This is a genomic window from Pseudochrobactrum sp. Wa41.01b-1, from assembly GCF_019464455.1.
GTDB classification, from domain to species: Bacteria; Pseudomonadota; Alphaproteobacteria; order Rhizobiales; family Rhizobiaceae; genus Pseudochrobactrum; species Pseudochrobactrum saccharolyticum.
This window is the reverse complement of the sequence record NZ_CP080493.1, coordinates 519,044-575,630: the sequence shown is the minus strand read 5'-3', so window position 1 is coordinate 575,630 and position 56,587 is coordinate 519,044. Positions and strand designations below refer to the sequence as shown.

Below are 56,587 nucleotides of genomic sequence, written 5' to 3'. Positions count from 1 at the left end.
AAAATTGCAGGCGTGCATCGAACTCGTGTGTCTAATTGGATGCGCCCTAAGTCCTCAGGTGGGACAGGAGGCGTTATCCCAATAAATCACATTAATAAATTGATTGAAGCGGCCTTTGAAAAAGGTGTTGCCCTTTCAGGTGACGATTTCCTGCCGATTTCAAACAAAATTAAAGGTCGCGCAGCATGAGCCACGCGACCCTATCATTCAGTTTCATATCACCGGTCACTCCTCCCGCCGGTGAGGCCGAGGCGGTTTTCCTCCCCCGTTTGATCGTCTCGGCCATCAATTCCCGTCCTTTGGCGGTGTATCTGCGCATGTCTGTTTTTATTCAGTATGCGCAGAGCAATCTTTCCCACTGGCTCCATGCACTGGTTGCTCCTGTTGTGTCTCAAGTCGTCGCTGATATGAAACGTAACAAAGGAGCCACCCATGAACGTGGGAATTTCATCCAAGAACGTGGATTTTTCAGCCAAGGAGCCGACGATGACTGATGTCGATATGGCCGCTTCTCTGCTGGACGAAATCATTGGTCAGCGCGGTGTTCGCGAAACGATCAAGTCCATGCTGGAACGGGCGTATTCAGATTTGAGTAAGCGCAACGGTGCGTGGACGCGCCGCAGAGTGAGGGCTGTCTTCAACAAAGAAGCTAGCAGGATTGAAAACAGAGAAATCGAAGAAATGAAGGCAATCCTCGATGGGAGAAGAAAACAAGCCGCATATCGCGCCGAAACCGCCCGTATTGCTGCGATGGCTGTCATTCAGCCGGCGGCACAAGATCGCCGTCAGTTTTAGAACTTGGGCTGCGGGTGCAGCTGAATGGATTTGTCCGGAGTTGAGAGAATGACAGAGGAATTGAAAATGCCCCGCTTCACCAAGCCGGTTCTTTCTCGTCTAGAAGGGGGGGCAACGCTAGTGCGTGAACATTCACAAGAAACTCGCGCCGTCGAAAAGGGCGGCGGGTATGTCTATTTCACATTGCCTGACTGCCGAACAGTGCCGGTCATCGTTGGCCGCTGGCTGATTGATAGTGGTCTTTTGCAGCCTGCTGGCGATGATCTGTTTGGCGGCTCTCAAACGTATCGGGTGCCGCATGTCTGAACGCATATCTCACTCTGATATGGCCTTTGCTATGCAGAAGATGCTGTACAGCAAGGAGCTATGGATCAAGACGCATGGAGCAGGCAAAGCTCCGCGTCCTGCACATGAGGTCGAAGAGCAGCGCAGCCTTTGTGATGCTCTTCGGCAAGCCGTGTCCGATTACTCTGTAGCAGCTTCCAGAGATAGGAGCGCGGCATGAGCTTTCAGGCAATGGCATGGGCTGTCCAGCAAGATTTACCAATGCGTGAAAAGATGGTTCTCGTGATGCTCGCCAATTATGCAAGCAACGAACGTGGTGATTGCTACCCATCAATCAATGCTCTTTCCAAGGACTGTGGAGCAGGGAAGGACACGATTATTCGAGCGATAAAGACGCTTGAAGAGGGTGGATATTTGTCCATCAATCGTCGACAGCAAGAGGGTGTAAACCTCCCTAATACCTATACTCTCAATATGCAGGGGGTAGTAGCTAATAGCGACTACGGTAGTCGCTCACAGCAGGGAGGGGTAGTAGCTGAAAGCGACAGTAACCTATTATTAGAACCTATTACTTCTTCACTACGTTCAGAAGTTAAGGCGCGAGCGCCTGAAAAAACATCTGTCCAAAGCGAATTGATGAAGGTCTTAGACCAAGATCACACTGCGGCTGTGATCGATCACCGCAAGGCGCTTAAAAAGCCGTTGACGGTTCGGGCCGCGCAATTGCTGGCCGGTCAGTTTTCCAAATGCCCGGATCCGAATGCCGCCGCCGATGCGATGATTGCCCATGGCTGGCAGGGTTTCGACCCGCAATGGCTGCAAAACCGGCAACACGTAGCGCAACAGCGCGCCAGTCCGGCCAGCCGCAAGCTAACTCACACCGATATCTGGGCTGATGCCCTGCGCGAAGAAGGGATTCTCCCGAATGAACCAGATAGCCACAGCACAGACTTACTCGATGCAGGTTACGGAAACCGACATCAAGAAAGCAATGTACATCCTCTCCGTATTGCCGGCGCGGGGCGCTACTGATCCGAACCTGACCCGCGGTGTTTATCTCAAGGCGCTGGAGGGCGTGACCCGTCACAGTCTGGAAGTTGCGACCGATAACATCATCAAAGGCCACTCCAATCTCGAGCATGGTTTCATGCCATCACCGCCAGAGCTTCGCCGCGAGTGCGAACGAGTGATGAAGCCCATCAATGACAGTGTGCGATATGTGCGTGAAGTCGATCAAGCAAGGGCAGAAGCCAAAGGCCGTAAGCATAGTAGTCCGGTCGATGCGACCAGAAACCGAGACATTCTGGCGGTGAATATTGATCACGGCACATGGACAACCACGGGCAAGCGAACATTCCCAGATGGTTCACTTTGGGAAGCCAAAACAGGCACGGTTTATGGGCCGACCAACAATGCATTTAATCAGGTAGGAGCAGTCATATGAGTGACGACATTACCGACGGTAGCGCCCAGACAATTGCAGTCGGCCAGCTTCGTGCCTTCATCAAGCGCATTGAACGCCTTGAAGAAGAAAAGAAAACTATCAGTGATGATATCAAAGAGGTGTTTGCAGAGCTGAAAGGCTCAGGCTTCGATGCGCCAGCAATTCGCGCAATCATCCGCCTTCGCAAGAAAGAAACACACGAGCGTCTCGAAGAAAAAGCGATGATCCAACTTTATATGGGCGCTTTGGGAATGAGATAAAAATCACAGTGATATGCAGAGGTCATTCAGCTACGGATTTGTTTTTTCTGGGCTTTTTTCAATGAAATCTTGGCGTAATGTTTCAAGCATTTCATTTGCCTCATCTTCGGTCAGTCCCGTTTGCTCTACATCATTATGAACAACAGCTTTGCCGGAGTAATTATCAAAAACAGTCCATGTACCGTTTTTCTCCTGTCTCATGTCGAAACCAGTTTTATTCATTCTGTTCACCTTTTTTGACTTTTTAATCTTCGACGATGCGCGCTGAATAAGGAAATACAATGGCTGCACCATCTAAAGAACAGCGTAAGGCAATCTCCCGCGGCGAGGTGGGAACGCTCAAATCCGATATTCGGGTGCATCGCGTTCCAAACCCGTTTTATTCACCGGATCATTCGGGCGAGAGCTGGAACCCGCCGAAGATCAAAGCTTATGTGAACATCAAGGAGAGCGCGGTTGGCACACTCTATTCACGCGGCCATATCAATGATGCACAATGGGCGGCGGCAGGGCGGTTCCGGCAATATTGGGAGAGGTCAGGCGCGAAAGGCACAATTGCCATAGACTATGGCCGCGAGCAGGTGGATGGCGGCAAGGGCATCGATCCGCTGCCGGACAGCATGATTGATGCGGTGCAGCGGTTGAATGAATGTAAGCCTTTGCTTGGCCGCAAAGCCTTTGACCTGATGATCAAGGTCGTCGGGCAGGGGATGGAGATTACAGACATTGCAATCACACAACGCCAAAAGACCACCTATAGTGATTATATCAAGGACGGTTTAGACGCGCTGGCTGTGCATTGGGGGTATAAAACACAATAGGCTGTTGCCCGCTTAAGCGGAATATACTATATTTTGTATTGTGGTGATTTGCGTTTAAAGCGAAATCCGATTTGAGAGGCAGCTAATAGGCTGCCTTTTTTGTTATCCGCCTTCGCCTAAAGGTAGGGCAGCGCACTTTGAAAGCGTGCTGATATCAACTTTTATACATAGCTGGCCGTTCTTTTATGGTTATCTAATATATTAAAAGTTCATACTGTTGCAACAATATCATAGATGCCTGATATATATGGGTGTTATGATTTCTCCATTCTTATCAAGTGGGGGAGATTTACATGAAAAGAGTAGCTTTAGCAGCGAGTGTAATTTTGGCGTCGTCATCGGCATATGCAGCTGACGCGATTGCAACGTACGTTCCTGAACCTGCACCGGTTGTTGCTGACACATTTTCTTGGACTGGTGGTTATGTCGGTGTGAATGCTGGCTATGCATGGGGCAAGTTTAAGCATAACGTTCAAACAAAACGACCAGAAGGTAAATCACCTCTTCCTGGTACACCAGAATCTGAAATCGACTATGAAATCTTGGATGAAGCTACATATCGCTCATCTCCAAGTGGCTTTATTGGCGGAGTTCAGGTTGGTTATAATTGGCAGTTTGACCGATTTGTAGTTGGTGTTGAGACTGATTTTCAGGGTGGCAGCTTGAAGGGAAGTGTCTCGGGCGGTGTCGCTCCTTACACATTCAACGCTGAAACTAAAGTGGATTGGTTTGGTACAGCGCGCGTTCGTCTTGGGTATACACCTGTAGAACGCTTGATGGTTTATGCTACGGGTGGTTTGGCATATGGTCATGTAAAATCATACATGAACTATGCTGGCTATGAATCAACCGTTTCTAAAACCAAGACCGGCTACACTGTCGGTGGTGGTGCAGAATACGCGTTTGATAACAACTGGTCATTGAAGACAGAGTATTTGTATACTGATCTCGGTAAGATCGATACATTGAATGCTCAGCGTGGTTATACCAAATATTCCGCAGAGACTAAGGTCAACTTCCATACTGTGCGTGTTGGTTTGAACTATAAGTTCTAAAGTTCAAATTAAAAGAAGAAAGCCCTTGGTAATGCGGGGGCTTTCAATATCGCCTGGTTGAGAAAATGCGGTTACTGATCATTGCATTGATTATCTTGGTTTTGCTGGCAGCTTACGACTATACTCAGAACATGTGGTTTTGAGATCTGGATATTAACGCCCATTTAGCCCAGTCAGCCATAGCTGGGTTTTTTATTGTCTCAAATATTGCTATAAAATTACGAAATAATTTAGTAAAAACATAAATTTAGCAGGTTATATTGACGTCGTTTAAATGAGTGTTAATGATTACCTTGCTCGGTTTCGATGAGCTATGACAGCGTTGTAGAGCCTCGACAGTTACCCTCCTGTCGAGGTTTTTATCAACCTAAGAAACGATAGGCGTGAATGTGCTGCTATCTTTTTTGTCGTACTTAGTTTGAATTAAATTGTCATCAGCATGTGACAGACTGAGCATGAGTGGTATTCCAGATAATGAACTCCAATGATGGCTCCCAATACTGACAGACAGGGTGAATTCTGTATCTCTCCAAATTAATGGATTTAAGATTACAGCTTCCGTTATACTTTTTATGAGCACACTGGATTCTGATAAGTCAACAGCAGGTATTAGTACGCAAAACTCATCACCGCCAATACGGGCAAAGAAGCCTTTGTTCTGCAAACTACGTTTAATAACGTCAGAAAAATGTATCAAAGCCGCATCACCAGCTAAATGCCCATGATTGTCGTTGATGCTCTTGAATTTATCAAAATCGATCATCAGCGTTGTAACACATTGATGTGAGCGTTTAGCTTTTTTCTCGATATCATGCATCCGCTTCATTAGAGCGCGCCGATTAGGCAAACCTGTGAGATCATCACGTATTGCGAGTGAGTAAAGTTCGTTACGCATCTGGTCTACTGTCATTAGGAGAAAGCCTAAATTGGAAATGCTTACTCCAAGGATTGCTAAAACTAAAAACCATGAGGCAAAATCATAGTACGTATCTGTACTCATAGCATCGGCTAGTCGTAACGTGTTGGTTATGGCCTCTAATGTTTGGCCGATAATTAAAAGACCACATGATCCAGCAGCCACCCACGTTCCGATTTGTCTATTTCGGGTCAATAGTAATGTGAGTAGTGCCATTCCCATTGGGATAATTTGCCCAACCGCAAAAATTACGTTGTTGGCTGGTTGGCTTAAGCCGAGAAAAACCATTGCTAGAATACTTGTTAGTACTAGCAAGGTGAGCCAACCCCAAAGGGGTGGTTTTTTAAGGAAAACACGTATGCCTTGCCATAAGAGGCCAAGGCCCAAAATTACCAGCACATTACCCGCATAGTTTAACCACGGAAAATGCTCTCCAAATATCAAAAATGGGCCGCTCAGAAAGGTCATCATGAGTGATGCAAACCAATAGCGAGCAGCAACTAAATTGCGATAGGAAACGGAGATGATTGCCCAAACAATCGCGAAGCCAACTGAATTGAGTAGAATAATTGCAAAAAGCGTTGTGAAGTCGAGTTTCATAAGTTTCCAGATATCGTGATGTGCAAAGCTTCACAACTTAAAACAGAATTAATTTTATCTTACGCAGCATGATGGCGATGATTATGTATAGTCTTAACACCACTCAATACCACTTCGGAAATTAATCGTGTCCCTTACTCCAAAGCAAGAGGCCTTTACCGCGACATAAGCAGTTGAGGCTGGCTGATGAAGTGCCCTCAACAGGCAGGCTGGTGCAATGACACTTACTACAAAGCAAGAGCGTTTCGTTACGGAATATCTTGTCGATCTGAATGCTACACAAGCAGCGATACGCGCCGGTTACAGTGAGAAGACTGCGCGACAGACGGGCTCAGAAAACCTGTCAAAACCTGACATTGCAGATGCAATAGCAGACGCCCATAACAAAATCGCTGAAAAAGCCGAATGGAGCGCCGTTGACAGGCTTCGCATGCTTGCAGACATATCCGATGCCGATGTACAGAGTTCATCAGGCTGAACTTCCTGAAAAACATAGACTAATGGTTCAACAGAACTTTGCTGCACAGGTGGATGCATTCGTGATGCAGACACAGCGCCGGATGCTGGCTGCGTTCCGGACTGCTGCACAATTTGTCATTGAGGATATGATTGATCGTGTGCCGGTGGACACAGGTTTCCTGCGGGCAAGCGTTGTGGTGTCTCTTGATGGTTCGCGGCCTCTCGACAGGCCGTTACCCGCCGGCAGTAAGCGGAAACAATATGAACTGAACCCGCAATACACTCTGGCAATTGCCGGAACGGAAATCGGTAACACGATCTGGGCGAGCTTTACTGCGAATTACGGGGCTCATGTTGAATACGGCACAAACGGCCGGCAAGGGCGCGGCATAGCGAACCGTAGCGTCACAGGCTCATTCACAAAACGCGGCCGCGCCTTGCATGTCGCCTTGGTGTTAAAGCATTTCTCGCCGACTGCTGCATTACAAGCGCCCTCGCCGAAACGCAGAGCGCAATAATCCAGATCAATCTCAATGAAGGTCAGTCGTTTCATACGGCTATCGCTCTTATTTGCAGGGAGAAACTCACGACGAGCTCGCTCTCAAACCGCTCAGTGGCCGGTTGGATATCGCTTTCCAGCCAGCCAAACCCGCAATCACGGGGGAACTCTTGGGGAAGCTATGGCGGGCAAGACCGATATAATCCACCGGTACGGTTGATTGAACAAGCACATAAAGCGACTGTTCTGTTGTAGCTGTTGAACGCCATTGCTGAGCAGTTGAAGGATTGGCCAGATTAATCGCAGGAAAGTACTGATCCTCAATATCTGCACGGATGTTGTTCCTCTGCACCAGATTGTGCCAGCCGATCAGCGGTTTATTCGTACCACCGCCTTCCAGCCGCATCAGAGCAATATTTTGAGAAATAACGACTGACATTATGCTGTCCTGATAATGAGCTGATGATTGTCGCTGCCCATCTCGTTGATCTTCTCAATGAGATCCGCAACCGTCTGCTTCGTGAACACCTCACCATGCATTTTGAGTTCAATGGCTTGCTGGGTACTTTGTTGTTTTGCCGGTGGTGCCGCGCTTGCTTGCGGGGCAGAAGCAGATCCGCCTCCGCCACCTCCGGATGAGGACTTTGATCCTGAACGGATTGCAGCCACAAGTGACATGCCCTTTGCCAGCACAGCTGCAACGGCAGCAAACTTACCCCAGAACGGAATTGTCGGATCAGCCAGAGCCTGAGAGGCTGCAAGATAAGCATTAATAAGCGCAGAAGCTGCAGAAAAGACTTTCTGAGCCTTTAGCATGCCCGCATTACCGCTATCCTGCATCGAGGACATGGCTCCGAAGAAATCAGAAGCCGCATCCAGAGCACCGGTATACTGCTGCACACGGATTTCATTCAGTTTAGCCTGATGATCAGCCTCAAGCCGTTCCCGCCAGAACAGATATTCCTGCTCTGTCAGCTTCTTGTTTTCCAGATGCCATTGCAGAGTTTCAAGGTCACGCAAGTAGGCCGCTGCCCGCGCTTCTTCTTCCGTGCGCAAACCATCCTGTAAAGCTTCAAGCCGGTGTTGCATTTCACGGGCGATTTTCTCTGCGGCGCGATCCGCGCGGGAGCGCCCTCCCTTGCCGCCTTTGCCTTTATCACCGGATGCACCCAGTGCCCCGCCGGCCGGCTCTTTGGCATCACCTTCAAGTTCAGCATTCAGGTCTTTGATCTTACTGACGGCTTCATCAGCAGACTTCCAGACTTTCTCCAGCCCTGTGCTAAGTGCACCAACATAATCCTCAGCTAAAGCATCATCCCAGATTGATTTCGCATCTGCGATGATATCCTTCTGAGTATCCGTCACATTTTTCTTGAAACCTGACAGATCCAGACCGTCAAACAGCGTGAACCTTTTCCCGCCGATTTCAACCCAAAGGCTTTCAGTCTCAAATTGTTCAATCAGAGCGTTCCATGCTTTCGCACCGATCGCGGAGAACATGGCAGGGAGGTTTTCCCAGTATTTTACGATAATGTTATAGCCAGCGACAAACGCGCCGATGATTTTGTTCACGCTGTCTTTGGCAGCATCGATCACATCAAAACCGAATATCTGAGCCAGTTCGTCACGGAACAGATATGACGCTGTGATTGCGGCTCCGATTGCGCCGATCAGCAGACCAAAAGGATTGGCCAGCATGGCCGCAGCAATGGCTTTAAAAGCCCCGACCACTGATGTCAGCAGCACGTAGGACAATTGGGCAAAGGCCATAGATAGAAGGCCGGTACCGGCTATAATCAGTGCACTTGAACTATCAAAATCACCGGTGAGAGAACTAAGAGCCCCTGAGATGACAGTATATGCATTGCCAATAATGATCTGTGCGGCAACAAAGACCTGAGCAATTTTATTGGCAGAGGCAAAAAACAGGAAAGGCGACTTAAGCCGCCTTCATAAGATAGAGTATTATTAATTGAGAGTAGCGAAATGCCTCAAGGCAAATGTTATCTGATAGATTAAGGCTATTATCGCAAAAATAGTATGAAACTTAATATTGCTGATCATTGCCCCAACAAGACTAAAAAACATGAAGAGGGCAGCCTGAATTGGGTATTCAGGCCCATATAACTCAAAATGCCCCCAACCCTTCAGCAGCGTATCAACAATATCAGCTGCATAGAGAACTACTAGCAATCCAAAGAACCATTTCCTTCGCGACATGAAGTAATCTCTATAGCCGCTGTATTCTTCTATGCTGTCTGGGAATAGCAGAGTACACAATAAAAAATATAATCCGGCATAAAACAGCACAAACAAATATTTTTCGAATGTCCAAATTTGTATTGATCGAAGCTCAAATTCTAACCACCAGAAATGAACGACTGATAATAGCAGAAATCCAACCCAAGCTAGATGAATTAAATATGCCTTTTGCTTGCCTGGGTGCTGGATGAGGCGAGCAACTCCCGTTAATATTCGTGAGATACATAGGCCAAGAATTATACCGATAATAATTCTCACATGCGTGAATGCCTCAGCTTGGGGAACATGATTTATTATGGGGTGATCCATCTAAACCTACCAAAACTCATTGAGTGACACATCCACATTAGACATGCAAAAATGCTAGCATATGGTTTTTAAGAATTTACTGCAAAATCAGCTCAACGAAGCTTTGAAGTATCTCAACCTCAAATGAAGAATATTGAATCATATTGAGGGTAACACAATGGCCACAGATAAGAATGTAAAAGGTTTGCTTCTTACTTTCCATCTATTGAGAAAACATACGGAAAATCAATCTCTCATTGACTAGAAATTTTATGCCGGATAAACGGTAAAAAGCATATGGAGATGGTCGCCATACTCAAATTCGAGCATGGACTTGGGCATGACCATGCAAATGCTTTAGTTTCCTATCATATGGCTTCGCTCACCAAATAATCTCTATGACTGACCTATACCTCATAATGAGATATTTGGACTGACATACAATACTCAGAAGTGTCCTTACCGTTTGAGCGACTAAATCCCCCCCCATGCCCTTCATCATCACGCCGCCGGAATAGTGAGCTGCTCCTGATTAAGTGCCAAGGTGAACACGTTGAGAATGAAATCCTCAACACCGCCGTTAGGTGTTGAAGGTCCCGCTACCAAGCCACGATTGAAATGCGTGGTACCGGAACCGGCCGGCGTCAGCTTATCATTGTGAACGATCTTGAACGCATAGTTGAAGTTCGTCTTCGCTGCCGCCCGCATAGCCAGCTGCCCCTGATCTGTTGGCACATAGGAGCACTCAATCGTCGGATCGCCGGCATTGATAATGCCCTTTGCTTTCTGGGTCACTGTCGTATCCATGGTGTCATAGTTCAGGATATTCACCTGAGAGCCGGTTTCACCGATATTACCGACTTTTGCGACCTCAACCCAGTCATCAATGGCTTCGAAATCAGTAAGCGCCAGATCATTCGGAGCGATTGTCGCGCTGATATAGAACTTTGTACCCATGTTGGTATTTGCCATGGTGAAGTCTCCTGTTAGGCAAAAGAAAAATAAGGGATTGTTACCGGAACAATGAGCCTGTCCGGCTCCTGCATGTCATTGCCGACTGTCGGCGGTGCACTGACATGGATTGAAACATTGTCTCTGGTGATGGCCGAACCGCGTACGAACGCTTGTGTGATCCGGCCAGCAATCTCGCGGGCTCTAATGCCACCACTCCCGCTCACATCACAGATAAGAACCTGAAACAGCCCGAGATAGTGGTTTTCAGCATCGAGTGAGAGAAAAGGAGATCTCGTCGTATTCGGCAGAACTGAAGGCCGCAGATACGGGACACCAGCTTTGGGCGTATAGTCTGTACCAGGCCATGCAATATCGACCTTATGTGGTGCGAAACTGACTGCCCTGAACTGTGCAAGCAAGGCTTCATAAATGATCAGGTCAACATTCATGCGCCACTCTGCTTTCTGACTTCATCTGATGCCCGCGCTACATGAACCGGCCAGTTCTGAGCTGCCAGTCTCACCATAGGTACAAGTTACCTGCCCGAGAGTGGTATCGATTATACGGCGGCCTGTATTGAGGATATCTCCTTCATGCCGGCAACAGTTTCGCTTGGCGAAAATCTCGGTACGAGAGCGTCTCTGGATGTCACGATGAGTGATTTTCTGTATCCGGATACGGGGAAAGGCTTCGATAAATATGTGCAGGAGCGCAGCTATGATCCTTTTGAGAAAGGGACATTCTGGGGAAAGTTTCGCGCCCGCCATCCTTATCTGCGTGGACGGGCAATCCGGCTGATTCGCGGGGAGCTTGGTCAGTCCCTTGAGCAGATGGAAACACGCCATTTTGTGATGGAGAGCTTTCAAAGTGCTTCGCTTGACGGCCGGTATAAGATCGTCGCTAAAGACGCTTTGAAAATGGCTGACGGTGACAGAGCAAAAGCACCGGTGGTTTCTCGCGGGTTTATTGTATCGGGTATCACAGCGAGTGCTATGACGGCCGTTATTGCGCCTGCCGGTATCGGTGATCTGGAATATCCGCAATCGGGTGTGGTGAACATCGCGGGTAAGGAAATTTGTTATTTCACCCGTTCAGGAGACACACTTACACTGACCCGAGGGCAGGAAGGCACACTGGCTATTGAGCACAAGGCGCAAGATCGTGTTCAGGTCTGTATCCGCTACAATGGTCAGGATCCGGCAGATATCATTCGTGATTTGTTCGTGAATTATGCGGGCGTGCCGGCTGAGTATATCCGGCTTGATAACTGGAAAGCGGAGACCGGTGCGTTCCTGCGCCGACTCTATACCCGAATTATTGCTGAACCGACTGCCGTTGATAAGCTGGTCTCTGAACTTATCGAGCAGGCGGCTTTATCTGTATGGTGGGATGATGTCAGCCGGACAATTCGTCTCGCGGTTTTGCGCAAGATTGAAACGGATGCTGCCGTGTTTGATGATAGCAGTATTCTCAAAGGTTCGCTTCAGATTACTGAACAGCCACAGCGCCGCTTGTCTCAGGTCAGTACATATTTCGGTATCACCAGTCCGCTGAGTAAGGCGTCTGAGCCGACATCTTATCACTCAATGCAATTTGATGTGAACTTAGAGGCAGAGGAAGATTATGGCGGCGCAGCAATCAAAACAATCTATTCGTCATGGGTACCGCGCTTCGGCCGGCCGATTGCTCAGCGTGTGAATGAAATCATGCTCGGCCGGTTTGTGGATCCGCCACGGCAGTTCCGGTTTAGCACTTTCCTCGATCCTGACATCCAGCCGCCGGCTCTTGGTCGCGGCTACCGGTTGTTTGCACGCCCGCTCCAGAATGCTGCGGGTGAACAGGAGGCGGTGCCGATCCAAATCACTCGGCTTCTACCGACCGATACCGGCTTTGACATAACAGCAGACGAAATGCGATTTGTTGAGTTCTCAAGTGAAGATCTGGATAACCGGACTATCATCATCGACAGCAATACGCTGAACTTTAACTGGCGGGTGGCTTATGATCAGTTGTATCCGGCGCCGACCGCTAATGATGATATCATCTGCATTGTTTCTGCTGGGGTCATTGTCGGCTCGCAGAGTGTTTACCAGCCGGCATTTGATGTTGGTAACTGGCCATCCGGATGCAAACTGACCTTGCAGGTTAAAGGTCGCATTCAGGGTAAAGGCGGTAATGGTGCTTTCATAAACCCTGATATTCAAGCTGAAACCGGTGGCGATGCTCTCTACACACGTTATCCCGTGCGTTTAAAGGATAATCATCAGATCTGGAGCGGTGGTGGCGGCGGCCTTGTGCAAACTGCCGGTGGCGGTTTCCGCTATGGCGGTGGCGGCGGGCAAGGGTATCTCGCCGGATCGCAGATGCTGAGCAATCTTGCAGCAAGTTCAGAACAACCGGGAATGCCCTCCATAGGATATCCCGGTGGCGCTGCAGGACAGACAGGTGGTGGCGGTAACCCCTTTGCAGACTGTGGCAAGGCAATCAACGGACATTCATTTATTATTTTCGACGGTGGTCAGGGCGATATTCGCGGGCCACGTGTGAACTGACGGGATTGAGCTATGGCATTTGCAAAGTGGCATTCAACCATCACTGATTTGCAGGGCAATGTTATTCCCCGTGCATTTGTAACTGTACGGGATGAAGCGACCGGTGCTTTGGCCGTACTGTACGAGGATCGGGAAGGCGCCATTGGTCTTGGGAATCCGTTTCAGGCCGATAGCGAGGGATTGGCAAGCTTTCATGTACGTGGCGGCGCTTATCATATCGCAGCCTCTTTCCAAGGCACAGGGCGGGAATGGCGCTATGTTGGTATCGGTACTGCTCAGGAGCTGGATGCGGGCGCTTATGGTGCAGCGATTGGCTGGGATGCAACGGAATTAACGCCGAACGGTCTGAATAAGCATAGCGGTGCTGTCACAGGGTTTCGTGTTCTGGTCATCGATACCGGGGAACAACGTGCAGCTGTTTATGAGAAAATTGCGAATGGCTGGAGCTCGCCGATCTATCTTACGGGAACTCAAGGCAAAGACGGGGCTCCGGTACAATTGTCTATCGGTACTGTTGCAGCAGGTGATACCCCATCAGCAACGATAACAGGGGAAAGTCCGGAACTTGTTCTGAATTTGGTTCTGGTGCCAGGACCTGTTGGTGATGTTACTCCGGCAGCACTTGCAGCTCAGACCGGTGCAGAAAAAGCTGAGAATAATGCAGCTGCAAGCGACCGGTCTGCAGCACAACATGCAGCGGATGCAGAAGCTTCGCAGATGCTGGCGGATCAGCAGGTAGCCTTTGCCCGTGACTGGGCTCAGGCATCGGTTGATGAGCTGGTGGATGATGGTGAACATCAAGGGTTCTCAGCTTGGCACTGGGCTGAAAAAGCCAGAGAGAATGCTGGTAGCGGCGTAAAAAGCGTAAACGGTCACAGCGAGGCCGAAGTTCATCTGAGTGCTGCTGATGTTGGTGCAGCCACAACAGAACAAGGCGAGTTGGCGGAAACCGCTGTACAGCCGGAAGACTTGAACACTTATTACACCAAACAGGAAGTTGACCAGCTGCTCAGTGATTATGCGAAGAGCGCAAATCCTCAGTTCACAGGAACTGTGAACATTGACGGAGATCTCATGGCAAGTGGGGACATCGGAGCCAATGTATCATGACACTACCTCTTTCCGGTATGATGACGGCAGCGATGATTAATGCAGAATTAGGGCGTGCTTCCAACGCCCCTTTTTCTTTAAATGATCCTGCTGTCCGAGCCTTAGCTGAAAAACCATCAGGGAAGATCATGTTCAGTGATTTCTATGGCAAGGCCAATGAGCTCGTTGTTAAAGTCACAAGCGCCACGCAATATAACACCCTGATTAAGAGCTTTTTCACGCCCGATGACTGGGCAAGTGACAAGGCTAAAAGGCTTATTATCAGCGGTGTTGATTTTGGCAATATGTCGGGAGCAGCCGCATTAGCCGTTACAGATGCAGCATCAGGGCAAGCCGGATCGTTCGACGGTAAACTGACACTTGAGATTGAGGCCGGAGCCTTCATATCGGGAAGTGGCGGTAAATGGTCTGTAGCCAGCGCAGGTAATGGCGGGATTGCTCTTCATGCCAATTTTAAAGGAAAAAACGGTAACAATCTTCAGCTGATCAATAAGGGGATTATTCGTGGCGGCGGTGGCTCCGGCGGACAAGGCGGGAAGGGCGGCGGCGGTGCCTATGCGCAGAATGTTACTGTCAGAGAGCCAACGGAGGGGGATCTTCGCGGCAATGGTTACGGATGGACCTGGGTTAATAACTTCAGTCGCGTTATTATTAGCTGGGGTGGGCAAGAGCTTTTAAGGTGGGATAATCAGAGCTTTAGTACAACGTTTTATGACATAAACGGAGCGAGATATTATAGAGGAACTCCGGATGGTGGGGTGAGCGGAACCTCATTCTTTAAGATCTATCGTACATTCGAGCAGATCCAGAATGTTTATACTGACGGTGGCACCGGTGGTGCAGGCGGGACTGGGCAAGGTTTTAACTTGGCGTCAGGTGCCGGTGCCTTGGGTGACGCCGGCGGTACGAATGCCGGCCGTGGTGGTAATGGCGGGCATGGTGGTGCGTGGGGAATCTCTGGAGCCAATGGGGACGCTGGCATAAACGGCAATAACGGGAATGGGTTGGCTGGTAGCCTTAGCGGTCTTGGTGGCGCTGCAATTGGAGGCATAACCAATGTCGATATTATTGATAATAGTGGGTTGATTATTGGTCGGCAGGAGTAGGCTGAAGCTAATCATTATGTATGTATGTATGAATGGTAAGAAGGTCTACTTTGTCCGCGCATATGAGGCAGTTTATTTGAGTTTATTGTGCGCATTTTTTAAGTATGAGGTATTTTAAGATGACGATTTTATCGAAATAATCGCCACCAAGTTTAAGTAGCACATGATATAAGTACGTTATAAAAAATGACCAAAATGCCATAATGGCAGTTTGGTTTTCAATACGCATTTATGATAGAAACTAATGCTTTTTGAGGAGCAGACCACTAGGGAGCTATTTCTTAGCAAGTTATAAAGTGGGGGGAAATCTTTGGTTACTGTGATGATCGCATTCCAATACTACCTTGTGAGGGTGGTGTGAGCAAGGTTCGGCGCCATCTAGATACACGCGCTCAAAATACGTTATCTGTTTTTGGCAAGATAACGTTTGTAGCCGTGATGATATGGTTGCTGTTTTTAGCTGGTACGGGTTGGTGGGTATCGCAGGCTATTATAAAAGCAGAACTCAACGATGTGGCTGTAAGTGTAGACTATGAGTCAACTACCACAGCTCATGTAATGGACCGTGTATTTACTGAGATGTCCAGCATTGCCAATATGGTTGCTGGAAATGCTGATGTCATAAGGCTTGCGGTAAGATATCGGACAGACCCCCCTGGATTTGCCAATCTGACCCGTCAACAGCGTGCTGTTGAATTTACGCATGATCCTTTAGTGCGCAAGGTTGGCGAGGTAATGAACAGATTGGCTGCTGATCTTCGTTATGCCCGCATTTATATGAATAATATGTCTGATGATACGGTGACTGCCAGCAATTGGGCTGAAAGTGACAGTATCGTAGGTATGATTTACTCTGGACGACCTTATCTGATTGAAGCGCTTCAAACAGGCAAAGGTTCTTCATTCGGTATCGCACGATTGAATAAAACTCCGTCCTATTTTGTGACCAGTCGTATTGACGATGCAGGTGATGAACCACAAGGTTCAGTTACGGTGAAGTTCGATGCGCCAGATGTCGCTACTTACCTGACAGGACGGCACACTGCATTAATTGTGAACCGTCAAGGACGCATTATTACTTCATCTGTGCCGGCATTTATGTTGAGAAATGTTGCTCGGCTTTTGCCGGAAGGCACTGTTTTGCCACCGGATGGTGAGGAAGAATTGGGTGAGGTGCTGACTGTCCGAGCCATTTCTAACCCAACTTATGAAAACCTATGGTTTATTGATGGCAAACAGTATTTAGTAAAACGTCGACCATTGAGTGGCACGCATTATCAATTGTTTACATTAGCTTCGTTGGAACGAGTTGAGCCTATGCGAAGACAACACTTCTGGATAACCGCACTCATTGGTTTGCTTGGTATTGTCTTTATTGTGCTAGCTGCTCTTGCGATCAGGCACTCGTCGTTACGTCGTCAAGACGAACTCTACGCAGCAAATTATGATGTTTTGACAGATCTCCCTAACCGTCGTGCAATTTTAGTGGAGTTGGATCGATTGTTTACTCTGGCAAAACGCACAGGTCAGTGGGTACTCGTTGTTTTTATTGATATGGATGGTTTTAAAACGATCAATGATACGTATGGGCACGAGGTAGGGGATAAGTTTTTGATCGAAGCGGGCCGACGCCTATCAGAGGGACTCCGTGCGGATGATATGCTGGGGCGCTTTGGCGGAGATGAGTTTATTGTAATCGGGCAGATAGCACCCCCAAGTACAGATGGTCTGGAAGGAAGTGTTGACGCAATCCGTAATCGGTTAGCACCATTATTGATTGGCACGTATCACTTTGAAAGTTGCAACTTTGAATACTCAGGTGCAAGTCTAGGAGTCGCTTGTGTAGACCCATCAGTCAGCTCATTGAAATCAGCTCTAAGAGAGGCTGATCGGTTAATGTATGACAATAAAAAACTACGTAAAAATGGCTCTGAATATATTGTTAGTTAATATACAATAATTCGTTTTGGGAATTATTAGGGTGTTTTTATTTGGATTTTTTATTAATTAAATCTGATGTTAGGGTTATTCATAATTTTATGTTTTAAGAATTATCAACAGCTAAACGTGGAGTAGAAAGAACATTTTTGAGTGTGGCAAAATTACGATATCTTGAGATTAAATCGGATGTGTAAATTTACATCCGATGATTATCGAGTGAGAGTCGTTTATTTTTGATTTTATAAAGAAGAAGTTATTTTTTTGTCTGCGGGGAGGCTTGAACTTGGCTTTATTGAAGAACCTGTCTGAAAATTCAGCTGACAGAGTGATTGGTTGCTGTCATGGTGAGCGCATCACCAAGTGGCGGGACAAAGTTGCGTCAGCTGCAGGGTTTTATAGCTCGGTCGCAATTTTTGCTATGGGTGGGGTGACCCTGCCAACATTACTTCCGTGGGCACAGATCTCCAACACAGCATGGGCTGCCTGTACAATACAGCTTGATAGCAGTTATCTTTGTTCCGGTGGATCCACCGGTGAAATGATAATTGATGCAAGTCCGCTTACAATTATCGCAGATGGCACATTCAATGCACATAATCCTGGAGGGGAAGGGCTAATAATTAGCTCTGCGGATGGCGGGATCAATTTCACTCAGCAAAGCGGCAGCGCTATTACCGGTTCAACATCGGGTGTTTTTGCCGATTCAGATATGCCTGGCTCTCTTGATATAATCCTTTCGGGGAATGTTACAGGGGAGAGTGAAGCTGCAATTTGGGCTATAAACCGATCATCATCCACTAATGTCTCGGTAACTCAGGAAGCGGGAAGTACAGTAACCGGTTACACACACGGTATACGCATCGATAATTATGGTACCGGTTCATCGACGATTACAACATCAGGAACAATTGTTCAAACGCAGACCGGCGCTGCTAATTTTGATACCTATGGTGTTTATGCCTATAACGCAGCTTCTGCGACGGACATAACCCTTACACAGAAGGCTGGATCAATTTCTGCTAATTGGTTCGGTATGTTTGGTAACAATCGGGGTGTCGGGTCTACAACTATCATCAGCTCTGGTGATGTAACCGCAATCGAGCGTGCCGGGCTATATGCCTATAATGGTAGTACTGCAAAAAACATAGTCATAGATCAGACCGGAGGTACAGTTAAAGGCGGTATTTATGGTGTTTTTTCAGACAATGACGGAACCGGCTCAAATACAGTTACATTAGCCGGAGTTGTGACTGCCACAGGTGCTTATGGCGTTTCTGCCACCAATGCTAATAGCGCTACTGATCTTATCGTGAATCAAAAAGCAGGTGCGGTCACTGGCCAGAATTACGGTATCTATGCTTCAAACGCTGGAACAGGGGCAACAAATGTTACGGTGGCCGGTAATGTCACCGGGGCAGGTGCATATGGTATTGCAGCTCTAGGTGAAGCGAGCACAACTGGTGTTAGTGTAAAGCAGACAGCGGGCTCTGTAACAGGTAAAACCGGTATTTTGCTTTCAAATAAAGGTGCGGGTGCATCCTTAGTCAGTGTTGTTGGAAAAGTGACTGGCGGCGAAGGTGCAGGTATCCAAACAATAGCATCTAATGGTGCTACTATTGATATCGCATCTAGCGCGACGCTTACTGCATCGTCGGGAATAGCCATACGGGATGGTGGTGTGTCTGGCAATCCAACCGTGTCGGACACAGTTGGTGGCAATGTCATTGTTAATACCGCTGGCACTATCACCGGAGACGCAATCCTTGGCCTTGGTGATGACACATTTAATCTGACCGGTGGCACCTATACAGGTAATATCTACGGTGATGACAGGGACGATGCTCAAAGTAATGATGGTATTGCCAATCATGAAGGTAATGACACCTTCAATTGGACTGCAGGTAAGCTAACAGGCGGTTTCTACGGTCAGGATGGATCTGATATCGCGATGGTAGGCGCATTGGCCTATGATGGTTCGCAAGTCCTTGATGGCGGAGACGATACCTCAATTGCCGATGGTATGATTGACACGCTCACACTCAAGGGTGTGACAGCGAGTACGAATGGCGGCAAGATCACTAATTGGGAAATTGTCAAACTAGACGGCACAAATTTATCCATCAGCGACGGATCGTGGCATGTCGGGGAGCCGGACGAAGAAACGACCGGAGTGTTCCTGAACAACGGATCTAGACTGGATGGTATGTCATCACTCGACTTTAACGGCAACATGGCGATTGACACAACGTCGACGTTCGTAGGTACAGGTGGCGGCACAGGTCTATATTCATTCAGTGGCGATGTTACCAATGCAGGTACAATCACTACAATGGGTGATGCCGCCGGCGATGTTATAAACATTGGTGGAAATTATTACGGGAATGGCGGTCAGATGCTGTTCGACGTTGTTCTTGGCAATGATAGTTCAAAAACAGATATGGCCATCATTGGTGGGGATACGTCAGGTACAACCAATGTCGGTGTTAACAATGTTGGTGGTGCTGGTGCGCAGACCAGTGAAGGTATTCGTATCATCGAAGTGAACGGCGCTTCTAACGGTTCATTTTCCCTCATTGGTGATTACAAAATCAACGATAAGTCTGCAGTCGTAGCAGGCGCATACGCCTATCAGCTTTATCAGGGGGCTCGGTCAGCACCCAATGATGGCAACTGGTATCTGCGCTCTCAATTAAAGCCAACTGAACCGAAAGAGCCACTTTATCAGGCCGGGGTTCCAACCTATGAGGCTTATCCTCAGGCATTGCTAGGTTTGAATAGCGTACCGACATTGCAGCAGCGTGTCGGCAATCGTTTCTGGGCAGGCAGTGGCAATAAGGTTATCGCGCAAGGTGCTGATCCGGTTGGACTAGCCTATGCAGCGCCTGCTGAAGCTGGAGTTGCAATTGAAGGCAATGGTATTTGGGGCCGGATCGAAGGTGCACATAATAGTATCAAGTCGCGCTTCTCCACCTCAGGCACCGATTACGATCAGAATGTTTTCAAAATGCAGGCCGGTATTGATGGTTTGCTGAGTGAAGGCGAAAGCGGCAAACTTATTGGTGGTGTCACTGTTCACTATGCCCATGGCAAAACCGACACGGGGTCAATCTATGGTGATGGTGAAATCAAAACGGATGGCTACGGCTTTGGCGGTACACTGACATGGTATGGCGAAAACGGTTTCTATCTTGATGGTCAGGGTCAGGTGACATGGTATAAGAGTGACCTTAACTCCATTCTCGCTAATACCAGCCTTGTCGACGGTAATAATGGATTTGGATATACGCTGTCACTTGAAAGCGGCAAGCGTTTTGCCATTGATCCAGCATGGTCGCTTACACCACAGGCACAGTTAGTATATTCTCATGTTGATTATGACTCGTTCACCGATACATTTGGCACTGATGTCAGCCTTGATCGTGGAGAAAGCCTGCAAGGTCGTATCGGCTTGACGCTCGATCGCGAAAACTCATGGCAGAATGATCAGGGCTTTCTTAATCGCACCCATGTCTACGGTATTGCCAATCTCTACTATGAGTTCCTCGAAGGGACGAAAGTCGATGTTGCAGGCATAAGTTTTGCAAGCGAAAAAGAACGCTTGTGGGGCGGGGTGGGTGTTGGCGGTACTTACAACTGGAATGATGATAAGTATTCGATCTACGGCGAAGGTCTGATTAATACCAGCATAAATAACTTCGGAGACAGCTATACCTTAAAAGGTACAGTTGGGTTTCGTATGAAATGGTAAAAGCATTCGAAAGTAAGGTTTCTTCTGCAATGACTTTGTATAATTTTTTAATCATAAGCCCTGCTTTGCAGGGCTTCTTTTTTACAAAACAGAACATTTAGATGTTTCAAGGTGTAATTATCGTTATCGAAATTCTGTACATTATTTGAATTTTAATTATAATTGTGAAAATATTATATTTTAATATTTAAATGAGGGAACTATGTTCGAGTATGTAATAATATATATGATCGTACTTGGTTTAATAGTTGTTGCTGCTGCAATTGTTTATTACAGTATGGAATAATTTAGATTATTTGGTTAATTTTAATAATAATTAATTTAGTAATTTCTAAATATTGTAGATTAATTTAGTTAATTCAATACAATTCCATTTTATGATCAAAAAAATCATAATGATGAGTAATCGGTGATGTTTTGACAATGATCACACACATATAACTATACGATTGCTGAGGCGAATATGGCTCAAAATATATACGATAATACAGAATTTTTTGCAGGCTACAGCCAATTACCTCGACAAGTGTATGGGTTGGATGGTGCGCCTGAATGGCCTCTTATTCAGACAATGTTACCTGATTTGACGAATAAAAATATAATTGATTTGGGCTGTGGCTTTGGTTGGGCTTCTAGATGGATGCGTGCAAATGGGGCGGCATCGGTGCTTGGACTTGATATTTCAGAAAACATGATCAATCGTGCTAGAGAACTCACAAGTGATCCTGAAATTGAGTATAACATAACCGACTTGGAAACAGTCAGTTTGCCTGTTAATGCTTATGACTTTGCTTATAGCGCTTTGGCGCTTCATTATTTACGTGATCTTGATCGTTTGGCTCGTATGGTTCACTCGGCTTTAAAGCCTAACAGTGATTTTGTATTCATCGTCGAGCACCCGATCTACATGGCCGCATCAAACCCTCAATGGCTGCTCGACCACGATGGTCGCAAGACTTGGCCGGTTAATGGTTATTCAATTGAGGGGCAGCGCCAAACGGATTGGTTTGCGAAAGGGGTGATTAAGTATCACCGGACTCTCGCCTCAATGATCAATATTCTCATTAAATCCGGATTCAATATCGCTAGAATTGAAGAGTATGCTCCTACACAGGAACAGCTGGAAAACATGCCATACTTGGCAGAAGAGCTAGAGAGACCCATGATGCTATTGGTGTCTGCTCACAAAGCGTAAACAAAAACTCACAAATTTTAATTGTCACGCTCACGCGGTTTTTTATAAAGGAACTCTATACATAGGACCTTATCGACTGTTCTTGACCTGATGTTTGATCATGAAGACCGGTGCGTGAATAATCCATAAGATACTGATGGATTCAGGCATAGGTCTTAAACTAAGTATCGCAGCGTTGTCGACTTAACGCCTGCACATTCAATTGTTTGAAGAAAAGTCGCAGAGATTTACGAGCCTTTATATCGGAGGCTATCACACAGCTTTAATCGCTCATGCACTAATAATTGCCGATGAAGTATAATACTTTTGAGATGGGCTCACCTAAAAAACGAAATTTAAAAATAAGAAATGCATAGCCTGGGTATGCTTATCATTCCTATGAATGGCTCCTGCAAAGGAGATAACCAATGGGACTATTACATAATAAAGTTGCTATAATTACGGGCGCTTCATCAGGGATCGGTCGTGCTGCTGCATTACTTTTTAGTGCAGAAGGTGCTGCTGTTGTATTAAGTGCTCGTGGAGAGGTGGCTCTTAGAGGGGTAGCAGAAACTATTCGCGCTCAAGGCGGGCAAGCTCAGATTGTCGTAGGTGATGTTAGTTCGCAATATACACATGAGGAGCTTATCGAAGTAGCGTTGCGATCATTTGGCGGCCTTGATATTGCCTTTAATAATGCTGCAATAATTGGGCCTGTTAAGCCGCTTTCAGAAGTTACACTTGCTGAGTGGAATGAAACAATTTCAGTAACCTTTACATCCGCCTTTCTTGGTGCTCGCGCTCAGATACCCGCTATGCTCGACCGCAAAGGCGGCTCTATTATTTTTACGTCCAGTTTTGTTGGAGCCTCTGTTGGGCTTCCCGATATGAGTGCCTACGCTGCGGCAAAAACAGGGCTCATGGGGCTGGTGAAGGGAATAACGGCAGACTACGCAGATCAAGGTATCAGGGCAAATGCATTAATGGTCGGGGGAACGGATACAGCTATGGCGGGTGATGAAGCTCAGAAAGAGTGGGCTGCCAAGTTACATGCTATGAAACGTATTGCTCAGCCGGAAGAAATTGCTAAAGCGGCACTTTTTCTTGCGTCCCCAATGTCTAGTTTTGTTGCTGGCTCTGGATTGTTCGTGGATGGTGGGAATTCTGCTGTGAAAATGTAAAGCGCGGTTTTATTGGCTTTTTGAGCTTGCCGTGGTTCTTTACATACTTAAAGACGTAATATTGGCCCTGCTATCGTGCAGGGCTTTTTTTGTAACTACCTATCAGGAAAATTCAAATGAACCTCAATCTTGGTGACACTCGCCGGATCATTTCCGCTTGTCTGAAATATGGCCTGTTGCGCAATCAGGCTGCATATGTGTTGGCGACTGCGTTCTGGGAAACTGCCCGAACCATGAAACCGGTGCGCGAAATGGGCGGCGAGAAATACCTGCGCTCAAAAAAATACTATCCGTATGTTGGTATGGGCTACGTCCAGCTGACATGGCGTGAGAACTACCAGAAGGCCAGCGATAAGTTATCTGTCGATTTTGTCAGTAATCCTAAGCTGCTGCTTGATCCTGTTCATGCAACAGAAATTCTTGTTCTCGGCATGATTGAGGGTTGGTTCACCGGCAAAAAGCTGTCTGACTACATCACCTTGCAGCGTTCCGACTTTGTTGAGGCGCGCCAGATTATCAATAGTAAGGACAAAGCCTCAGATATTGCTCGTATCGCTCGTGAGTATGACCGTGATTTGAAGGCTGAAGGATACGGGGAGCAAAGGTCAGAAGCGGTAATTCCTGTTACGGCTTTTGAGCCTCAGCCTGTCACTAAATCAAAACGGTTTTGGACATGGCTAACCGCCGCAGCATTGCCAGCACTTGGCTTGCTCGACTGGCGGGTGCAGTTGGCTTCTGTGGTCATTGGCGGCGGGCTGGCAGGGTATGCGATCTATTCCATGCCATCGGTTAAAGCCAAGATCACGAAACTGATTGAGGCTCTCTGATGAAGCTTAGCCTTCAACATATCATAGGCGCGGTCATCGGAGGGGCAATTTCAGGCCTCTTTTTTTATGCGCTCGGACAACATGACGGCAAGCAGGATGCGGCCTTGAAAGCCGCTCAGGCTGTCACGCAGGCAATCCAGAACAGGGCAGGGATTAATGAGGAGGTTGGGAACATGGATAGCTATAGCCTTTGCCGTGAGCTTGGCGGGCTGCGCGAGCAGTGCGAACAATTGCGCGGGCTGGCAGAAGATCAGCCTTAAGCCGGAAACGGCTGTTTATCTGGCTGGAAATGAGCAGAGTGCAGGCAAGGGCGTTGCCGGTCACAATGCATATGGAAAGAAAGCGGGGTGTTGGTGATGGCAATAGATCCAACTGCAAATCCGGCGCATCGTTTCAATGAACTGCCGGAGGAAACACAGGAGTTTCTCTCTCAGTTACGTGAGGATGATATTGAAACTCTTAAGGACGGCTTGCGATTGGTCATTGCAATGCGAACAGTTGGACGCTTTATGAAATGGATGATTGTCGCTCTAATAGGAACATTTATCGGCGCAGTCATGTTGTATGAAAATATTCTCAAAGTGCTCAACTGGATTAATCAATCTAGATAAAAGCATTGCCGGTCGGAGAACGCGACCGGCAATGACTACTCTGCTCTATCGCGACATCATCATAGCAGCGATCAGGCCGGTTGCTGCTGTGATTAGCAAATATTGGTTGTCGACTTTTACCCAGCGCTGTCCGCGCCCTGGTTTGCGTAGACCATAACGCTTGTAATCGCGCACTTCCTGATGGCGACGCCAGTCACCGTAGCGCTGACCTTTAGACCATTTTTTGTAATAGCGCTGTTCATTTTGCTTTTTATAGTGCTTACCATAGCTTGGGCGGTTAGGCTCATAACGATGCTGTTCAGTCTTGCGAAGCGGTTGGTAATCACGGGCTTGGGCTAATGGCGCGCCAACAAAAGTAAGCGCTACAGCTACGAGAATTGATTTCTTAAACATATGGCCTCCTGTGTTGTTGCGTTAAGAATACGGTGACGCGGATGAACCATAAATGAATGAAACCAATGCATTAGATTACATGTTTTTAATCTTGTGACTCCTGCTGCTAAATGACTACTTTCAGCAGCATTCTATGAATTCTGCACGCAATTCCACTTGCTTGAGCTAATAATTATATAACTCGGTATCGTCTTGATTCTACATTTAAACCTGCACTTTTCCGCTGTACAGGGGGCGCGCGGGAGGATGGCGGCAATCAGAAAACACCGCCGTCCCGACCATCTAAGCATATTACTTTGTGGTGTAGCCGCCGTTGACCAGAATAGTCTGGCCAGTCATCCACCAGCCTTCAGTCACTAAAAAACGGATGTAGGGTACAATATCTTCAATATCAGTCAATCCGGTTTTAGAGAACTTCGACAGGGCTGCTGCAGTTTTATGATAGGACTGCGCATCTTCGGATTCCTGACCATAGAAAAATGGAGTATCCATCGGGCCAGGGCCAATCGCTGTCACGGAAATGCCCCGATTGCCGAACTCTTTTGAAGCTGCGCGGGTAAAATGCTCGACGGGCGCTTTGGTTCCGGCATAGCTGGAGTAGAAAGGCGTAAATGCGCCGAGCAGCGAGGTTACGAGAGTAACAATTGCACCATTATCATTCAGGTGCTTACCGGCTTCTTTCAAAAAGAAGAAGGCGGATTTTGCATTAACTGCACTCATCTCATCGTATTCAGCTTCTGAAATATCGAGGATGGGTTTTTTGAGTACTTTCCCAACGGTATTAATGGCGAAGTCTGGCTTGCCAATGGTGGTAATGACTTTATCAAACAGACTTTCTACTGCTTCGGCCGTGGTAAGATCGGCCTGAAAGGCGACTGCTTTGGTACCATTGGCCTTGATGGCGGCGACAGTCGCTTCTGCATCAGTCCTTGAAGTACTGCTGTTATAGTGGACAGCAATAGCTTTTGCTCCCTGATTTGCGAAATCGCGGGCGATCAGTCCGCCAAGGTTTTTTGCTCCTCCGGCGATAAGCACAGTTTTGCCGCTAATTGTACGATTTTTCATAGATCGGGTCTCCCTTTGAAAGCAGTGGCGGTATCACACTACGACTGCTTTCAATTAATCTACCGTCTAGATTAGGTACATAAAGGGTGATATTCTGCCATCATATGTCAGAAATCGTGAACAATGGATTGTATTGAGCTTGGATCGTATTGATCTGTTTCGCATTTTTACTCGTGTTATAGATACGACAAGTTTCACGCGTGCTGCTGACTTGCTCGGTTTACCTCGTTCTTCAGTCTCAGCAGCGATTGCCGAGTTGGAGGGGAGAGTTGGCGCTCGGCTTCTGCATCGAACCACCCGAAAGGTTTCGCCGACCAATGATGGTCTTGCTCTTTATGAACGCTGTCTTAGGGTTATCGCCGATGTTGAAGAAACCGAGGGGCTCTTTCGACGGGGCGCCAAACCTGCCGGAACATTGAGGGTTGATGTGCCAGGACGGATCGGACGGTTGATCGTTGCACCGGCACTTCCATCTTTTTTTAAAGAATATCCAGGAATTGATGTTACTCTCGGCGTAACGGATCGTGCAGTAGATCTCATCGGGGAGAGTATCGATTGTGTCCTGCGTGTTGGTTCTCTGACTGACTCCGGTCTGATAGCGCGTAGCGTCGGTGAACTATCACTTATTAATGTTGCCAGCTCTGGTTATTTAGCTGAACATGGTGTCCCGTATGATGTTGAAGATCTGAAAACTCACTGGGCAGTGAATTATGCTTCACCAACAACCGGACGGGTAGAGCCATGGGAATGGATAGATGATGGTGTATTGCAAACACTGCGGATGCGTAGTCGTGTAACTGTGAACGGTGCTGAAGCCTATATTGCTTGTTGTCTTGCGGATCTCGGCCTTATCCAAATTCCTGCTTATGATGTACGTAATTATCTGAATTCGGGTCAGTTGATTGATGTTCTACCTAATCACCGGGCCGAACCGTTGCCCATGACGTTACTGTATTCACATCGTCGGCATCTTACTCATCGTGTGAAGGTGTTTGTTGATTGGTTGATGGCACTTTTGGAGCGAGAAATACTTTAGAGCAGCATATTAGAAATATAGAAACACTTACTCCTTATAAAGACCATTGAGCGACTGTTTACTTATGCCAAACTGCTCATAAAACGCGATATTTCATCTGGCCGAACTGTTGCCACCCGCCCTTGACTGCTGCAGCCTTGCACGTAGATTAAGCCGCGTAACTTTAATTATACCAGATAAATCTGCTCACTGCGTTTGGTCATTTTTTGATGACATCGATAAGCCCTATGTTCTTTTGGGGATTATGTGAATCTGAGTGATTACGATTCCTCGCCGCGAAGCTCTACATTCAGCTTCGGCTTTATAAGCCATGACCTTAGTAAGGTTAATATTTCCTCTAACTGTAGTTTATTGGATCCCTTTAAGGCGCATTCCCAAATAGTACACACACGCCAGCCAGCCGAGAGAAGTGCTGCATGATGTAATTCATCATTTTTCTTATTTCGGCTGAGTTTGTTGATCCAGAACTCCTGATTGGATTTCGGTAATTTGAACTGATCACAATCGTGCATGTGCCAAAAACAGCCATGAACGAAGATTACCGCTTTGTATTTCGGTAAAACGAGATCCGGCTTGCCTGGGAGATCTTTAACATGAAGACGATACCGGAAGCCGGCCGCGTGCAGCATCTTCCGGATCTTCATTTCTGGCTTTGTATCTTTACCCTTGATCGCAGCCATGTTTTTGCTGCGTATTACAGGGCTGTGAACGTCGGTCAATTCAGCTCTCGCTTGTTTCCGGTGCCTTCACGGGTAAAAGCATTTTGGATGAGCAGACATATTTTCTCATAATATCGAAGATATCCAGATAATAACAATCAACATGAGGAAAGATTGGATCCGGGCTCCCTGATGAGGATCGAAATTCTACCCGTGCAAAAGCGCTCTGTTCGTCAGTACGTTTAGGGAAAATAAAGCAAGTATCTACCTTAGTTTCAGCCTCAACAGATTGTACGGCTGTTTTGTAAGCAATTTGCTTAATAATATCAGGAATACCAGGTGAATTTTGAGTGCTGGTGCCTGCATAGTATTTTGCATCGACCACTATAAGCCTATCAGTATGGCGCAATACGATATCCGTACGCATTCCGGAGGCCTCATAGGCCACTCCAGTAGTGGTTATGTAATGTGGTTTTGGTAATTTAGTGTTCCAGAAAGGTTCGGCGCCGGCCAGCGTTTTGGCCAGCATATCTTCCCATACGGTATGGAAATTGCGTAATCCGCAGAAAAAGGATCCTTTAGGATTATCATTCTCTGCTTTAAGATATTCAATCAGCAGTTTGGCTAGGTGAATGGATCGTGCGGAATAGAGGCCGCGCATGAATTTTCGCAATAGTTGTGGCCATTGATCCCTATGCCAACGTACTCGTTGCGGTGAGGGACGCTTTGTATTCCCGAACTCCTCCTTAAGCCACCAAAAGTGCTTGTCGTATATCTCCGCTATAACTACGGATTGAATTGTAGCGAGAAAATTGTCCTCTGAGCGCAGGGGCTTTGTTGTGCGGAAGTCTATATACACTGCCGAATTACCGCTCGGGTATGTTTGAGGTGCGTCTCAAATCATCGCTGGCTGAAATCTATAAAGGCCGAACTGAAGATGTAGAGCGCGGGGCGCTATTGATTGCTCCAGGCATTCTTTTGCCGAATATGCTCTATGAAGTCCGCGCACGTTATTCATCCTATGATGGCAGTACGCCCTTTGTCTGGTCTGATTGGATTGAGGTACGCACCGCGGATATCCGTTTCGGTCCACTTGATATTTACGCGATCAATATTGAACAACTCAATAAGGACATCAGCGATGTTCTGAAAGGTTTGGGAGAGACGGATCGGTATGTTCAGGAGGAGTTGGATCGTATTGGTGCGCTGGCAGCTGAGCAGGAGGCTGGCAATGCCGGTATGTTCAAACTGCTGCGTGAGGAAGCGGCGGTCACTGCGGGTAATTTAAAGGCAGGTTACACAAGGCTCGTTTCCGTTTCCATTGGTCCCGGCAGTGCAATTGCTTCCCGTATCGAAAAGCTGGAAGCAAAAGTTGATGAGGATATTGCTCAGGCTGTTAGCCAACTGACAACGCGTATCAATACAGTTGGCGATACTGTTGAAGCTCAGGCTGAAGCAATTACCTTGCTGACTGCTGATGTCGGTAACTTTTCCGCTAATGGGCTGATCCGCATTACCAGTGAAGCGACAAGTGGCAGTGCTTTGTCCCGGATTGCTTTCAGTAGTTACATAGAAGCTATGGGGCAGACTGCACAGGCTGCGATGTGGTTGGAAGCCTTCACAGGCGACGACGGCCAATTGTTGAGCCGGATCATGACGAACTCGGATCAGTGGATTGTAACCAATGGTGTGAACAGCATGGCGCCAATGACGTTCATTAATGGTGAACTGACCCTGATGGTGGCAAAAATCAAAGAAATCATCTCAGGTCTGATCCGCTCACCTGACAGCAAATTCGTCATTAATCTTGATGAGGGTTTTTTGAAGGTGTCTGACTGATGAGTACAAGACTGCACTTAACAAAAAATCATCTCGTGGTTTCAAAACAGGGATTTGACGCGGACAATCCATCATTGGCCGAGGGTGACAAGCTCTTTGACAGTGATTGGTTGTTCTCCAGCACGATTGTGGAAGTTGGTCTGCATATTGATCAATCCAGTTATAAAATGGATCCACCGCCGCAGAATTTGACCCGTTGGGATGAGCAAACGGATTGGTCTGCGCCGCAGATTATCAACTTTCAGCCATTGGATTATGTTCCGACAGTGTTGCTAATCAGCCTGTCTGATCCTCGGTATTGGGGCAATCATGGCATGGTATTGCTGGGCGCTCAGCCTCTCATCAATCGGCCAAGTGATTATTGGCGCACGGGCGAAATAACCGTCACCAATAGTCGCATAACAATCCCGCGAATTCGCAACCCTGCTGGTTATTATCTGGAGAGCTTTATTTATCTTGTGATGGGGATATGACATGGATGAAAATATCCTTATCGGCAAAAACGGTAATCAGCATGGCATCTGGGTAGCCAAGCAGGGAAAAACCGTACAGCAGGGCGGTCAGATGCTGATGTCATCTGTCCAAGACATGCTGAAAATCCATGCGCAAGGTTCTGTTCCGTCATTCGGTTACAATGAATCGCAAGGCTTATGGCGGCATCAAATTGAAGTCCCATTTCAGGAGCTTCCGTTTATTCCGCTGGCATTCATGGGCTTTAAATCTTCCGCTGCGGAGCCGTTTCAATTCCCGCCCGATCTGAGCGGTATTGTGGCTACGCAATCATTTGGCGGAAATATTGGCTTGGTAAACTTTATGCCTGTTGTTGGCATCTCTCATAACAAGCTGACTTTTAGGGGCTGGGTGCCTCAATATGAATGCCGGTTCAATTATACCGTCTTCTTAGTCAAGCTACGTGAGAAGTTCTGATGGCGGGGCGGGTATTGTTCCAGCGTGGTGCCAACTTTAAATTCCGCATTTCCAAACCCGGAAAAGACGTTGATAGCACTGATCTTTTTGACTTTGTGCTGCATGAGGGGATCGGCACTGTTGCTCCATATGTAACAGGCTCGGTTCAGGTGCCAGCAAACAGTAATGTGCTCATTCCATTCGGACGCACCTATCAGCAGCCGGCGCTGATTATGCTTAAACCGTCCGATGGTGTTGTCGCGTTTCTATCGCAATTTGAAGCCCGCATCCAAAGCGATATGGCTTCAATGCGGATTTACAACAAAACCGGCACAACGCGCTATGTCACCTATTACGTCTATTGGAATTCGATAGGCGGCTGACTTTCCTTACTTCACTCACAGCAATCACCCGCTTTTTGCGGGAAGGAGAACGCATGTCTGCAACACAGACCAATATCACTCCACCAATACAAATTCACCCGCTGGCTGAACTGCATGAAACGGCGTTTCAGCTTGGCATTATCCGTCAGCGTAATCTGATCTTGGCTTCAGAAAATCTAATGATGAAAGAACGCATTCAAGCTCTGGAAGCGGAATACAAAGAACTGATTGCAGAGCGCAAGGAAGGGGCGGACTAATGGCTATTCGTCCCGACTGGATGACCGGCACGCTTAATCTTGTTGCCGGAACACCTGACTTCACCACAACAGGCTCGGCTTTGCAGACTGCAGCCATTCAGGCCGGTGATGCGATTATCACCGCAACAGGCTATGTGCTCATCATTGCTGAAATCACCGGGCAGAACAGCGGTCGGTTATTCGATAATTGCCCTGTGGCAGCTGCCGGTGCCGGACAACCCTTGCGGGTTCGCTATCAGCCGGATGGTAGCCGTGTGCAGGCTGCTGTTCGGATGATGAGAGATCTGCTGACCACAGGTAATCTTGAAGCATTTGCTGCACTCGTTGGCGAAGAAGATGCCGTACCGGTCTTTGTCGGACCAGGTGTTATGAAACTGGTGCCGAAATCAGAATTCGGACCCGATGATACCAAAGGCAATCTGGCCGCTCTCGCTGCGTTGGAGAATATTGCAAATCTCACAGAGCTTGCAGCGATTGCGAAAGCCAATGATCAATTCGTCGTTATGGGGGCGGACGGCACAATCACGCTGAAGTCAATCGAAAGCGTGACTGATGCGATAGCTGAGAAGTACAAACTTCCTGCAGGCGGCACCGTAGATCAGCTTCTTGACGCGACAGGTGCAGCGATCTCAAAGGCGGGGTTGCCGATTTCAGAAGCTGCACAGAAAGCGCTGGGTACCAAGTCTTCTTACAATTGGATCATCAATGGCGATTTCACCATCAATCAGCGTGGTGGTGTGAAAAAGCCTGCCAATGGTGTGTATGGTTTTGACCGCTGGAAAGGACATGCTGGCGGGATTGAACAAATCATCGAGGCTCTGCCTGCTGGTGAGTATACGCTCACTTGGTCGGGTGGGGGGGCTGGCTCGTTCGGTGGGCAAACGAAAGCTTCCCCCATAAAAGCGACTGTAGTGGCTGGAAATGCATCTGTGGTGGTGCCTGCAACTGCTACGAAAGTGTCTGTTGTACACGGTGATGCATCGGCATCAGACCCTTGGTCGAAATGCGTCAGACCCTCAGCTGAAGAAGAACGATTATGTTACCGCTTTTTTTATCGTATTACAGGTAGTGAAAATTGGCTGGCTGTAGCGGCTACTGGAGCGGCTGGAGCAAAAGCGTTTGTATATCTCTCTATCCCTGAAAAAATGAGAACTAGCCCGTCGTCCACTGTTTACGGTAACGCTTCATATTTTACAGGTGGTTGGATTAATTCCACACTTTTGGTTGACGGTGTTATTGGTACGCATGTGATTTGCACAGTGAATGTTCAATCTATACAAAATCCAGATGGTTCGCCGTCATGGTTGGTTAGATTGAGTAACTCTAGTGGTGCTGCGTCGATTATCGACCTAGATGCGGAGTTTTGAAATGATTGAAAATGCAAAATTCACTGGTACAGGGTTGATTGTAGCAATCATTAACGGTCAACAAGTGTTTGTCCCTGACGACATGAACAACCGTCACCGTGTCATGATTGCCGATTGGGAAGCGGGGGGGAATGAAATTGAACCTTATGTACCAGAACCAGAACCTGTAATTATCATTCCTGCTGTCACTCTATGGGAACGTATGACGGATGCTGAAGCCATTCAGGTGAATGATGCAATGGCTACTCAGTCAATCCGCACTCGTCAGATATTTCTCACAGCCAATACATTCCGCTCAGATCATGAGCTTTGGCCTCTCCTGCAGCAGGTTGCTGCTAATCTGTTTGGTGTAGAGCGGGCAGCAGAGTTGCTGGCCTAACCTCTAATTTTTATGCTGCTTTAACAGTAAATTTCACAGGAAAATTCAGATGGATAAAACCGTGCCAGCTGGCGCGGCGATCCTGCTTGACTTCATTCGTAAGACTGAAGTCGGGCGAACTGATCGCGCGTCTTATGATGTTATCTATGGTCACAATTAAGATAAACTGCCGAAACCAATTACCTCGATGACAATCGGTGAACTGGTAGATGCGCAGGCCAGTTTTACCAAGCGGTTCAAATCATCTGCCTCCGGTGGTTACCAGTTCATGCGCAAGACACTGCAGGATTTGTCGCGTGAGCTGCGCCTGAATGGGCGGCAGACTTTCGATCCGGATTTACAAGACCGCCTCGGCTATCATCTGCTTAAGCGCCGTGGCTATGAAGAGTTTATGGCCGGTTCAATCTCCATGACTGAGTTTGCCAAACGGCTGGCAATGGAATGGGCTTCGTTTCCGGTGCTTGCCGCGACGAAAGGGCCGCACGGCCAGCTAAAGCGCGGCCAGTCATATTATGATGGAGATGCTCTCAATAAGGCTCTGGTAGAGCCGGAAGCCATTGAGGCGGTGTTGCGTAAAGCAAAAGCAGCAGGCAACGGCTTGCCTGTTCCGGTTCCTGAAACGACGGAAGCGGAAACGCAACCACCTGAACCTGAGAAGGCAAAGCTGGTTTCTCACTCAAAACGGTTTTGGACATGGCTTACAGCTGCAATGCTTCCGGCAGTTGGTTTGCTGGATTGGCGTGTGCAGCTGGCTTCAGTGGTGGTGGGTGGTATCGCGGCTTACGCGATTTATTCCATGCCGACTGTGAAATCCAAAGTCGAAAAACTTTTTGAGGCGCTCTGATGCTGGGTCGGCTCCAAATCATTATGGCTGTGCTGGCCGTGGGTGCTGTTGCACTAACGGGTGCTGTTCAGCTTGGTAAATACAAAGAACGGCAACGCGGCGCAATTCAGCAGATGCAGAGTGATATCCGTGTAGAGCGGGAGAGGGTGAAGGATGATGCGAAAACGCGCAATCTATCGGACTATGATTTCTGTGTTCAGTCTCTTCGCCGTCGCGGGGTGCAATCCGCAGACTGTGAGCAGCTGCGCGGGCTGGCGAAAGAATGATCTGTCAACGGTTGGTTTGGTGGCGCTGACAAGAGTTGACCGGTCAGCAGCTGAGCGAGTGGAAGGTAATGACCAAAATGGAAAACGGCAGGGGTGCTGGTAATGGCAACGGCAACGCAGGATACGAGGGACAGAGTTATTCGTATGGAAGGAAAGGTTGAAGAACTTGAACGAAAGATAGACAGACTAGATACTAAGGTCTCTGAAATGCAGCATTTACTAACGCAAGCTAAGGGAGCGCGTTGGATGTTGATTTTTTGGGTTGGTTTTGGTGGTTTCATGCGGCAAATATAACTCCATTTGTTCAGTATATTTGGGGGAGGTGATGTTATAATTCATAGTTTATTTTTAATGTATGTTTTATTAGAATTTTTTTAAAGAGTACTAACATTCTATGCTGTTGTGAACGCCATCGAAAAATAATATATAAGTTGGAGAGCGTCTATAAAGTAGGTAGTTTATGATTTTTTTTGTCAGGTCGTGCTTAGCTAGTTACGACTCTAGGATACATAAATATTTTCAATGCCTCCAAAATGCAGGACTATCTTTTAAGTTTGTTGGCTGGAGGCGTGGTGACGATAATTATTCTCCGCAAAATGATGAGATCATCTATCTTTTGAATGGGCGTCTAGGAGGGGGCTGGCGAAATCTATATTCATTAATAAAATGGAATTTCTTTCTATTTTTTACACTCGTATCGCATAGAAAAGAAATAAAAATTGTTCATGTAGTTGATTTGGATTCCGCATTTGTCTGCAATGTTTTTTGTCGTATTTTTCGGAAAAAAATTATTTTTGATATATATGATAAGTACACAGCAGTGAGGAATATTTCTGGCATTGTTGGACGTATTGTTGACAGTATTGAGCTGTCAATTGCGAAGAGTGCGGATTTGACCATCTTGGCGGGCCTCACTCGCTATAGACAGTTAGGTTTGGATAAACTCCCATCCAATTTTATTGTACTGGAAAATGTACCCGCTGCCCAAATTGCTAAAGAGATGATGCCGCAGAATTTTGACAAAATACGACTTGGTTATTTTGGTGTACTAGAGCCATATCATCGTGGCTTAGAAGATTTAATGAGTGTGGTTTCGGTTAATCCTGAATTTGAACTACATGTGGCAGGATATGGAGGTCTGCTAGATGAAGTTAATAAATATGTTAAATCTTTTTCTAATATCCATTATCATGGAATACTTAATTCAAAAAATGGATTGAAATTAATGTCGGAAATGCATGTAATTATTGGAATGTATTATTTAAGTGTTCCTAATCATTATTATGCATCACCCAATAAATATTATGAACACCTTATGCTTGGAAGAGGGCTATTAACAACGCGAGGGACAAGCCCTGGCGAAGGGGTTCGCGAAAATGGTACGGGATGGGCTATTGCTGAAGGGCAGGAAGCTATATCAGTTTGGTTGAAGCAATTAAATTCAGATTCAATAAATGCAGCAGGTGAGGCGGCTCATGCTGTTTGGGTAAAGCAATATATTGATTACTTTCAGAAAAGTTATAATGAGCTGTATTTAGTTAGGGTAAGAAGTATGTTGGCATGAGTAGCAATGGTGATATGACTGTAACTATTATTATGCCTGCGCATAATTCGATGACGACAATAAATAGAGCTATATCCTCTGTTGTTGAGCAGAGTTATCCGGATTGGAAACTTCTGATAATTGATGATTTATCTAAGGATAAAACCGTCCAAATTGTTGAGTCTTGGTGTGAGAGGGACGCACGTATTCAGTTGATAGAGTTGTCAACATGGTCGGGCGTTGCTGTAGCGAGAAATACTGGTTTGAATTTGGTTTCTAGTGGTTATGTTGCATTTCTGGATAGTGATGATTTTTGGAGTTCTGATAAACTACAAATCCAAATCGATTTTATTAAAAAAATAAAAACACCAATAACTTTCTCAAGTTATTATAGAGTTGATGAAAATGAAGAAATTATTGGATCTATAAGTGCGCCGAATAAGATTTCTTATCTAGATTTATTGAAAAGTAATTTTATTGGTAACTCAACAGCTGTTTTTAAATGGTCCTGTTTTCAGGATATTCGCTTTAAATCGGTAGGAAATGAGGACCATATGTTTTGGTTGGAATGTTTAAGAAAGGTTAATGGCTATGTTTTTTCTACTCCATGTGAAACGCCATTGGCTTACTATTTGGTGCGGCCAGATTCATTATCTGGTAACAAATTCAAATCATTAAGTTATGAATGGATAATTTATAGGAGGGAACTTAAATTTAATTATATAAAATCTGTGTATTATATACTTAATTATATATATTATGGAATTATGAAAAGAAGATAATCTGTGAATTAGAGGCTCAAATATATACTATATTTGAGCCTCTAAAATAATATTAGATTGCTAAATCTTTTTCTAGCCTATTTGCAATTCTTGTTGATGCAGAGCCGTCTCCGTAAGGAGATACTCCTCGTGCCATTTCTGCGTAAGCTTGTGCATTGTCAATTAATATTTGTGCTTCTGTAACAATGCGATTGTAATCGGTGCCAACCAGCTTGACTACACCTTCCGTTACAGCCTCAGGTCGCTCAGTTTCCTGTCTCAAGACAAGAACGGGCTTGCCTAAAGCTGGAGCTTCTTCTTGTACGCCACCTGAATCACTAATAATTAGATGGGACATTTTCATGGCTGCAACAAATGGGGCGTAATCTAATGGGGCGCATAGGACTACGTTTGACAGGTCGGCTAGTTGCTGTTCGGCCACTAGTTTGACATTTGGATTAGGGTGTACCGGGTAGAGAAAGCAAATACTTGGATTATCTTCTGCAAGTTTGCGTATTGCTCTACATATACGCTGTATCGGTTCACCAAAATTTTCACGGCGATGAGAGGTTATCAGAACTAACCGTTCATGCTTTGGTAAAGGTATAGGTAAAGTTATCTTTTTTTCAGCTGTAGCTAATAAGGTGTCAATCACGGTATTTCCTGTGACTTCAATTTTATTAGGGCTGATGCTCTCTTTGAGTAGATTGTCACGTGAGCTAGTAGTAGGGGCAAAATGCCATGTGGCTAAATGGCCGGCTATGATGCGGTTAGCTTCCTCAGGGAATGGGTTGAATATATCTCCCGTTCTTAAGCCCGCTTCAACGTGTCCAATAGGGATCTGACGATAAAACGCGGCAAGAGCTACAGACATAACCGTTGTCGTGTCGCCTTGGACTAATACAACATCAGGTTTTTCTTGATCTAAAACTTCCCCTGCGCCTATGAGTAGACGTGCTGTTAACTCGGTAAGACTTTGGTTTGGCTTCATAACATTTAGATCGTAATCTGGTGTTATGTTAAAAAAACCTAATACCTGATCGAGCATCTGCCTATGTTGGGCTGTTGCCAATACGCTGACCTTAGCCCAAGACTTCTTTTGCAGCTCCAGAATAACTGGGGCCATTTTGATTGCCTCAGGTCGCGTACCAATTACACATAATATTTTCTTCATACTACTGCTTTGCATCCTTAAAGGCGACTTCGAAGGCAATTGCCCTATTGGTCCAATTGTTTTGATCTGCGAGTAATGCTAGTTTAGCTTTAAAACATTGATCATTTTTGAGCTTTAATGCTTTGTGGATTTCCTTTGAAAGCTCTTCAGAGTCTTTACCTCTAAATACCTCATCGTAAACTATGCACTCTCTCATTGCTGAAGTAACTACGACAGGTTTTTCTAAAGCAAAGTATTCAAAAAGCTTTAATGGAGAGGTTGTTTTTGCAATTTCTCCAGGCTCAAAGGGAATAAGACATATATCAAACTCTCTAGCGTAGATGGGCAATTCTTTATAATCAATGGCTCCTGTACAAAGCACATTAGCACGTTTTGTTAAACTCTCAGAGCCACCGTAATAATCTGGACCGATAAATATAAACCCTATATCTGGATTGTTTTGAGTTATTTCATTCACAGTATCGTACCAAATCCATGGGGCGAGTGCGCCAAAATATCCAACAATATTTTTATATTTTTTTCGAAACTCTTTATAATCATTTGGCAGAATAACATCATTAGCAGTTAAATTACGATAATGTGCGGTATCAACGCCATTTTGGGATAAAATAACATTATCTGCACCAACGACCGCGGATGCTTCATCATAAAGTGCAATTGAAGAGGCTACAATTTTATCTGCACCTCCATTGAAGGCATACTCCTTTAAGCGAAGTAAACGTGCAATATTTTCTGGGTCACCGCTAATTTGTGGGTCAATATGATCGATATATTCATAAATTAACTGATAATTTTTATTTTTAGCATTAATAATATTATCTGCATTTGCATAAGAAGTTGAATAAATAGAAACAATGGCATCAGGTATTTTACCTGTTACATTGTAATTTGTTAGCCATATATTTGGTGAAACCTGCCTGAAACCAGATACATTATCTTTGGTCCAATTTAAAGTACAGTAAATAACTAAATAGCCTAATTTAGCGAACGCATTCGCTAAGTGTTGTGGACGTTGATATAAATCAACATCCCAATCAATAACTGGGCTTTGAATAAACACACCTTTGTATTTATTTGAATGTAAAAGTATATTTTTCTCAAATTGTGACCAGGATAAGTCGCCATTCTTGCTGTGATTATAATCGTCAATTTCTGTTTTTCGCAAATACTTTGCGAGTTTTCTAGCCGGCATACGTAACTTACTTTGTACACTCTGTGGCATTTTCCAGTAAATTTTTTTGGCAGCATTATATATATTGTTCACAAAAAACCTCAACTTTGATGCTGTAAAATTTTCTTTAGCAAAAGAAAACTTTCACTATCTTCCCAGAACGATACTTCACTGTCGCCTAAGTAATGTAAAACATTAAGAAAATCATCGATTATATTTGATTTGAATGAATTTTTTTTATCTAGAATTGCTTTATATTTATTCCAAACACGTTTTTCATCATGGTTTTCTTGAGTCCATTTTAAAAGGGAGAAATTAGTTGGGGTGTTAAGAGCTTCATGCCATTGGCTTATAAAGCTCCCCAAAGGAATGTTCTTCATTCCTCTACCGGAAAAGTTCCAAAATGAAGCTTTTTCCGCCAATGCTGGAGTCATAAAGGTTTTAACGCCATCATAACCAACTAAAAGACAGATTTTATTGTATGATGCTGCCTCCAAAATAACTCGTCCCATTCCGGCAATGACAGAATAGTTAGAAAATGTATTACTACTATTATCCACCCACCCTTTATAAGCAATCAAATTACTTTCGGCGTCCAATTCATTGATTTTATCTAATAGTGTGTCTTTTTCTGGGCCATCACCATAGATGTGAAGGATGCTTGTTTTTGTTGTTGTAATGAATGTGATTAAATTTATTAGGCCGACTAACTTTTCGCCATCTATTCTACCGTACCACGCCCAGGGTTTTGTTGTATTTGTTATGGCTGGAATTGGGTGAGGAATTGAAACCGAGTTTGGTAAAATTATAGGATTGCAAGCAGCTGTTGCTTTGGTTAGTAGCATTGTTTCAGGTGAGACGGTAATGACAGTGTTGTCTTGTGGAAGAAAACCTTTGTTTAGTAAAAGGCCAGTTGTAGTTTCAGCCGCGCTGAATAATGAAGCGGGGCCATGTAATGTACCGATGAATCGTATTGCGTTAATATGTGCTACAGCCATACCAATGATTAGTGATGTAAATGGATGTGCGTGAATAACATCTATATCATTTTTTTTAACGAACATAGTAATTTTATTAATTGTTTCTAATAATTGACCTGACGTTGCCCTCATCATGTGAAGATCAAAAATGCACTCTTTAAAGGTATGAGTGGCTAATGGGGTGGAGGCTGAACTTGTTGCCAGGTAGAAGGTATCATTATATTCAGCCAAGCTTAAGACTTGACCGCAGATTTGCGTTTCCAGTCCGCCACCATTGAAATAGTCAGATACAACAAGAATATTAGCCATTCTTACGACTCTCACTGATTTCGGCAGACATATAAGCTATGCCAGTAGATTGAGCTCTATGATCTGCAACTTTTAGAATGAGGACATCACTCCGTTTGTCTACATAGGTCATAGATGTTCTTGAAACGGGTTTAGCAATAGCTATAGATATAAAATAAGTTCCGGGCGCCAGATTTAAGCCAAACTTAAATTCAGTTGTTATTGTTTGACCTTTTTTAATGTCTAAAATATTTTTATCTTTGTATAGCGTACTAGTACCGTAGGCATGCACGCCCTCTACGGTTTTAATGCTTAATCCGACTTGTATTTCACTGATGTCCGCATTGGCATGAAATGAAGATTTTAGTTTTACTATGTCTTCAGGAGCGAATACATCACAAATTACCTCTTCTTCATTCGTAAGGCAAACCTCTGTAATATTCGCTAGAGCTTTTGATGTGGCAGTGTAGTCATTATCCTCATCTATATGATTATTTCGTTTAGTATAATTATCCTCTTGATTACTTTGTGTTAGGCTGTTCATATGTTTTAAGTAGGATTTTTCATCCGAATAAAGCAACGCATGATATTGATCTACAATTTGATTGCTTGGTCCGACACCATGAACGTTACCTTTGTGTAATAATACGGCTCTTTGACAAAATCGTTCGATAGCTGTTGTGGAATGCGTTACAAATAATATGGACGTGCCCTGATCCCTTAGCTCTTCAAAGCGATCATAACATTTACGTTGAAATTTTTCATCGCCTACAGCAAGCGCCTCATCGACAATTAATATATCTGGCGTAACGCAGGCTTGGACAGCGAAAGCTACACGCACGTACATACCACTTGAGTATGTTTTTACGGGCCTATCAAAAAACTCACCTACATTCGCGAAGCTTTCAATTTCGGGCATGCGTTCATTAATTTCATCTATTTCCAATCCTAGTATTTGTGCATTTAGGATTGCATTTTGTCGGCCAGTAAACTCTGGATTAAATCCAGCTCCAAGCTCGAGTAGAGCTGCTATCCGTCCTGAAGTTTTCACTTCACCAAGGGTGGGGCTGAGAGTTCCGCAAATTATTTGTAGAAGGGTAGATTTTCCGCTGCCGTTTTGGCCAACAATGCCAACTGTTTCACCTGGCATCACTTCAAAATTAATGTCATTAAGGGCCCAAAATTCACGATAATATGTTTTTGAGCGCCCTCTTAGCATCTGCAGAAGACGGTCTTGTGGTTGGTTATAAATGTGAAAGCATTTACTAAGGCCGTTGATGGCGATTGCTGGATTAGAGGACATCTGCAAAACCTGATTTTGTTTTTTCGAACCAGCCTAAGCCTAAGCAGGCAACGATAACTGAGGCTAGTGTCACATATAATAATGTAGGCCAATCGGGCGTATTTCCCCACATTAAAATGCTCCTTGCCTCTTCTATGAGGAAGGTGAGAGGATTAAGGTGTAGAATTTTTTGAAATGTTGGCGGTAACGCGGTTATAGGGTAAAAAATCGGAGATAAAAACATGAGTATGGTAGTAAACAAACCTACTATCTGGCTTAAATCTCTTAAATATACACCCAGTGAAGCTAAGAACCATGAGAATCCTAAGGAGAATAAACATAGCGGTATAATAATAATAGGGAAATATATTATTGTATAATTCGGTATTCCGAAAAATAAAATATACGCAATAAGCCAAACAGTAAAGCTAATCACCATATGGAATATAGTTGTTCCTAGTGCGATTATTGGTAGAACTTGTATTGGAAATACTACTTTTTTAACAAAGTTGACATTTGATGTTATTAAAGATGGTGAGCGTGAGATCATTTCGGCGAAAACGTTGTATATGATCAATCCAATAAATAAAATAATGGCAAATTCAACGCGTGATTCGCTTGTCGCGCCCCATTTTGCTTTGAAAATCACGCTGAATACAAATGTATAAACTATGAGCATAATTATTGGATTCAAAAATGACCATAGTAATCCGAGTATTGAGCCTTGATATCTACCGTATATCTCTCGCTTGGTTAGTGGGGGGATTATACGTCTGTTTGTATATATAGAGCGTAATGCTGTAATGTAGATATTTTTCACAGTGTACTTTCGCAGCATTTAAGGATTCGGGTTTTGTCACAATTAACATTAATCGCTACCGAATTTAACTCGGGAGGCCATTATTATTTTCTTAGGATGTATCAATATCCATAGCTCATGGTTCTTTTATGGCGTGAGTATTTTTGATCGTCCCCAAATTGGTTCAGACTTCCGGCTTCCAGCCGGAAATGCGCTTCAGCGCTTGACTTGCCGAGGTTTTTGTCGCCCTGACATGTAAAATAGGGAGCACGATTTCAGGCTATACAGCCCTCTGGCATCGCGTTAAGTGTCCAGCACACGTGATGAGCACTTAACGCGATGCCAGAGTACAGCACAAGCAGCCACACCGTTTTTTACCACCGTTACCATATCGTCTGGATTACCAAATATCGTTTTAAAGTGCTGACTGGCGATCTGAGACTGCGGGTACGCGAGATTGTTGTCCATGTTGCCGAAGAGATGGGTGTCCGCATCCTCAACGGCGTTTTGTCCAGCGACCACGTTCACATGTTTGTGGAAATCCCACCCCACATTGCCGTTTCCGATTTCGTGCGTGCCGTCAAAGGCCGGTCGTCGCGTAAAATACAGCAAGAGTTTCCAGCCATTCGAAAACGCTATTGGGGCTGTAAATTCTGGGGCCGGGGCTCTTTCTCCTCGACTGCCGACAATGTCACAGAGGACATCATTAATCACTACATCGATAACCACGCCGATGCCCATAAAGCCGACAATTATCACAATATCACATTGGATTAAGCCCGCTTGTACCGGCTTTAGCCGGAACCCTGTCAAGGACTTCCAGTCCTCCCTTGAACCTTCCGGCTTCAAGCCGGAAGTGCTTCAGCTGAAAAATAAAATACTCCATAAATAAGCTCGTTAAGTTGAAATATTTTTCTCTACTCTCTGTAAGCACATAATGTTTAACACGCCGTTTCAAGTAAAAAAAGCGGTTAAAAAGTGTATGCTGTTTAAAGCAGGTCATTAGAGCCTGATTACGTTGTTGCTATAATCAGGCTCCACCAATAATTAATGTTTCATAGTTTTATTAAATAAAGCCGCTGAGTAAACCCATGCTGGAATGGATCGACTTAATATTTCATAGTCATCTGGTTTATATGCATCGCAAACATCGTCTGTGTACTTGCCAATAGGTAACTTCATACCATAATATATGCTGGATACAGATGTCGCATAACAGTAGAATGGTTTTTTATTTGTAGATACTTTTAATTTTTTGGCGCGTTCAATATTGGGATCTATAATAAGAACCGGCATATCTCCTCTATCGTGCCTTGATAGGGACTTGTAATTCTCTGTAGCTTTCAGGTATGGTTTGTGATCACCATAAATTAAAAATACAGCGCCCGGCTCGACAGTTTTTACTTTTTTAATAAAGTCAACAATGTCGTTAATGGCGGTATCAATTTTGTTTTGATAGTTTGTAATTCCACCGTCATTGTCCAGCTCCTCGAAAGGCCCATGTGTATAAACTGTAGCTAAATTAATGAAGGCTCGCTCATTATTTAGCTTCAAAATTTCTTGTAGAGTAAAGTTGTATAAGATTGTGTCTCGGGGATACCAATCGCCTGATCTATCTTCTGGGTTCATATCTTCAATGCCGAAGAAGGCTTCAAAGCCTAGTTTAGGTTCAACAGCCTCTCTAAACCAAAATTTTTTGGTGTAATTATGTGCCGAAAATGTACGGATGCCATTGTTTAGTAGGTGGGCGGGTAACGTGGATGTTTCGTTAGTTATGAAATCACGATACTCTTGGTACACCACACCGGATAGTGCTGGATTAACTATTGGAAGTCCAGTTAACATTTCAATGCTGGCATTTGGGGTGCCGCCACCGAATATTGGTGAAATGCCGCGCATCTCTATCCCGCCTAATTCAATAAGTGGTTGAAAAGAATTTTTCAGTAAGTGTTCATCATACCAGCAAGCTTCACAAAGAATGTTGATAAACAGCTTTGGTGCATCGATCGTAATTGCGCTTCGTTTTATGTAGTTTGTGAATTCCTCTGTCTGATTTCTTGTTAGCTTTACGGGGTTTGGGCGAAGGCTGGTTTGTAATAAGTGTATTAGTAATCCATTCTCTAAGGCATTGTATTTCCAGTCCCAACTATAATATTTAATTCCAAAATTCTTTGATTGTTTTATAATTAAAGATGATATTTCACCTGAGCTATATATAGTAAGTGTAATTAATGATAATATTATGATTTTTAATGATGTTTTATTTTTCTTTCTTTTAATTGCTTGCTTTATTAATATTGTTGATATTAATAATAAAGAAATCAAACCTAGTATTAATGCATATGTAGGTATAAATTTCAATGCTAAGCCAATATGATTAATATGGCTGATGTCGCCATAGATGAGAGGTTCATTTGTATTCTCCTCTTTTATATTTGAGGCATGTCTTATAATTGCAGCTAATATTAAAATAAATGAGAAGCACAATAATGGAGAAAATAATAATAGTAGTAATTTAAAAAAAATTAAACATAGAACTGCACTGAAAATTACTGAATTGTAGTTTACGCTCAGTATATCATCATTTTTCCATGAAAATGAAATAGCAATAAATGCAGCAATCGTTAGTAGTGCAAACAAGCTTGTTGGCCAGATCTGCTTCTTTGATGTTGATGAGATATTTTTGAGGGAGAGGATTCGTATGTTTTGCATGACATGTAACTGTCATGAAATTGACATAGATCGGATAGGGCAAAAGGTCTCAATATAATTCTTGAATAAAATTGTATAGTTTATGGTGTCATGCTTTCTAATTTTACTTAATTATAAGCAGTGATAAACTAAAAATATGTTTTATGTAAATTTATACTTGTTTAATTATTAATATGAATGCTACCTTTGTGTTAAGTTATGATGGCTCGAATATACATGAATGGGTAGTAATTATGAGTAAAAAATTTACAATTGCAATTATATCTTTGTTTTTTATTTTAAGTTCACTTAATTATTATGAATTTCGAAAATTTAAAAAAAACAACGACAGATTATTTGCTGAAATGCAAGCAGAGAAAGACGTTTATGCTCAGCAACTTAAGAGTCTGATTTATAAAGCCATTGAAGAAACTGAACGTAGCACCTGGGAATTATGGTCATTTACAAAAGAAGATTCAGCTATACCTAAAAGACTACGCATCGCGCATGGGGGAGGCTCATTTAACGGTCATAATGTCAGTAACTCCATTGATGCACTCAATGCCAATAAATCTAAATATGAATTATTTGAGTTAGATTTAATCTTTACGTCAGATAAACACCTCGTTTGTGCTCATGATTGGGAGTGGTATCCTCAAAAGGTTTTTAGCAAAAAGCTTGATAAAGCACCTAGCTATAAGGAGTTTCTAGAACTTGTAGATGGCAATTATAAATTTAAAAATTGTACTTTGGAGAGCCTGATTGTGTGGCTTGATAATAATCCTCACGCTAAAATTGTAACTGATACCAAAACGGATGGTATTTCAGCTTTATCCTATATCGCAGAGGCATATCCTTATCATATTAATCGCTTTATTCCACAAATTTATAAAACTGCTGAGTATGATGAAGTCGTAAATATGGGCTATAAAGATATTATTTTAACAGTTTATTCTTGGGGTGAAAGTGACGATCGTATCGTTGAATCAACAATAGGCATGAAATTTTTTGCAGTAACTGTACCTAATTATCGAGCCCCATATCTGGCAAAAAAGATGAAGCAGGCTGGTCACCGTGTGTATGCTCATACGATTAACTCACAAGAAACCTTTGATTTACTAAAATATTACGGAGTGGATGAAATCTATACAGACACACTTCCTCCGCAACTTTAAACTTAGAGTCCTCTTTGGGGGGGTATTTAATAGGGAGTAATCTTGGTGCGGGATAGAAAGAGTATTTATTAATAATTTCAATCAAAGGTTTGTGAGGTGAGGGGAATTTAGCTGTATGAATATTTATTGCTTCTATAGTACGGGCGATACCTTAATTACCGATTTTTTGTGATCAAACTTTGTCTAAATAAGACACCTGCCATCATTTGAGAAAGTCCACTCAAGACTTTGTCTTCCTCTCAAAAACAGCGATAATGTGTTGGGGAGGAGAGCCGGATGAATACAGGTGTTAATTCGAACGGAGCTGGTTCCGAGCCTTTATGGCAGCCATCGGCACAAAAGATTGCTGAGGCAAATCTGACCGCTTTTACCGTAAAAGCCCGGAGTATCAGCGGTTTACCTCTTGAGAGCTATCAGCAATTGCATGACTGGTCTGTTGAGCGGACGGAAGTGTTCTGGCCTCTGATTTGGGATGAATGCGGTATTATTGGCCATAAAGGCGCTCGCATTCTGATTAATGCCGACAATATGCTGGCAGCGCGGTTCTTTCCCGATGCGAAACTGAATTTTGCTGAAAACCTGCTGCAAAAAACCGGCAGTGATGATGCTCTGGTATTTCGTGGTGAGGATCGTGTCCGTTCACGCCTGTCCTGCGATCAGTTGCGGGATCTGGTCTCGCAATTACAGCAGTTCATGTTGGCGCAAGGTGTGCAGGCCGGTGACCGCGTGGCGGCCATGCTGCCCAATATGCCGCAAAGCATTGCCGCTATGCTGGCCTGTGCTTCCATAGGTGCTGTCTGGTCGTCCTGTTCGCCTGATTTCGGTGTACAAGGTGTGCTGGATCGTTTTGGGCAAATATTGCCCAAGCTGTTCATCACCTGTGATGGCTATTGGTATAATGGCAAGGCGCAGCCAACCGGTGAAAAATTAGAGCAGATTGTGCCGCAATTGCCGTCCCTGCAAGCGGTGCTGATCGTTGATTATCTGGGCACTGCTGAAGCTGTGTCCCGCGAGATTCAAAATGGTACACCGGTAAAATGCCTGACTTTCGATCAGGCTGTGGAACAATTCGCACCATCAGAATTGCAGTTCAACCAACTCCCTTTTGCCCATCCGTTGTTTATTCTCTTCTCATCGGGCACCACCGGCATACCAAAATGTATTGTCCATTCTGCCGGCAGCACCTTGCTGCAACATGCCAAAGAACATCGGTTGCATGCGGATATTAAACAGGGCGACCGGCTGTTCTATTTCACGACCTGCGGCTGGATGATGTGGAACTGGCTGGCTTCAGGTCTGGCTGCGGGGGCGACCCTGCTGCTCTATGACGGGTCGCCTTTTTATCCCGATGGCAATGTGCTGTTTGACTATGCGCAGGCCGAAAACATGACCCATTTCGGTACTTCCGCTAAATATATTGATGTTTTGCGTAAAAGCGGGCTGGAACCTGCGATCAGCCATCATTTGCCGCATCTGCGTGCTGTGTTTTCTACTGGATCACCACTTTCACCGGAGAATTTCTCCTATATCTATCAGTCTGTTAAGCAGGATATCCACCTTGCTTCCATCTCCGGCGGTACAGATATCGTATCCTGTTTTGTGTTGGGCGTGCCGGTTCTGCCGGTGTGGAGTGGTGAAATTCAGGGGGCAGGTCTTGGCATGGCCGTTGCCGTTTGGGACACGGACGGCACGCCGTTGATGCATGGCAAAGGCGAGCTTGTCTGTACCAAACCTTTTCCTTGTCAGCCGACAGGGTTCTGGAATGATCCGACTGGTGAGAAATATCGCTCGGCCTATTTCGACCGTTTTGCAAATGTTTGGTGTCACGGTGATTTTGCCGAACTCACGCAACATGGCGGCATCATCATCCACGGGCGTTCTGATGCCACGCTCAATCCGGGCGGTGTGCGGATCGGCACCGCTGAGGTTTATAATCAGGTCGAGCAAATGCCGGAAATTGCCGAAGCAATCTGCATCGGCCAGAACTTTGCGGATGATGTGCGGATCGTGTTGTTCGTTCGTCTTGCCGCAGGTGCCAGTCTTGATGATGCCTTGCAGGAACACATCAGGCAACGCATCCGCAAGGGGGCTTCACCGCGTCATGTACCGGCAAAGATTATCGCAATCGCCGATATTCCACGCACGAAATCAGGAAAAATCGCTGAAATCGCGGTACGCGATGTTGTCCACGGTCGCCCAATTAACAACAAGGAAGCACTGGCCAATCCTGAGGCATTAGCTCTTTATGCAAACCTGCCGGAATTACAGGTTTAGCACCCTGTTTGGGACTTTTTTCTGAAAGCACTGGGCGTTTCATTCGTGCGGCTGCGGAATGCACGGGAGAAACTTTTTTCATTGCTGAAACCGGCAAGGAAGGCCACGCGTTTGATCGGATGCGTTGAGCGTGCGAGCAGCTCTTTGGCGCGTTCCGTCTGCACGTGTTCTTTCAGCGCGCGCAAAGATGTTCCTTCCGCACTGAGGTGGCGGTGCAAGCTGCGCACCGACAGGTTGAAAACACTTGCCACATCTTCTGCCGCCGGCAGGCAGTTTTTTGCCATGCGCAACAAGCGCCGTACCTGACTTGTCAGTTGATGCTCACTTTTATAGGGCAGAACAGTGAGCGGCAAAGCGCGTTTGAGCATGCTGTTAATTGCTGCCTCATCCCGTTGCAGCGGGCGTTCTAAAAACACTGCATTGAATTGGATACGCGCGATTGAGGCTGAAAACTTTAGCTTTGGTGAGAACAGCTTGGGATAAATATCGGCATGTTGTGGTTCCGCATAGGGAAACTCAGCGGTTGTCAGCGGTATTCTCTCGTCGATAGCCCAGCAGGCAAAGCCTAAAACATAGCGCAGCAATGTCACGAGGCAGAACTCGCGATAAGCCCCGAGATCCCGCGCCTCAGTGATGCTGATCGTGGCAATGCCATCGGTAATATCGAGATTGAGCAGAACATCATCCGTGAGCAGGCGATGATGGCGCTTCCAGCGATGGAGGGCAATGCCAAGCGTTGCGGCACCAAGGGAGGCGCGGCAAAGCATACCATAGGTGCCCCACGGTAATTTGCGGGAAAACCAGCCCAGAGCCTCATCATCAAGCTCCTGCATTGCCTCCCAGTTCAGGTCTTCAAACTGATCCGGTGTGACGCGTCCGTTCTCATCGGCAAAGCTTTCTGGCGGAATTTGTACCTTTTCCAGAGCGGCGGCAGGATCTGCCCCATATTTTACGTAGGCCTGCAAAATACAACGGACAAAGGCCGCAGGGATGACCGCTGCCGCTTTTCCTGTGTGAGATGAGGCCAAAATTTGATCCGTCATGACCGTAGTTTGTAGCCAAATGGCCGATTTTGCAACCTGTCTGGCCAGTCAGATACCGGCTTATGGTACAACATAGGCAAACTGCAAAACGGTTTGGGAGGACTGTTGTTGATGACACCAAGCCTTGACTTCCTTTTGGGAGAGGAAATCGCCCAGCTGCGGGATAGTGTGCGTGCATTCGCTGAGGCAGAAATTGCACCCCGCGCGGCATATATCGACAGCAGCAATCAATTTCCCGCCGATTTGTGGAAGAAATTCGGGGCGATGGGATTGCTCGGCCTCACCGTACCGGAAGAAGACGGCGGCACCGGCATGGGCTATCTGGCACATATTGTGGCGATGGAAGAGGTTTCGCGTGCCTCCGCCTCTGTCGGCCTGTCTTACAGCGCCCATTCCAATCTTTGCGTCAATCAAATCCGTCGCAACGGCAGCACCGCGCAAAAAGCCAAATATTTGCCAAAGCTGATGTCAGGAGAGCATGTCGGTGCTTTGGCAATGTCCGAGCCGGATGCGGGTTCTGATGTTGTGTCAATGAAATTGCAGGCGCAGAAACAGGCAGACCATTATAGCCTCAACGGCTCGAAAATGTGGATTACCAATGGTGGCGATGCGGATGTGCTGGTTGTTTATGCAAGAACCGGCGCCGGCAAAGGGGCAGAGAGCATAACTGCTTTTCTTGTCGAAAAAGGTATGGCCGGTTTCAGCCACGGCGCGCATCTTGATAAGCTCGGTATGCGCGGCTCCAACACATTCCCGCTATTCTTCGACAATTGCCTTGTGCCTGCGGAAAATGTGCTCGGGGGCGAGGGCAACGGTGTTAAAGTTCTGATGTCCGGGCTTGATTATGAGCGTGTGGTTCTGAGTGGCGGCCCCCTTGGTATCATGGCCGCCTGTATGGATATTACGCTGCCTTATATGCATGAGCGCAAGCAATTCGGTCAGCCAATCGGCGGTTTTCAGCTTATGCAGGGCAAGCTGGCCGATATGTATTCCACATGGCAGGCCGTGCGCGCCTATGTCTATGCCGTTGGCGCGGTCTGCGACCGCAATGGCCATTCCCGAACTATGCGCAAAGATGCGGCAAGCGCCATCCTTTATGCTGCAGAAAAAGCGACATGGATGGCCGGAGAGACAATCCAGACACTCGGCGGTTGCGGCTATACGAATGATTATGCCGCGGCACGGCTGTGGCGCGATGCCAAATTATACGAAATCGGTGCCGGGACTTCAGAAATCCGCCGGATGCTGATCGGGCGGGAATTAATGGCTGAAACCAGATAATCGGGGCATGAATATGAGTGTTCTGAAAACTGCTCTCAATGTGCATGGTGAGGAATTTGCCGCTAATCACGCTGTCATGCGCGCTCTGGTGGGGGAGCTGCGTGGCCGCAGCCAGATTGCCTGTGCCGGAGGCGGGGAGGCTGCATCGGCACGGCACAAGGCGCGGGGCAAATTGTTAGCGCGTGAGCGTATTGATTTGCTGCTTGATGCCGGTGCGGTTTTTCTGGAAATCGGGCAACTTGCCGCCAACGGTCTTTATGACAATGACGCGCCGAGTGCCGGTCTTGTGGCCGGTATCGGCTGCGTTTCAGGCACGCAATGTATGATTATCGCCAATGATGCGACGGTCAAAGGCGGCACCTATTATCCGCTCACGGTCAAAAAACATCTGCGTGCGCAGGAGATTGCCGAGCAGAACTATTTGCCCTGCATCTATCTGGTGGATTCTGGCGGTGCCTATCTACCGAGACAGGATGAGGTATTTGCCGATCGCGAGCATTTCGGCCGGATTTTTTACAATCAGGCGAATATGTCGGCAAAAGGCATTGCGCAGATTGCCGTGGTAATGGGTTCCTGCACGGCGGGCGGGGCTTATGTGCCTGCAATGTCTGATGAAACGATTATCGTGCGCAATCAGGGCACCATCTTTTTAGGCGGGCCGCCACTGGTTAAAGCGGCAACCGGTGAAGTGGTCACAGCAGAAGAACTGGGCGGTGCCGATGTGCATACAAGCCAGTCCGGTGTGGCCGATTATCTTGCGGAAAATGATGCCCATGCACTGGCAATCGCCCGTCGTATTATTGCCAATCTGAATATGACGGCAAGGCCTGATCTGCTCAATGGCGGTGAGGAACCACTCTATCCGCCGGAGGAGCTCTACGGCATTATTCCTGCAAATCCACGCCACCCTTATGATGTCCGCGAGGTGATTGCGCGGCTGGTTGACGGCTCACGGTTCGATGAGTTCAAGACGCGGTATGGTGCGACGCTTGTGACCGGTTTTGCGCAACTCTATGGCGCAACGGTCGGGCTTATTGCCAATAATGGTATTCTGTTCGGTGAATCCGCGCAGAAAGGTGCGCATTTTATTGAGCTTTGCGCGCAGCGGCATATTCCGTTGGTTTTTCTGCAAAATATTGCGGGTTTTATCGTCGGGCGAAAATACGAGAATAACGGCATTGCCAAAGACGGCGCGAAAATGGTGACAGCGGTGGCAACGGCGCAGGTTCCTAAAATCACAATGCTGATCGGCGGCTCTTTTGGTGCCGGCAATTACGGTATGTGTGGCAGAGCCTATTCGCCGCGCTTTCTGTGGACATGGCCGAATAGCCGCATTTCGGTGATGGGCGGAGAACAGGCGGCAAGCGTGCTCGCCCGTGTGCGCCGCGATGCCCTGGAAGCGCGCGGAGAAAGCTGGAGCACTGCGGATGAAGAGGCATTTCAGGCGCCGATCCGCGAGCAATATGAAACGCAGGGCAATCCTTATTATGCCACAGCCCGCCTTTGGGATGACGGCATTATTGACCCAGCCCAAAGCCGCCGCGTTCTCGGCCTGTCGCTGGCCGCAGCGCTGAATGCTCCGGTGAAAGAAACCAAATTCGGTCTTTTCAGAATGTGAGGCAAATCATGTATGAAGCCTTGGAAATTACCCGCGACGACTCTGTGGCAACTATCTGGATGAACCGGCCGCAACGGCATAATGCATTTGACGCGGCGCTCATTGCCGAACTGACACAGGCCTTTACGGAGCTTGGTGCGGATGATGAAACCCGTATTGTAATTTTGGCCGGTCGCGGCAAAAGCTTTTCCGCAGGCGGCGACCTTAACTGGATGAAAGCTGCGGGTGAAGCCGGTTTTGATGCCAATCTTGCCGATGCGGAAAAGCTGGCGCAGATGTTCCGCATTCTTGCTGAGATACCCAAGCCGACAATCGCCCGTGTGCATGGAGCCGCATTGGGCGGTGGCATGGGGCTAGCAGCTGCCTGCGATATTTGTATTGCCTCAACGCAGGCAAGTTTTGCCACATCCGAAGTGCGGCTCGGCATTATTCCGGCGGTTATCAGCCCCTATGTGCTGCGGGCTATCGGTGCACGGCAGGCTTCACGCTATTTTCTGACCGCGGAGCGCATAGATGCTGCAAAAGCCCTGCAAATCGGCCTTGTGCATGAAGTGGCGGAAGCGGAGGCGCTCGATGCTGCAATTCATGATCTGACTTCAGCTCTGCTGAAAGGCGGCCCGCAGGCACAAGCCGCCGCAAAACGGCTGATCCGCAATGTTGCAGGCAAGATTATGGGCGATGCATTGGCGCAGGAAACCGCGCATACTATTGCTGCTCTGCGCATGAATGCGGAAGCCCGTGAAGGCCTGAGTGCTTTTCTCGATAAGCGGGCACCGGCATGGATGAACCGGACAGGATCAGATGATGTTTGACAAAATTCTGATTGCCAATCGCGGCGAAATTGCCTGCCGCATTATCAAGACTGCCCGCCGCATGGGCATCCGCACGGTTGCTGTGTTTTCAGATGCTGATGTGCAGGCGCGTCATGTGCGGCTGGCGGATGAGGCCGTTTATATCGGGGCTGCGCCGCCAAAAGAATCCTATCTCGATGGGGAAAAAATTATCGCTGCGGCGCAAGCCACCGGTGCACAGGTCATTCATCCCGGCTATGGATTTCTCTCGGAGAATGAAGCTTTTTGTCTTGCCTGTGCGCAGGCCGGTCTTGTCTTTATCGGCCCGCCGGTTGAGGCCATCCGCGTTATGGGTTTGAAGTCGCAGGCGAAAAAACTGATGGGCGCTGCGGGCATTCCGCTGATCCCCGGTTATCACGGGGAAGATCAGACCCCTGAAAAGCTACAGCTCGAAGCTAATGCAATCGGCTATCCTGTTCTCATTAAGGCATCGGCAGGCGGTGGCGGCAAAGGCATGCGGCTTGTTGAAAGGTCTGAGGATTTTACGCAGGACCTGCTTGCCTGTCAGCGTGAGGCGCAATCGGCTTTTGGCGACGATCATGTGCTGATCGAGCGCTATATTACCCGTCCGCGCCATATTGAAATTCAGATTTTCGGCGACAATCACGGCAATTATGTCTCGTTGTTTGAGCGGGATTGCTCGGTGCAACGCAGACACCAGAAGATCGTTGAAGAAGCGCCGGCGCCGCATTTTTCCGCACAGCAGCGCCGCATCATGGGCAAGGCCGCCACAGATGCGGCGCGCGCAGTGCATTATAGTGGCGCGGGCACGGTCGAATTTATCGTTGCGCCTGACGGGCAATTTTATTTCATGGAGATGAATACCCGCCTTCAGGTGGAGCATCCGGTCACGGAAATGATAACCGGTCTTGATCTTGTGGAATGGCAGTTGCGCGTCGCGAGTGGTGAGAAACTGCCTGTTACGCAGGAGGATTTGTCCCACTCCGGTCATGCCATAGAAGCGCGTATCTATGCGGAAGATCCGTCAGCCGGATTTTTACCGTCAACGGGCAAGCTCATGCATTTTCATCTGCCCGAAGAGAATGCTCATGTGCGTGTTGATGCAGGTGTTGAAGAGGGAGATGCGATCAGCCGGTTTTATGATCCGATGATCGCTAAGCTGATTGTCTGGGATGAAACACGTGACAAAGCCCTGCGGCGCATGGAACGTGCACTGGCCGATATGCAGATTGCGGGCATTGCCAGCAATATTGAATTTCTGTCGCGTCTCGTGCGTTGCCGTTCCTTTGTGCAGGCTGATCTTGATACGGGACTGATTGAACGAGAAACTGCGGCGCTCTTTCCAGAAGTGCAGGAACCACCTGCTGTAGTGTTTCTGTTAGCGGCACTGGCGCAATTGTTGCAAGAGGCTGATGAGACTCCGCTTACCTCTTTCTTGCAACGGCGCGATGGTTTCCGGCTCAATACGCAGGTCAGGCGTGATCTGACTTTCCGCTATGGCGCGGCACAGCACATTGTCTCTGTGACCTATCTGAGCACAGGATACCGGTTGCAGACAGGCTCAATGGATGTTGTCGCTTCCGGTCGACAAGACAAAGATAAACGCATTACTGCCGAGATCGACGGGCTGCGTAAAACATTCACGGCGGTCAGATCAGGCAATTTCATCCACCTCTTCACGGACGGGCAAAACTGGAAGCCGGAATGGCTTGATCCGCTGGATGTGTCGCCGGAACATACAGCTGTTCATGACGAACTTGTGGCACCCATGCCCGGCAGTATTACGGCTTTGCTGGTGGAAGAGGGGCAGCAGGTTCCAAAAGGCACGCCGCTTCTGATCGTTGAGGCCATGAAAATGGAATTCAAAATAACCGCACCAAGTGCGGGCTATGTGAAAGCCTTCCGCTGTGCTGTCGGCGATCAGGTTAATGAAGGCACAGAGCTGGCTGATTTTGAGCCAGCAGACGGAGAGGCAAAGGAGCAGCTTGCGCTGACCTCACAGGAGGAATGAAAGTGACAGAAAAACTGAGCTTGGTGAAAGGCGCGACAGAACATCCGCTGATAGAAGCCACAATCGGCCAGTTTTTCGATGAAACCTGTTTGCGATATCCGGATGTTGATGCCCTGATCTCAGTGCATCAGAATATAAGGCTGACCTATGCCGAACTCCGTCAAAAAGTGGATGCGCTGGCCTGCGGTTTGTTGCGCCTTGGGTTGAAAAAAGGAGATCGGGTTGCGATCCTGTCGCCCAATAGTGCCGAATGGGTTTTAACACAATTTGCCACGGCAAAAGCGGGTCTGATCCTCGTCAATATCAATCCGGCCTATCGTCTGACCGAGCTTGCTTTTGCAATCAGCAAGGTGGCATGCAGGGCGATTATCCTGTCTCCTCGTTTTAAAAGCAGCGATTATATCGCTATGCTCTGCGAATTAGCGCCGGAAATCCCTGTTTCAGACCCGTATAATCTGCACACAGAACGCTTCCCGCAATTGCGATGGGTTATACGCCTCGGCACAGACAAAACATCCGGCATGATTAATTTCGACGATCTGCTTGTTGTGCCGGAAGTGGCAGAGCTGGACGCATTGCAGCAGATCTGTGCGGGTCTCGTAGCGAATGATCCCATTAATATTCAATTTACCTCAGGCACAACCGGCTCGCCGAAAGGGGCGACACTCACGCATCGTAATATTCTCAATAATGGACGGTTTGTCGGCGATGCAATCCGGCTACAAAGTCGTGACAGGCTGTGCATTCCCGTACCGCTTTATCATTGTTTCGGAATGGTGATGGGTAATCTCGGTTGCCTCACACATGGTGCGACGATGGTCTATCCGACGGAGTCTTTTGAACCTTTAGCTGTGCTGAGGGCCGTGCAGAACGAGCATTGCTGCGCATTATATGGTGTGCCGACAATGTTCATCAGCATCCTCGATCATCCTGACTTTGCAACATTCGATGTTTCAAGCCTGCGCACCGGTATCATGGCGGGCAGTCCCTGTCCGGTTGAGGTGATGAAGCGTGTGATCGAGCATATGCATATGAAGCAGATCACAATCGCCTATGGCATGACGGAAACATCGCCGGTGTCGTTTCAAAGCAGTGTTGATGACAGTCTTGAGCGTCGTGTTTCAACGGTTGGCAGGGTTCAGCCGCATTGCGAGGTGAAGATTATTGATAACAGCGGGGCGATTGTGCCGTGTGGTGTGTCGGGAGAACTCTGTACGCGTGGTTATCTGGTTATGGATGGCTATTGGGACGATCAGCGCCAGACTGATGAGGCGGTAGACTGTGACGGCTGGATGCATAGTGGCGACCTCGCAACCATTGATGCTGAGGGCTATTGCAATATTGTCGGGCGGATAAAGGATATTATTATCCGTGGCGGCGAGAATATTTATCCCCGTGAGGT

Annotated in this window: 59 protein-coding genes and 2 pseudogenes (2 of these 61 cut by a window edge); 43 read left to right on the top strand and 18 right to left on the bottom strand. The window is 46.5% G+C overall.

Annotated elements, in window-relative coordinates; translation table 11 throughout:
- The 7 genes from K1X45_RS02765 to K1X45_RS02735 all read left to right on the top strand — a co-directional run.
- A protein-coding gene (locus tag K1X45_RS02765) for a hypothetical protein (RefSeq protein WP_220159774.1) crosses the window boundary here: on the top strand, window positions 1–189 show its 3' portion. Its footprint begins 54 nt before the window's first position; only the last 189 of its 243 coding nucleotides appear in the window; its start codon lies beyond the left edge, outside the window; it ends in the stop codon at window positions 187–189.
- On the top strand, window positions 186–494 hold the full coding sequence (locus tag K1X45_RS02760) for a hypothetical protein (protein WP_220159773.1): 309 nt from the start codon (window positions 186–188) through the stop codon (window positions 492–494). The genes K1X45_RS02765 and K1X45_RS02760 overlap by 4 nt, the downstream gene beginning before the upstream one ends.
- Window positions 487–795: a hypothetical protein gene (locus tag K1X45_RS02755; protein WP_147245607.1), complete on the top strand. Its 309-nt coding sequence runs from the start codon at window positions 487–489 to the stop codon at window positions 793–795. The genes K1X45_RS02760 and K1X45_RS02755 overlap by 8 nt, the downstream gene beginning before the upstream one ends.
- 48 nt (window positions 796–843) lie before the next feature.
- A complete protein-coding gene (locus K1X45_RS02750) occupies window positions 844–1,101 on the top strand; it encodes a hypothetical protein (RefSeq protein ID WP_220159772.1) in 258 nt (85 codons plus the stop codon).
- A gap of 195 nt (window positions 1,102–1,296) precedes the next feature.
- Window positions 1,297–2,112, top strand: a complete 816-nt coding sequence (locus tag K1X45_RS02745) for a helix-turn-helix domain-containing protein (protein ID WP_220159771.1) — start codon at window positions 1,297–1,299, stop codon at window positions 2,110–2,112.
- A complete protein-coding gene (locus K1X45_RS02740; protein ID WP_220159770.1) occupies window positions 2,039–2,524 on the top strand; it encodes a hypothetical protein in 486 nt (161 codons plus the stop codon). The genes K1X45_RS02745 and K1X45_RS02740 overlap by 74 nt, the downstream gene beginning before the upstream one ends.
- The gene (locus K1X45_RS02735; RefSeq protein WP_220159769.1) at window positions 2,521–2,784 is read left to right on the top strand and encodes a DUF2312 domain-containing protein; all 264 of its coding nucleotides are present in this window, start codon (window positions 2,521–2,523) and stop codon (window positions 2,782–2,784) included. Before K1X45_RS02740 ends, K1X45_RS02735 begins: the two co-directional genes overlap by 4 nt.
- A 30-nt stretch (window positions 2,785–2,814) precedes the next feature.
- Here the strand turns inward: K1X45_RS02735 and K1X45_RS02730 are convergent, their stop codons facing one another.
- Window positions 2,815–3,006: a hypothetical protein gene (locus K1X45_RS02730; protein ID WP_220159768.1), complete on the bottom strand. Its 192-nt coding sequence runs from the start codon at window positions 3,004–3,006 to the stop codon at window positions 2,815–2,817.
- Between the two features lie 59 nt (window positions 3,007–3,065).
- Between K1X45_RS02730 and K1X45_RS02725 the strand changes: the two genes are divergently transcribed.
- On the top strand, window positions 3,066–3,605 hold the full coding sequence (locus K1X45_RS02725) for a hypothetical protein (RefSeq protein ID WP_220159767.1): 540 nt from the start codon (window positions 3,066–3,068) through the stop codon (window positions 3,603–3,605).
- A 293-nt stretch (window positions 3,606–3,898) separates the two neighbouring features.
- The gene (locus K1X45_RS02720; protein WP_220159766.1) at window positions 3,899–4,660 is read left to right on the top strand and encodes an outer membrane protein; all 762 of its coding nucleotides are present in this window, start codon (window positions 3,899–3,901) and stop codon (window positions 4,658–4,660) included.
- Between the two features lie 367 nt (window positions 4,661–5,027).
- Here K1X45_RS02720 and K1X45_RS02715 read toward each other — a convergent pair whose 3' ends face one another.
- A complete protein-coding gene (locus K1X45_RS02715; protein ID WP_220159765.1) occupies window positions 5,028–6,176 on the bottom strand; it encodes a GGDEF domain-containing protein in 1,149 nt (382 codons plus the stop codon).
- A gap of 217 nt (window positions 6,177–6,393) precedes the next feature.
- On the opposite strand from K1X45_RS02715, the gene K1X45_RS02710 reads away from it, so the two are divergent.
- The gene (locus K1X45_RS02710; RefSeq protein WP_220159764.1) at window positions 6,394–6,654 is read left to right on the top strand and encodes a terminase small subunit; all 261 of its coding nucleotides are present in this window, start codon (window positions 6,394–6,396) and stop codon (window positions 6,652–6,654) included.
- A gap of 22 nt (window positions 6,655–6,676) precedes the next feature.
- Entirely contained in the window at window positions 6,677–7,153 is a 477-nt protein-coding gene (locus K1X45_RS02705; RefSeq protein ID WP_220159763.1) for an HK97 gp10 family phage protein, read from the top strand.
- Window positions 7,154–7,219: 66 nt separating this feature from the next.
- Here the strand turns inward: K1X45_RS02705 and K1X45_RS02700 are convergent, their stop codons facing one another.
- The 3 genes from K1X45_RS02700 to K1X45_RS02690 form a co-directional block, all read right to left on the bottom strand.
- Window positions 7,220–7,573: a hypothetical protein gene (locus K1X45_RS02700; RefSeq protein WP_220159762.1), complete on the bottom strand. Its 354-nt coding sequence runs from the start codon at window positions 7,571–7,573 to the stop codon at window positions 7,220–7,222.
- The gene (locus K1X45_RS02695; protein ID WP_220159761.1) at window positions 7,573–8,904 is read right to left on the bottom strand and encodes a hypothetical protein; all 1,332 of its coding nucleotides are present in this window, start codon (window positions 8,902–8,904) and stop codon (window positions 7,573–7,575) included. The genes K1X45_RS02700 and K1X45_RS02695 overlap by 1 nt, the downstream gene beginning before the upstream one ends.
- Window positions 8,905–9,102: 198 nt before the next feature.
- Window positions 9,103–9,705, bottom strand: coding sequence for a hypothetical protein (locus K1X45_RS02690; protein WP_220159760.1), 603 nt, complete (start codon window positions 9,703–9,705; stop codon window positions 9,103–9,105).
- A gap of 204 nt (window positions 9,706–9,909) precedes the next feature.
- Between K1X45_RS02690 and K1X45_RS02685 the strand changes: the two are divergent.
- Window positions 9,910–10,077 (top strand): annotated as a pseudogene (locus K1X45_RS02685) (DUF4287 domain-containing protein).
- A 108-nt stretch (window positions 10,078–10,185) separates the two neighbouring features.
- Here K1X45_RS02685 and K1X45_RS02680 read toward each other — a convergent pair.
- Both K1X45_RS02680 and K1X45_RS02675 read right to left on the bottom strand, forming a co-directional pair.
- Window positions 10,186–10,656, bottom strand: coding sequence for a hypothetical protein (locus tag K1X45_RS02680; RefSeq protein WP_220159759.1), 471 nt, complete (start codon window positions 10,654–10,656; stop codon window positions 10,186–10,188).
- A 14-nt stretch (window positions 10,657–10,670) separates the two neighbouring features.
- On the bottom strand, window positions 10,671–11,087 hold the full coding sequence (locus tag K1X45_RS02675; RefSeq protein WP_220159758.1) for a phage tail terminator-like protein: 417 nt from the start codon (window positions 11,085–11,087) through the stop codon (window positions 10,671–10,673).
- 144 nt (window positions 11,088–11,231) lie between these two features.
- Here K1X45_RS02675 and K1X45_RS02670 point away from each other — a divergent pair, with 144 nt between their 5' ends.
- The 10 genes from K1X45_RS02670 to K1X45_RS02625 all read left to right on the top strand — a co-directional run bounded on the left by K1X45_RS02670 (window position 11,232) and on the right by K1X45_RS02625 (window position 24,888).
- Window positions 11,232–13,190, top strand: coding sequence for a hypothetical protein (locus K1X45_RS02670; protein WP_220159757.1), 1,959 nt, complete (start codon window positions 11,232–11,234; stop codon window positions 13,188–13,190).
- Between the two features lie 12 nt (window positions 13,191–13,202).
- On the top strand, window positions 13,203–14,300 hold the full coding sequence (locus K1X45_RS02665; protein ID WP_220159756.1) for a hypothetical protein: 1,098 nt from the start codon (window positions 13,203–13,205) through the stop codon (window positions 14,298–14,300).
- Window positions 14,297–15,406 carry a hypothetical protein gene (locus tag K1X45_RS02660; RefSeq protein ID WP_220159755.1) on the top strand — a complete coding sequence of 370 codons (1,110 nt, stop codon included), beginning with the start codon at window positions 14,297–14,299 and terminating at the stop codon, window positions 15,404–15,406. The genes K1X45_RS02665 and K1X45_RS02660 overlap by 4 nt, the downstream gene beginning before the upstream one ends.
- 357 nt (window positions 15,407–15,763) lie before the next feature.
- The gene (locus K1X45_RS02655; protein WP_220159754.1) at window positions 15,764–17,356 is read left to right on the top strand and encodes a sensor domain-containing diguanylate cyclase; all 1,593 of its coding nucleotides are present in this window, start codon (window positions 15,764–15,766) and stop codon (window positions 17,354–17,356) included.
- Window positions 17,357–18,380: 1,024 nt separating this feature from the next.
- Entirely contained in the window at window positions 18,381–21,095 is a 2,715-nt protein-coding gene (locus tag K1X45_RS02650; protein ID WP_370627135.1) for an autotransporter outer membrane beta-barrel domain-containing protein, read from the top strand.
- A 463-nt stretch (window positions 21,096–21,558) separates the two neighbouring features.
- Window positions 21,559–22,290, top strand: coding sequence for a bifunctional 2-polyprenyl-6-hydroxyphenol methylase/3-demethylubiquinol 3-O-methyltransferase UbiG (locus tag K1X45_RS02645; protein WP_220159753.1), 732 nt, complete (start codon window positions 21,559–21,561; stop codon window positions 22,288–22,290).
- A 407-nt stretch (window positions 22,291–22,697) separates the two neighbouring features.
- Window positions 22,698–23,450: an SDR family oxidoreductase gene (locus K1X45_RS02640; RefSeq protein WP_220159752.1), complete on the top strand. Its 753-nt coding sequence runs from the start codon at window positions 22,698–22,700 to the stop codon at window positions 23,448–23,450.
- 116 nt (window positions 23,451–23,566) lie between these two features.
- Window positions 23,567–24,277: a hypothetical protein gene (locus tag K1X45_RS02635; protein WP_220159751.1), complete on the top strand. Its 711-nt coding sequence runs from the start codon at window positions 23,567–23,569 to the stop codon at window positions 24,275–24,277.
- Window positions 24,277–24,537 carry a hypothetical protein gene (locus K1X45_RS02630; RefSeq protein ID WP_220159750.1) on the top strand — a complete coding sequence of 87 codons (261 nt, stop codon included), beginning with the start codon at window positions 24,277–24,279 and terminating at the stop codon, window positions 24,535–24,537. Before K1X45_RS02635 ends, K1X45_RS02630 begins: the two co-directional genes overlap by 1 nt.
- Window positions 24,538–24,633: 96 nt before the next feature.
- Window positions 24,634–24,888 carry a hypothetical protein gene (locus K1X45_RS02625; RefSeq protein WP_220159749.1) on the top strand — a complete coding sequence of 85 codons (255 nt, stop codon included), beginning with the start codon at window positions 24,634–24,636 and terminating at the stop codon, window positions 24,886–24,888.
- 45 nt (window positions 24,889–24,933) lie between these two features.
- Here K1X45_RS02625 and K1X45_RS02620 read toward each other — a convergent pair whose 3' ends face one another.
- Both K1X45_RS02620 and K1X45_RS02615 read right to left on the bottom strand, forming a co-directional pair.
- The gene (locus tag K1X45_RS02620; protein ID WP_220159748.1) at window positions 24,934–25,281 is read right to left on the bottom strand and encodes an RcnB family protein; all 348 of its coding nucleotides are present in this window, start codon (window positions 25,279–25,281) and stop codon (window positions 24,934–24,936) included.
- 291 nt (window positions 25,282–25,572) lie between these two features.
- Complete coding sequence (locus K1X45_RS02615) at window positions 25,573–26,346, bottom strand: SDR family oxidoreductase (RefSeq protein ID WP_220159747.1); 774 nt, start codon at window positions 26,344–26,346, stop codon at window positions 25,573–25,575.
- Window positions 26,347–26,485: 139 nt separating this feature from the next.
- Here K1X45_RS02615 and K1X45_RS02610 point away from each other — a divergent pair, with 139 nt between their 5' ends.
- A complete protein-coding gene (locus K1X45_RS02610) occupies window positions 26,486–27,382 on the top strand; it encodes a LysR family transcriptional regulator (protein ID WP_220159746.1) in 897 nt (298 codons plus the stop codon).
- A 260-nt stretch (window positions 27,383–27,642) separates the two neighbouring features.
- On the opposite strand, the gene K1X45_RS02605 is transcribed toward K1X45_RS02610, so the two are convergent.
- Together K1X45_RS02605 and K1X45_RS02600 are read right to left on the bottom strand one after the other, a co-directional pair.
- A complete protein-coding gene (locus tag K1X45_RS02605; RefSeq protein WP_255560490.1) occupies window positions 27,643–28,101 on the bottom strand; it encodes a very short patch repair endonuclease in 459 nt (152 codons plus the stop codon).
- Between the two features lies 1 nt (window position 28,102).
- A complete protein-coding gene (locus K1X45_RS02600; RefSeq protein WP_220159744.1) occupies window positions 28,103–28,900 on the bottom strand; it encodes an LlaJI family restriction endonuclease in 798 nt (265 codons plus the stop codon).
- On the opposite strand from K1X45_RS02600, the gene K1X45_RS02595 reads away from it, so the two are divergent.
- The 12 genes and pseudogenes from K1X45_RS02595 to K1X45_RS02540 all read left to right on the top strand — a co-directional run bounded on the left by K1X45_RS02595 (window position 28,879) and on the right by K1X45_RS02540 (window position 36,607).
- Window positions 28,879–29,880, top strand: coding sequence for a hypothetical protein (locus K1X45_RS02595; protein ID WP_220159743.1), 1,002 nt, complete (start codon window positions 28,879–28,881; stop codon window positions 29,878–29,880). The two genes, K1X45_RS02600 and K1X45_RS02595, sit on opposite strands and share 22 nt — an antisense overlap.
- Window positions 29,880–30,353, top strand: a complete 474-nt coding sequence (locus K1X45_RS02590) for a hypothetical protein (RefSeq protein ID WP_220159742.1) — start codon at window positions 29,880–29,882, stop codon at window positions 30,351–30,353. The genes K1X45_RS02595 and K1X45_RS02590 overlap by 1 nt, the downstream gene beginning before the upstream one ends.
- Before the next feature lies 1 nt (window position 30,354).
- Window positions 30,355–30,807 (top strand): hypothetical protein, encoded by a 453-nt coding sequence (locus K1X45_RS02585; protein ID WP_022711849.1) that lies wholly within the window; start codon window positions 30,355–30,357, stop codon window positions 30,805–30,807.
- Window positions 30,807–31,169, top strand: coding sequence for a hypothetical protein (locus K1X45_RS02580; protein ID WP_022711848.1), 363 nt, complete (start codon window positions 30,807–30,809; stop codon window positions 31,167–31,169). Before K1X45_RS02585 ends, K1X45_RS02580 begins: the two co-directional genes overlap by 1 nt.
- Window positions 31,170–31,222: 53 nt before the next feature.
- Window positions 31,223–31,426, top strand: a complete 204-nt coding sequence (locus tag K1X45_RS02575; protein ID WP_220159741.1) for a hypothetical protein — start codon at window positions 31,223–31,225, stop codon at window positions 31,424–31,426.
- Window positions 31,426–32,793, top strand: coding sequence for a hypothetical protein (locus K1X45_RS02570; protein ID WP_220159740.1), 1,368 nt, complete (start codon window positions 31,426–31,428; stop codon window positions 32,791–32,793). The genes K1X45_RS02575 and K1X45_RS02570 overlap by 1 nt, the downstream gene beginning before the upstream one ends.
- 1 nt (window position 32,794) lies before the next feature.
- Window positions 32,795–33,172: a hypothetical protein gene (locus tag K1X45_RS02565; protein ID WP_220159739.1), complete on the top strand. Its 378-nt coding sequence runs from the start codon at window positions 32,795–32,797 to the stop codon at window positions 33,170–33,172.
- Between the two features lie 49 nt (window positions 33,173–33,221).
- Window positions 33,222–34,016 (top strand): annotated as a pseudogene (locus K1X45_RS02560) (hypothetical protein).
- Window positions 34,016–34,282 carry a hypothetical protein gene (locus K1X45_RS02555; protein ID WP_220159738.1) on the top strand — a complete coding sequence of 89 codons (267 nt, stop codon included), beginning with the start codon at window positions 34,016–34,018 and terminating at the stop codon, window positions 34,280–34,282. The pseudogene K1X45_RS02560 and the gene K1X45_RS02555 overlap by 1 nt, the downstream one beginning before the upstream one ends.
- A gap of 102 nt (window positions 34,283–34,384) precedes the next feature.
- Window positions 34,385–34,576, top strand: a complete 192-nt coding sequence (locus tag K1X45_RS02550; protein ID WP_220159737.1) for a hypothetical protein — start codon at window positions 34,385–34,387, stop codon at window positions 34,574–34,576.
- A 166-nt stretch (window positions 34,577–34,742) separates the two neighbouring features.
- On the top strand, window positions 34,743–35,846 hold the full coding sequence (locus tag K1X45_RS02545; RefSeq protein WP_220159736.1) for a hypothetical protein: 1,104 nt from the start codon (window positions 34,743–34,745) through the stop codon (window positions 35,844–35,846).
- Window positions 35,843–36,607, top strand: coding sequence for a glycosyltransferase family 2 protein (locus K1X45_RS02540; protein ID WP_220159735.1), 765 nt, complete (start codon window positions 35,843–35,845; stop codon window positions 36,605–36,607). The genes K1X45_RS02545 and K1X45_RS02540 overlap by 4 nt, the downstream gene beginning before the upstream one ends.
- Before the next feature lie 52 nt (window positions 36,608–36,659).
- On the opposite strand, the gene wecB is transcribed toward K1X45_RS02540, so the two are convergent.
- The 5 genes from wecB to K1X45_RS02515 form a co-directional block, all read right to left on the bottom strand.
- Window positions 36,660–37,760: a non-hydrolyzing UDP-N-acetylglucosamine 2-epimerase gene (wecB, locus tag K1X45_RS02535; RefSeq protein ID WP_220159734.1), complete on the bottom strand. Its 1,101-nt coding sequence runs from the start codon at window positions 37,758–37,760 to the stop codon at window positions 36,660–36,662.
- Between the two features lies 1 nt (window position 37,761).
- Window positions 37,762–39,024 (bottom strand): glycosyltransferase, encoded by a 1,263-nt coding sequence (locus K1X45_RS02530; protein ID WP_220159733.1) that lies wholly within the window; start codon window positions 39,022–39,024, stop codon window positions 37,762–37,764.
- 8 nt (window positions 39,025–39,032) lie between these two features.
- Window positions 39,033–40,142, bottom strand: a complete 1,110-nt coding sequence (locus tag K1X45_RS02525; RefSeq protein ID WP_370627134.1) for a glycosyltransferase — start codon at window positions 40,140–40,142, stop codon at window positions 39,033–39,035.
- A 70-nt stretch (window positions 40,143–40,212) separates the two neighbouring features.
- Window positions 40,213–41,502, bottom strand: a complete 1,290-nt coding sequence (locus tag K1X45_RS02520; RefSeq protein ID WP_220159731.1) for an ABC transporter ATP-binding protein — start codon at window positions 41,500–41,502, stop codon at window positions 40,213–40,215.
- Complete coding sequence (locus K1X45_RS02515; protein WP_255560486.1) at window positions 41,492–42,301, bottom strand: ABC transporter permease; 810 nt, start codon at window positions 42,299–42,301, stop codon at window positions 41,492–41,494. Before K1X45_RS02515 ends, K1X45_RS02520 begins: the two co-directional genes overlap by 11 nt.
- A 318-nt stretch (window positions 42,302–42,619) precedes the next feature.
- On the opposite strand from K1X45_RS02515, the gene tnpA reads away from it, so the two are divergent.
- Window positions 42,620–43,057 (top strand): IS200/IS605 family transposase, encoded by a 438-nt coding sequence (gene tnpA / locus K1X45_RS02510; protein WP_220159729.1) that lies wholly within the window; start codon window positions 42,620–42,622, stop codon window positions 43,055–43,057.
- Window positions 43,058–43,327: 270 nt separating this feature from the next.
- Here tnpA and K1X45_RS02505 read toward each other — a convergent pair whose 3' ends face one another.
- Window positions 43,328–44,992 carry a sulfatase-like hydrolase/transferase gene (locus K1X45_RS02505; protein ID WP_220159728.1) on the bottom strand — a complete coding sequence of 555 codons (1,665 nt, stop codon included), beginning with the start codon at window positions 44,990–44,992 and terminating at the stop codon, window positions 43,328–43,330.
- A 233-nt stretch (window positions 44,993–45,225) separates the two neighbouring features.
- Between K1X45_RS02505 and K1X45_RS02500 the strand changes: the two genes are divergently transcribed.
- A complete protein-coding gene (locus K1X45_RS02500; RefSeq protein ID WP_220159727.1) occupies window positions 45,226–46,146 on the top strand; it encodes a glycerophosphodiester phosphodiesterase family protein in 921 nt (306 codons plus the stop codon).
- 276 nt (window positions 46,147–46,422) lie between these two features.
- Window positions 46,423–48,420 (top strand): acetoacetate--CoA ligase, encoded by a 1,998-nt coding sequence (locus tag K1X45_RS02495; protein WP_220159726.1) that lies wholly within the window; start codon window positions 46,423–46,425, stop codon window positions 48,418–48,420.
- On the opposite strand, the gene K1X45_RS02490 is transcribed toward K1X45_RS02495, so the two are convergent.
- Window positions 48,417–49,448, bottom strand: a complete 1,032-nt coding sequence (locus K1X45_RS02490; RefSeq protein ID WP_255560485.1) for an AraC family transcriptional regulator — start codon at window positions 49,446–49,448, stop codon at window positions 48,417–48,419. The two genes, K1X45_RS02495 and K1X45_RS02490, sit on opposite strands and share 4 nt — an antisense overlap.
- 126 nt (window positions 49,449–49,574) lie before the next feature.
- Here K1X45_RS02490 and K1X45_RS02485 point away from each other — a divergent pair, with 126 nt between their 5' ends.
- The 5 genes in view from K1X45_RS02485 to K1X45_RS02465 are tightly spaced (at most 8 nt apart) and all read left to right on the top strand, a layout consistent with a single transcriptional unit that may run on beyond the window.
- Entirely contained in the window at window positions 49,575–50,744 is a 1,170-nt protein-coding gene (locus K1X45_RS02485) for an isovaleryl-CoA dehydrogenase (RefSeq protein ID WP_304650888.1), read from the top strand.
- Between the two features lie 7 nt (window positions 50,745–50,751).
- The gene (locus K1X45_RS02480; protein ID WP_370627058.1) at window positions 50,752–52,362 is read left to right on the top strand and encodes a carboxyl transferase domain-containing protein; all 1,611 of its coding nucleotides are present in this window, start codon (window positions 50,752–50,754) and stop codon (window positions 52,360–52,362) included.
- 8 nt (window positions 52,363–52,370) lie between these two features.
- On the top strand, window positions 52,371–53,174 hold the full coding sequence (locus tag K1X45_RS02475) for an enoyl-CoA hydratase/isomerase family protein (RefSeq protein WP_220159722.1): 804 nt from the start codon (window positions 52,371–52,373) through the stop codon (window positions 53,172–53,174).
- Window positions 53,167–55,185, top strand: coding sequence for an acetyl/propionyl/methylcrotonyl-CoA carboxylase subunit alpha (locus tag K1X45_RS02470; protein WP_220160361.1), 2,019 nt, complete (start codon window positions 53,167–53,169; stop codon window positions 55,183–55,185). The genes K1X45_RS02475 and K1X45_RS02470 overlap by 8 nt, the downstream gene beginning before the upstream one ends.
- A gap of 2 nt (window positions 55,186–55,187) precedes the next feature.
- Window positions 55,188–56,587: the 5' portion of an AMP-binding protein gene (locus K1X45_RS02465; RefSeq protein ID WP_370627057.1), read on the top strand. It continues 292 nt past the right edge of the window; the window shows 1,400 of its 1,692 coding nt (coding positions 1–1,400); its start codon is at window positions 55,188–55,190; the stop codon falls past the right edge of the window.

Excerpts from the sequence above, each read along its gene's own strand:
- K1X45_RS02760 (WP_220159773.1), top strand. The coding sequence starts at position 186 with ATGAGCCACGCGACCCTATCATTCAGTTTCATATCACCGGTCACTCCT.
- K1X45_RS02755 (WP_147245607.1), top strand. The coding sequence starts at position 487 with ATGACTGATGTCGATATGGCCGCTTCTCTGCTGGACGAAATCATTGGT.
- K1X45_RS02750 (WP_220159772.1), top strand. The coding sequence starts at position 844 with ATGACAGAGGAATTGAAAATGCCCCGCTTCACCAAGCCGGTTCTTTCT.
- K1X45_RS02745 (WP_220159771.1), top strand. The coding sequence starts at position 1,297 with ATGAGCTTTCAGGCAATGGCATGGGCTGTCCAGCAAGATTTACCAATG.
- K1X45_RS02740 (WP_220159770.1), top strand. The coding sequence starts at position 2,039 with ATGCAGGTTACGGAAACCGACATCAAGAAAGCAATGTACATCCTCTCC.
- K1X45_RS02735 (WP_220159769.1), top strand. The coding sequence starts at position 2,521 with ATGAGTGACGACATTACCGACGGTAGCGCCCAGACAATTGCAGTCGGC.
- K1X45_RS02730 (WP_220159768.1), bottom strand. The coding sequence starts at position 3,006 with ATGAATAAAACTGGTTTCGACATGAGACAGGAGAAAAACGGTACATGG.
- K1X45_RS02725 (WP_220159767.1), top strand. The coding sequence starts at position 3,066 with ATGGCTGCACCATCTAAAGAACAGCGTAAGGCAATCTCCCGCGGCGAG.
- K1X45_RS02720 (WP_220159766.1), top strand. The coding sequence starts at position 3,899 with ATGAAAAGAGTAGCTTTAGCAGCGAGTGTAATTTTGGCGTCGTCATCG.
- K1X45_RS02715 (WP_220159765.1), bottom strand. The coding sequence starts at position 6,176 with ATGAAACTCGACTTCACAACGCTTTTTGCAATTATTCTACTCAATTCA.
- K1X45_RS02710 (WP_220159764.1), top strand. The coding sequence starts at position 6,394 with ATGACACTTACTACAAAGCAAGAGCGTTTCGTTACGGAATATCTTGTC.
- K1X45_RS02705 (WP_220159763.1), top strand. The coding sequence starts at position 6,677 with ATGGTTCAACAGAACTTTGCTGCACAGGTGGATGCATTCGTGATGCAG.
- K1X45_RS02700 (WP_220159762.1), bottom strand. The coding sequence starts at position 7,573 with ATGTCAGTCGTTATTTCTCAAAATATTGCTCTGATGCGGCTGGAAGGC.
- K1X45_RS02695 (WP_220159761.1), bottom strand. The coding sequence starts at position 8,904 with ATGGCCTTTGCCCAATTGTCCTACGTGCTGCTGACATCAGTGGTCGGG.
- K1X45_RS02690 (WP_220159760.1), bottom strand. The coding sequence starts at position 9,705 with ATGGATCACCCCATAATAAATCATGTTCCCCAAGCTGAGGCATTCACG.
- K1X45_RS02680 (WP_220159759.1), bottom strand. The coding sequence starts at position 10,656 with ATGGCAAATACCAACATGGGTACAAAGTTCTATATCAGCGCGACAATC.
- K1X45_RS02675 (WP_220159758.1), bottom strand. The coding sequence starts at position 11,087 with ATGAATGTTGACCTGATCATTTATGAAGCCTTGCTTGCACAGTTCAGG.
- K1X45_RS02670 (WP_220159757.1), top strand. The coding sequence starts at position 11,232 with ATGCCGGCAACAGTTTCGCTTGGCGAAAATCTCGGTACGAGAGCGTCT.
- K1X45_RS02665 (WP_220159756.1), top strand. The coding sequence starts at position 13,203 with ATGGCATTTGCAAAGTGGCATTCAACCATCACTGATTTGCAGGGCAAT.
- K1X45_RS02660 (WP_220159755.1), top strand. The coding sequence starts at position 14,297 with ATGACACTACCTCTTTCCGGTATGATGACGGCAGCGATGATTAATGCA.
- K1X45_RS02650 (WP_370627135.1), top strand. The coding sequence starts at position 18,381 with ATGTTTGGTAACAATCGGGGTGTCGGGTCTACAACTATCATCAGCTCT.
- K1X45_RS02645 (WP_220159753.1), top strand. The coding sequence starts at position 21,559 with ATGGCTCAAAATATATACGATAATACAGAATTTTTTGCAGGCTACAGC.
- K1X45_RS02640 (WP_220159752.1), top strand. The coding sequence starts at position 22,698 with ATGGGACTATTACATAATAAAGTTGCTATAATTACGGGCGCTTCATCA.
- K1X45_RS02635 (WP_220159751.1), top strand. The coding sequence starts at position 23,567 with ATGAACCTCAATCTTGGTGACACTCGCCGGATCATTTCCGCTTGTCTG.
- K1X45_RS02630 (WP_220159750.1), top strand. The coding sequence starts at position 24,277 with ATGAAGCTTAGCCTTCAACATATCATAGGCGCGGTCATCGGAGGGGCA.
- K1X45_RS02625 (WP_220159749.1), top strand. The coding sequence starts at position 24,634 with ATGGCAATAGATCCAACTGCAAATCCGGCGCATCGTTTCAATGAACTG.
- K1X45_RS02620 (WP_220159748.1), bottom strand. The coding sequence starts at position 25,281 with ATGTTTAAGAAATCAATTCTCGTAGCTGTAGCGCTTACTTTTGTTGGC.
- K1X45_RS02615 (WP_220159747.1), bottom strand. The coding sequence starts at position 26,346 with ATGAAAAATCGTACAATTAGCGGCAAAACTGTGCTTATCGCCGGAGGA.
- K1X45_RS02590 (WP_220159742.1), top strand. The coding sequence starts at position 29,880 with ATGAGTACAAGACTGCACTTAACAAAAAATCATCTCGTGGTTTCAAAA.
- K1X45_RS02585 (WP_022711849.1), top strand. The coding sequence starts at position 30,355 with ATGGATGAAAATATCCTTATCGGCAAAAACGGTAATCAGCATGGCATC.
- K1X45_RS02580 (WP_022711848.1), top strand. The coding sequence starts at position 30,807 with ATGGCGGGGCGGGTATTGTTCCAGCGTGGTGCCAACTTTAAATTCCGC.
- K1X45_RS02575 (WP_220159741.1), top strand. The coding sequence starts at position 31,223 with ATGTCTGCAACACAGACCAATATCACTCCACCAATACAAATTCACCCG.
- K1X45_RS02570 (WP_220159740.1), top strand. The coding sequence starts at position 31,426 with ATGGCTATTCGTCCCGACTGGATGACCGGCACGCTTAATCTTGTTGCC.
- K1X45_RS02565 (WP_220159739.1), top strand. The coding sequence starts at position 32,795 with ATGATTGAAAATGCAAAATTCACTGGTACAGGGTTGATTGTAGCAATC.
- K1X45_RS02555 (WP_220159738.1), top strand. The coding sequence starts at position 34,016 with ATGCTGGGTCGGCTCCAAATCATTATGGCTGTGCTGGCCGTGGGTGCT.
- K1X45_RS02550 (WP_220159737.1), top strand. The coding sequence starts at position 34,385 with ATGGCAACGGCAACGCAGGATACGAGGGACAGAGTTATTCGTATGGAA.
- K1X45_RS02545 (WP_220159736.1), top strand. The coding sequence starts at position 34,743 with ATGATTTTTTTTGTCAGGTCGTGCTTAGCTAGTTACGACTCTAGGATA.
- K1X45_RS02540 (WP_220159735.1), top strand. The coding sequence starts at position 35,843 with ATGAGTAGCAATGGTGATATGACTGTAACTATTATTATGCCTGCGCAT.
- wecB (WP_220159734.1), bottom strand. The coding sequence starts at position 37,760 with ATGAAGAAAATATTATGTGTAATTGGTACGCGACCTGAGGCAATCAAA.
- K1X45_RS02520 (WP_220159731.1), bottom strand. The coding sequence starts at position 41,502 with ATGTCCTCTAATCCAGCAATCGCCATCAACGGCCTTAGTAAATGCTTT.
- tnpA (WP_220159729.1), top strand. The coding sequence starts at position 42,620 with ATGCCAGAGTACAGCACAAGCAGCCACACCGTTTTTTACCACCGTTAC.
- K1X45_RS02505 (WP_220159728.1), bottom strand. The coding sequence starts at position 44,992 with ATGCAAAACATACGAATCCTCTCCCTCAAAAATATCTCATCAACATCA.
- K1X45_RS02500 (WP_220159727.1), top strand. The coding sequence starts at position 45,226 with ATGAGTAAAAAATTTACAATTGCAATTATATCTTTGTTTTTTATTTTA.
- K1X45_RS02495 (WP_220159726.1), top strand. The coding sequence starts at position 46,423 with ATGAATACAGGTGTTAATTCGAACGGAGCTGGTTCCGAGCCTTTATGG.
- K1X45_RS02485 (WP_304650888.1), top strand. The coding sequence starts at position 49,575 with ATGACACCAAGCCTTGACTTCCTTTTGGGAGAGGAAATCGCCCAGCTG.
- K1X45_RS02480 (WP_370627058.1), top strand. The coding sequence starts at position 50,752 with ATGAATATGAGTGTTCTGAAAACTGCTCTCAATGTGCATGGTGAGGAA.
- K1X45_RS02475 (WP_220159722.1), top strand. The coding sequence starts at position 52,371 with ATGTATGAAGCCTTGGAAATTACCCGCGACGACTCTGTGGCAACTATC.
- K1X45_RS02470 (WP_220160361.1), top strand. The coding sequence starts at position 53,167 with ATGTTTGACAAAATTCTGATTGCCAATCGCGGCGAAATTGCCTGCCGC.